Source organism: Methylobacterium sp. NPDC097929, from assembly GCF_049543375.1.
Lineage (GTDB): Bacteria > Pseudomonadota > Alphaproteobacteria > Rhizobiales > Beijerinckiaceae > Methylobacterium.
In genome coordinates this window covers 1-56,283 of sequence record NZ_JBMVEP010000004.1, presented here as the reverse complement: position 1 = coordinate 56,283, position 56,283 = coordinate 1, and the positions used below count along the sequence as shown (strand labels likewise).

General features: G+C 70.3%; 49 protein-coding genes. 18 read left to right on the top strand and 31 right to left on the bottom strand.

The genetic code is table 11. The features are described from left to right. Window positions 1-53: 53 nt before the first annotated feature. Entirely contained in the window at window positions 54-2,189 is a 2,136-nt protein-coding gene (locus ACPCJR_RS12730) for a TonB-dependent receptor (RefSeq protein ID WP_391516803.1), read from the bottom strand. 641 nt (window positions 2,190-2,830) lie between these two features. Here ACPCJR_RS12730 and sbnA point away from each other — a divergent pair. From sbnA to ACPCJR_RS12690, 8 genes are all read left to right on the top strand, one after another. Next, window positions 2,831-3,832 carry a 2,3-diaminopropionate biosynthesis protein SbnA gene (gene sbnA / locus ACPCJR_RS12725; protein ID WP_391512421.1) on the top strand — a complete coding sequence of 334 codons (1,002 nt, stop codon included), beginning with the start codon at window positions 2,831-2,833 and terminating at the stop codon, window positions 3,830-3,832. Between the two features lie 108 nt (window positions 3,833-3,940). After that, entirely contained in the window at window positions 3,941-4,951 is a 1,011-nt protein-coding gene (sbnB, locus tag ACPCJR_RS12720) for a 2,3-diaminopropionate biosynthesis protein SbnB (protein ID WP_350634364.1), read from the top strand. A gap of 11 nt (window positions 4,952-4,962) precedes the next feature. After that, a complete protein-coding gene (locus tag ACPCJR_RS12715) occupies window positions 4,963-6,738 on the top strand; it encodes an IucA/IucC family protein (RefSeq protein ID WP_391512420.1) in 1,776 nt (591 codons plus the stop codon). Further along, window positions 6,735-7,904, top strand: coding sequence for an MFS transporter (locus ACPCJR_RS12710; RefSeq protein ID WP_391512419.1), 1,170 nt, complete (start codon window positions 6,735-6,737; stop codon window positions 7,902-7,904). Before ACPCJR_RS12715 ends, ACPCJR_RS12710 begins: the two co-directional genes overlap by 4 nt. Beyond that, on the top strand, window positions 7,901-11,308 hold the full coding sequence (locus tag ACPCJR_RS12705; RefSeq protein WP_391512418.1) for an IucA/IucC family protein: 3,408 nt from the start codon (window positions 7,901-7,903) through the stop codon (window positions 11,306-11,308). The genes ACPCJR_RS12710 and ACPCJR_RS12705 overlap by 4 nt, the downstream gene beginning before the upstream one ends. Then, window positions 11,305-12,084, top strand: a complete 780-nt coding sequence (locus ACPCJR_RS12700) for an HpcH/HpaI aldolase family protein (protein ID WP_391512417.1) — start codon at window positions 11,305-11,307, stop codon at window positions 12,082-12,084. The genes ACPCJR_RS12705 and ACPCJR_RS12700 overlap by 4 nt, the downstream gene beginning before the upstream one ends. After that, window positions 12,084-13,289 carry a type III PLP-dependent enzyme gene (locus tag ACPCJR_RS12695; RefSeq protein WP_391512416.1) on the top strand — a complete coding sequence of 402 codons (1,206 nt, stop codon included), beginning with the start codon at window positions 12,084-12,086 and terminating at the stop codon, window positions 13,287-13,289. The genes ACPCJR_RS12700 and ACPCJR_RS12695 overlap by 1 nt, the downstream gene beginning before the upstream one ends. Then, entirely contained in the window at window positions 13,286-13,672 is a 387-nt protein-coding gene (locus ACPCJR_RS12690) for a ParB N-terminal domain-containing protein (RefSeq protein WP_391512415.1), read from the top strand. Before ACPCJR_RS12695 ends, ACPCJR_RS12690 begins: the two co-directional genes overlap by 4 nt. A 270-nt stretch (window positions 13,673-13,942) precedes the next feature. Here ACPCJR_RS12690 and ACPCJR_RS12685 read toward each other — a convergent pair whose 3' ends face one another. The 3 genes from ACPCJR_RS12685 to ACPCJR_RS12675 form a co-directional block, all read right to left on the bottom strand. Then, on the bottom strand, window positions 13,943-15,958 hold the full coding sequence (locus tag ACPCJR_RS12685; RefSeq protein WP_391512414.1) for a hypothetical protein: 2,016 nt from the start codon (window positions 15,956-15,958) through the stop codon (window positions 13,943-13,945). A gap of 264 nt (window positions 15,959-16,222) precedes the next feature. Then, entirely contained in the window at window positions 16,223-17,596 is a 1,374-nt protein-coding gene (gene eat / locus ACPCJR_RS12680; protein WP_391512413.1) for an ethanolamine permease, read from the bottom strand. A 71-nt stretch (window positions 17,597-17,667) separates the two neighbouring features. Then, window positions 17,668-18,831, bottom strand: coding sequence for a ceramide glucosyltransferase (locus tag ACPCJR_RS12675; protein ID WP_391512412.1), 1,164 nt, complete (start codon window positions 18,829-18,831; stop codon window positions 17,668-17,670). A 121-nt stretch (window positions 18,832-18,952) separates the two neighbouring features. Between ACPCJR_RS12675 and ACPCJR_RS12670 the strand changes: the two genes are divergently transcribed. The 3 genes from ACPCJR_RS12670 to ACPCJR_RS12660 all read left to right on the top strand — a co-directional run bounded on the left by ACPCJR_RS12670 (window position 18,953) and on the right by ACPCJR_RS12660 (window position 21,159). Next, on the top strand, window positions 18,953-19,849 hold the full coding sequence (locus ACPCJR_RS12670) for a histone deacetylase family protein (RefSeq protein ID WP_391512411.1): 897 nt from the start codon (window positions 18,953-18,955) through the stop codon (window positions 19,847-19,849). A gap of 82 nt (window positions 19,850-19,931) precedes the next feature. Further along, the gene (locus ACPCJR_RS12665) at window positions 19,932-20,360 is read left to right on the top strand and encodes a DUF1810 domain-containing protein (RefSeq protein WP_391512410.1); all 429 of its coding nucleotides are present in this window, start codon (window positions 19,932-19,934) and stop codon (window positions 20,358-20,360) included. 532 nt (window positions 20,361-20,892) lie between these two features. Continuing rightward, window positions 20,893-21,159: a hypothetical protein gene (locus ACPCJR_RS12660; RefSeq protein ID WP_391512409.1), complete on the top strand. Its 267-nt coding sequence runs from the start codon at window positions 20,893-20,895 to the stop codon at window positions 21,157-21,159. 278 nt (window positions 21,160-21,437) lie between these two features. On the opposite strand, the gene ACPCJR_RS12655 is transcribed toward ACPCJR_RS12660, so the two are convergent. Both ACPCJR_RS12655 and tsaA read right to left on the bottom strand, forming a co-directional pair. Beyond that, entirely contained in the window at window positions 21,438-23,057 is a 1,620-nt protein-coding gene (locus ACPCJR_RS12655; protein ID WP_391512408.1) for a putative bifunctional diguanylate cyclase/phosphodiesterase, read from the bottom strand. Between the two features lie 304 nt (window positions 23,058-23,361). Continuing rightward, complete coding sequence (tsaA, locus tag ACPCJR_RS12650) at window positions 23,362-23,901, bottom strand: tRNA (N6-threonylcarbamoyladenosine(37)-N6)-methyltransferase TrmO (protein WP_391512407.1); 540 nt, start codon at window positions 23,899-23,901, stop codon at window positions 23,362-23,364. A gap of 137 nt (window positions 23,902-24,038) precedes the next feature. Here tsaA and ACPCJR_RS12645 point away from each other — a divergent pair, with 137 nt between their 5' ends. Beyond that, window positions 24,039-25,526 carry an AMP nucleosidase gene (locus ACPCJR_RS12645; RefSeq protein WP_391512406.1) on the top strand — a complete coding sequence of 496 codons (1,488 nt, stop codon included), beginning with the start codon at window positions 24,039-24,041 and terminating at the stop codon, window positions 25,524-25,526. A gap of 96 nt (window positions 25,527-25,622) precedes the next feature. Here the strand turns inward: ACPCJR_RS12645 and ACPCJR_RS12640 are convergent, their stop codons facing one another. The 4 genes from ACPCJR_RS12640 to ACPCJR_RS12625 form a co-directional block, all read right to left on the bottom strand. Beyond that, window positions 25,623-26,261 carry an SMI1/KNR4 family protein gene (locus ACPCJR_RS12640; RefSeq protein WP_391512405.1) on the bottom strand — a complete coding sequence of 213 codons (639 nt, stop codon included), beginning with the start codon at window positions 26,259-26,261 and terminating at the stop codon, window positions 25,623-25,625. A gap of 100 nt (window positions 26,262-26,361) precedes the next feature. Beyond that, complete coding sequence (locus tag ACPCJR_RS12635; protein ID WP_391512404.1) at window positions 26,362-28,830, bottom strand: PBP1A family penicillin-binding protein; 2,469 nt, start codon at window positions 28,828-28,830, stop codon at window positions 26,362-26,364. Between the two features lie 236 nt (window positions 28,831-29,066). Beyond that, the gene (cydB, locus tag ACPCJR_RS12630; RefSeq protein ID WP_391512403.1) at window positions 29,067-30,110 is read right to left on the bottom strand and encodes a cytochrome d ubiquinol oxidase subunit II; all 1,044 of its coding nucleotides are present in this window, start codon (window positions 30,108-30,110) and stop codon (window positions 29,067-29,069) included. Between the two features lie 89 nt (window positions 30,111-30,199). Further along, window positions 30,200-30,523, bottom strand: a complete 324-nt coding sequence (locus tag ACPCJR_RS12625; protein ID WP_391512402.1) for a hypothetical protein — start codon at window positions 30,521-30,523, stop codon at window positions 30,200-30,202. A 398-nt stretch (window positions 30,524-30,921) separates the two neighbouring features. Between ACPCJR_RS12625 and ACPCJR_RS12620 the strand changes: the two genes are divergently transcribed. The 3 genes from ACPCJR_RS12620 to ACPCJR_RS12610 are packed head-to-tail and all read left to right on the top strand — an operon-like array spanning window position 30,922 to window position 34,100. Continuing rightward, window positions 30,922-32,874, top strand: a complete 1,953-nt coding sequence (locus tag ACPCJR_RS12620; RefSeq protein WP_391512401.1) for a PAS domain-containing sensor histidine kinase — start codon at window positions 30,922-30,924, stop codon at window positions 32,872-32,874. Window positions 32,875-32,926: 52 nt separating this feature from the next. Further along, window positions 32,927-33,715 (top strand): peptidoglycan-binding domain-containing protein, encoded by a 789-nt coding sequence (locus tag ACPCJR_RS12615; RefSeq protein ID WP_391512400.1) that lies wholly within the window; start codon window positions 32,927-32,929, stop codon window positions 33,713-33,715. Window positions 33,716-33,758: 43 nt separating this feature from the next. After that, window positions 33,759-34,100, top strand: a complete 342-nt coding sequence (locus tag ACPCJR_RS12610) for a DUF1491 family protein (protein ID WP_110350957.1) — start codon at window positions 33,759-33,761, stop codon at window positions 34,098-34,100. Between the two features lie 23 nt (window positions 34,101-34,123). Here the strand turns inward: ACPCJR_RS12610 and ACPCJR_RS12605 are convergent, their stop codons facing one another. The 19 genes from ACPCJR_RS12605 to ACPCJR_RS12515 all read right to left on the bottom strand — a co-directional run bounded on the left by ACPCJR_RS12605 (window position 34,124) and on the right by ACPCJR_RS12515 (window position 50,950). Next, window positions 34,124-35,122: a DUF2336 domain-containing protein gene (locus tag ACPCJR_RS12605; RefSeq protein WP_391512399.1), complete on the bottom strand. Its 999-nt coding sequence runs from the start codon at window positions 35,120-35,122 to the stop codon at window positions 34,124-34,126. A 99-nt stretch (window positions 35,123-35,221) separates the two neighbouring features. Beyond that, window positions 35,222-36,115 (bottom strand): dihydrodipicolinate synthase family protein, encoded by an 894-nt coding sequence (locus tag ACPCJR_RS12600; RefSeq protein WP_391512398.1) that lies wholly within the window; start codon window positions 36,113-36,115, stop codon window positions 35,222-35,224. Window positions 36,116-36,192: 77 nt separating this feature from the next. Beyond that, window positions 36,193-36,639 (bottom strand): hypothetical protein, encoded by a 447-nt coding sequence (locus ACPCJR_RS12595; RefSeq protein ID WP_391512397.1) that lies wholly within the window; start codon window positions 36,637-36,639, stop codon window positions 36,193-36,195. Window positions 36,640-36,642: 3 nt separating this feature from the next. Next, entirely contained in the window at window positions 36,643-36,975 is a 333-nt protein-coding gene (locus ACPCJR_RS12590; protein WP_391512396.1) for a flagellar protein FlgN, read from the bottom strand. A gap of 5 nt (window positions 36,976-36,980) precedes the next feature. Further along, the gene (locus ACPCJR_RS12585; protein ID WP_391512395.1) at window positions 36,981-37,463 is read right to left on the bottom strand and encodes a rod-binding protein; all 483 of its coding nucleotides are present in this window, start codon (window positions 37,461-37,463) and stop codon (window positions 36,981-36,983) included. Window positions 37,464-37,535: 72 nt separating this feature from the next. Next, on the bottom strand, window positions 37,536-37,946 hold the full coding sequence (locus ACPCJR_RS12580) for a hypothetical protein (protein WP_391512394.1): 411 nt from the start codon (window positions 37,944-37,946) through the stop codon (window positions 37,536-37,538). A gap of 119 nt (window positions 37,947-38,065) precedes the next feature. Beyond that, on the bottom strand, window positions 38,066-38,836 hold the full coding sequence (fliR, locus tag ACPCJR_RS12575) for a flagellar biosynthesis protein FliR (RefSeq protein ID WP_391512393.1): 771 nt from the start codon (window positions 38,834-38,836) through the stop codon (window positions 38,066-38,068). Further along, window positions 38,833-40,914 carry a flagellar biosynthesis protein FlhA gene (gene flhA / locus ACPCJR_RS12570; protein ID WP_391512392.1) on the bottom strand — a complete coding sequence of 694 codons (2,082 nt, stop codon included), beginning with the start codon at window positions 40,912-40,914 and terminating at the stop codon, window positions 38,833-38,835. The genes fliR and flhA overlap by 4 nt, the downstream gene beginning before the upstream one ends. A 330-nt stretch (window positions 40,915-41,244) precedes the next feature. Next, window positions 41,245-41,511: a flagellar biosynthesis protein FliQ gene (gene fliQ / locus ACPCJR_RS12565; RefSeq protein ID WP_110350743.1), complete on the bottom strand. Its 267-nt coding sequence runs from the start codon at window positions 41,509-41,511 to the stop codon at window positions 41,245-41,247. 160 nt (window positions 41,512-41,671) lie between these two features. Further along, window positions 41,672-42,079, bottom strand: a complete 408-nt coding sequence (gene flgD / locus ACPCJR_RS12560; RefSeq protein ID WP_391512391.1) for a flagellar hook assembly protein FlgD — start codon at window positions 42,077-42,079, stop codon at window positions 41,672-41,674. Between the two features lie 4 nt (window positions 42,080-42,083). After that, complete coding sequence (gene flbT / locus ACPCJR_RS12555; RefSeq protein ID WP_391512684.1) at window positions 42,084-42,581, bottom strand: flagellar biosynthesis repressor FlbT; 498 nt, start codon at window positions 42,579-42,581, stop codon at window positions 42,084-42,086. A 46-nt stretch (window positions 42,582-42,627) separates the two neighbouring features. Beyond that, complete coding sequence (gene flaF / locus ACPCJR_RS12550) at window positions 42,628-42,978, bottom strand: flagellar biosynthesis regulator FlaF (protein ID WP_391512390.1); 351 nt, start codon at window positions 42,976-42,978, stop codon at window positions 42,628-42,630. A gap of 40 nt (window positions 42,979-43,018) precedes the next feature. Then, a complete protein-coding gene (locus tag ACPCJR_RS12545; RefSeq protein ID WP_391512389.1) occupies window positions 43,019-44,071 on the bottom strand; it encodes a flagellar hook-associated family protein in 1,053 nt (350 codons plus the stop codon). Window positions 44,072-44,078: 7 nt separating this feature from the next. After that, window positions 44,079-45,548, bottom strand: coding sequence for a flagellar hook-associated protein FlgK (flgK, locus tag ACPCJR_RS12540; protein ID WP_391512388.1), 1,470 nt, complete (start codon window positions 45,546-45,548; stop codon window positions 44,079-44,081). A 79-nt stretch (window positions 45,549-45,627) separates the two neighbouring features. After that, window positions 45,628-46,839: a flagellar hook protein FlgE gene (locus tag ACPCJR_RS12535; RefSeq protein WP_391512387.1), complete on the bottom strand. Its 1,212-nt coding sequence runs from the start codon at window positions 46,837-46,839 to the stop codon at window positions 45,628-45,630. A 169-nt stretch (window positions 46,840-47,008) separates the two neighbouring features. Continuing rightward, complete coding sequence (gene fliI / locus ACPCJR_RS12530) at window positions 47,009-48,337, bottom strand: flagellar protein export ATPase FliI (RefSeq protein ID WP_391512386.1); 1,329 nt, start codon at window positions 48,335-48,337, stop codon at window positions 47,009-47,011. 4 nt (window positions 48,338-48,341) lie between these two features. Further along, window positions 48,342-49,070 (bottom strand): flagellar basal-body rod protein FlgF, encoded by a 729-nt coding sequence (flgF, locus tag ACPCJR_RS12525; protein ID WP_391512385.1) that lies wholly within the window; start codon window positions 49,068-49,070, stop codon window positions 48,342-48,344. A gap of 4 nt (window positions 49,071-49,074) precedes the next feature. Then, window positions 49,075-50,334 carry a DUF1217 domain-containing protein gene (locus ACPCJR_RS12520; RefSeq protein WP_391512384.1) on the bottom strand — a complete coding sequence of 420 codons (1,260 nt, stop codon included), beginning with the start codon at window positions 50,332-50,334 and terminating at the stop codon, window positions 49,075-49,077. Between the two features lie 121 nt (window positions 50,335-50,455). After that, window positions 50,456-50,950 carry a hypothetical protein gene (locus ACPCJR_RS12515; protein WP_391512383.1) on the bottom strand — a complete coding sequence of 165 codons (495 nt, stop codon included), beginning with the start codon at window positions 50,948-50,950 and terminating at the stop codon, window positions 50,456-50,458. A gap of 473 nt (window positions 50,951-51,423) precedes the next feature. On the opposite strand from ACPCJR_RS12515, the gene ACPCJR_RS12510 reads away from it, so the two are divergent. After that, window positions 51,424-51,558: a hypothetical protein gene (locus ACPCJR_RS12510; RefSeq protein WP_391512382.1), complete on the top strand. Its 135-nt coding sequence runs from the start codon at window positions 51,424-51,426 to the stop codon at window positions 51,556-51,558. Between the two features lie 19 nt (window positions 51,559-51,577). Here ACPCJR_RS12510 and ACPCJR_RS12505 read toward each other — a convergent pair whose 3' ends face one another. Next, window positions 51,578-52,678, bottom strand: a complete 1,101-nt coding sequence (locus ACPCJR_RS12505) for a hypothetical protein (protein WP_391512381.1) — start codon at window positions 52,676-52,678, stop codon at window positions 51,578-51,580. A 420-nt stretch (window positions 52,679-53,098) separates the two neighbouring features. Here ACPCJR_RS12505 and ACPCJR_RS12500 point away from each other — a divergent pair, with 420 nt between their 5' ends. Next, a complete protein-coding gene (locus tag ACPCJR_RS12500) occupies window positions 53,099-53,398 on the top strand; it encodes a PilZ domain-containing protein (RefSeq protein WP_391512380.1) in 300 nt (99 codons plus the stop codon). A 357-nt stretch (window positions 53,399-53,755) separates the two neighbouring features. After that, the gene (locus tag ACPCJR_RS12495) at window positions 53,756-55,165 is read left to right on the top strand and encodes a flagellin (protein ID WP_391512379.1); all 1,410 of its coding nucleotides are present in this window, start codon (window positions 53,756-53,758) and stop codon (window positions 55,163-55,165) included. Between the two features lie 106 nt (window positions 55,166-55,271). Here the strand turns inward: ACPCJR_RS12495 and ACPCJR_RS12490 are convergent, their stop codons facing one another. Next, window positions 55,272-55,952, bottom strand: coding sequence for a response regulator transcription factor (locus ACPCJR_RS12490; protein WP_391512378.1), 681 nt, complete (start codon window positions 55,950-55,952; stop codon window positions 55,272-55,274). Window positions 55,953-56,283: the final 331 nt, after the last annotated feature.

Below are 56,283 nucleotides of genomic sequence, written 5' to 3'. Positions count from 1 at the left end.
GGAACGGACCGGAGTCCTGGCGTCGGCCACCCTTCGCGAGGCGGCCGAAGCGCTCAGAAATCCATCGACGCCGAGAGCAGGATCGTGCGTGGGGTGCCCTGGCTGAGAATGCCGCGACCGGTCGAGGCCCAGTAATTGTTGCCCGTCACGTTGACGACGTTCGCCCGCAGGGTCAGGGGGCGATCCTGGAACGTGCCGGCGTAGCGCAGGCCGAGGTCCAGCGTTGCCCAATCGGGAATCTTCTGGCTGTTGGCCAGGTCATAGTACTGTGCCGAGGTGTAGATCACGCGCCCGGTGAGGGTCAGGCCCGGGACGAAATTCGGGGGCAGATCGTACTCGCCGTAGAGGTTGACCTGCGCCTCCGGCACGCCGACGGCGACCCGTCCGACGTTGCGCGGATCCTGGGACTGCACCTGGATGCCGTCGAGCAGGCTGACGCCGCCGAGCAGGCGGATGCCCGGCGCGGGCTCGCCGAAGACGGTCAGCTCGACGCCGCTGTTGCGCTGGCGCCCATCGACCGAGAACACCAGGGTGCTCGTGTCGAGGAAGCCGAAGGGCTGCTCGATGTCGAAGGCGGCAAAACCGACGCCGACGCTGCCGAAATCGTACTTGGCGCCGACCTCGGTCTGCCGCGACACCGCGGCCGGGAAGGCGGCGTTGGCGTTGACCGCGTTCACCGGCGGGGCCGGTGAGGTTAGGCCCTCGATGTAATTGGCGTAGAGCGAGAGCCGCTCCCACGGTTTCACCACGAGGCCGACGCCCGGCGAGAAGGCGCCGCTGCTGCTCTCACCGGTGCGGAAGCCCGTGACCGCGTTGTAGGCGTTCACGTCGAGGCTCTGCCAGCGTCCCCCGACGGTGAGCAGCACCCGGTCCTCGAAGAGCGACATCGTATCCGCGATCGCGATGGAGCGGTTGATCCGGCTGGAGGTGCGCGGCGTCGCGTTCGACAGCCCGACCGTCGAGCGCGGCGCGACGGTGACCGGGTCGTAGAGGTTCGAGACGATGGGCGCGCCGACATTCTGGGCCGGAGGCTGGGCGAGATCCTGCCAGAAGCCGACCGCGGCGAGGCCGAAGCTGTGCTTGATCGGACCGGTCTCGACGGTGCCGCGCAGACCCGCCTCGGCCGTCCGGTTGACGATGAGGAACGGCAGGTAGCTGATCGGGTCGCGGTAGTCGCCGCGCGTGTTGAAGATCGTCAGGACGCCGCCGAAATACTCCTGCCGGAAGTTCGAGCGGCCGTAGGCGCCGTACACGGTCAGGTCCGGGGTGAGATCGTACTCGAACCGGGTCGCGAGCTGCTGGTTCGCGCTGTCGCGGTACTCCCAGGGCTGATGCTGGTTCAAGTTCAGGTTCGGCGCGCGCGGGATGCGGACGCCCGCCGCCACGTTGCGGTTGCGCAGGGGCGAGGTGAAATCGAGCTCCTGATAGCCGAGGTCGAGGCTCGCCCGCAGGCGCTCGCCGCGATAATCGAGGGCGAGGGCGGCGACGCCGAAGTGGAGGCTCTGGTTGTCGATCGGCGTGCGGCCGTTGTTGAACGCGCCGTTGAAGCGGATGCCCCACTCCTTCGCATCCCCGAAGCGGCGGCTGATGTCGATGGCCTTGTAGATCTGGGCGTCAGAGCCGTAGCCGAGCGTGACGCGGTTGAGCGGCTCCTCGGTGGCGCGCTTCGGGATCAGGTTGATGACGCCGCCGATGTTGCCGAAGGGCGGAACACCGGAGAGCAGGGTCGAGGGGCCGCGCAGGACCTCGACACGCTCGATCGGCTCGATCGCCGGATTGAAGGCGTCGGCGACGCCGAACAGGCCGTTGAAGGCGATGTCCTGGGCAAAGACCGGAAAGCCGCGGATGAAGAACCCGAGAATGCCGGAGAAAGCCGGAACGTTGGTGCGGATCGACGGGTCGTTGTTGACCACGTCCTGCACGTTGCGCGCCTGCTGATCGCGAATCAGCTTCTCGGTATAGCTGGTCGAACTGAAGGGCTGATCGAAGACGTTGCGGTTGCCGAGCAATCCGAGGCGCGAGCCCGAGCCGACCACGCCGCCCGGATAGGCCGGCGGCGGCGGACCGACGACCGCGTTCCGGTTCACGGGCGCTGGCGTCGGCCGGCCGCCGCTACCACCACCGCCGCGTCCCTCGACGCTCAACTCGTCGAGGCGGACCTCGTCCTGCGCGAGTGCAACCGGAGCCAAGCAGGGGACCGCCAGCGCGGCGAGACCCAGGCGCGCCCCGACCCGGCGGCAAATCCTCACGCGAGAGTGTCGGCGATGCGCCATGCGAATGCAGCTCCGGAGTGCGTCTGCGGCGACCTGGCGATACTCTGCACAGACCGACCTGTCTCAATAGCTCTCATTCGTGATTGTGGTCGCTGACGCAATACAGCGGCGGACGATGCTGCCCGTTGTCCTCATATTTGTTGCTGTAATGATACAGATTAGAACGATACTATTTCCAAAACTTCTCGATTCATAAATTCCGACGCTCTGCGATCTTGTTTCCTCCAGCGACCGACACCCCTGCGGCGGTTTCTCGGTTCCCGGTGACGATGCCGGGAGGCCGGTCCGGACGGAGGCCCGAACGCGCAACCCATTGCGGCGAAGTCTTGATTTCGCTCCATTGAAATTATTACAGAAATAAACGCGATGGATCTCGGGTCATATGGCTCTAAAATGGATTTATTATAAATAATTGTATTGATAAAAGGCTTGAATCGAGTTTCCTTTCGCATATGTACGTCGAGCGTTACCGCTGCATCCTCTGCTTGAACGAGCGAATATTCTGGCTCGCTCTTGACGATGCTCTCAACGATCCATTGACCTATGGGGAGTTGCACATGAATCTGTCCGCCGAGGCGCATATCGGTGATACGCCGCTCGTCGCTCTCGACAGGATGTTCCCTCCGGACATCGTCCCCGTCTTCGCGAAGCTGGAGATGCTCAATATCGGCGGCAGCGTGAAGGATCGCACCGCGCATTACATGGTTTCGCAGGCCGTGGCCGCCGGTCGCCTCACGCCGGAGAGCCATCTCGTCGAGAGCTCGTCGGGAAACCTCGCGATCGCGCTCGCGATGATCGCGCAACGCTTTCGCATTCCCTTCACCGCCGTCGTCGATCCGAACCTCGCCCCGACCAACCGCCGCCTCATCGAAGCCTTCGGCGCCACCATCGATCTGGTGCGGGACAAGGACGAGGAAGGCGGCTACCTGCACACCCGGGTGCGACGGGTGGCGGAGTTGTCCCGCACCATCCCCGGTGCCGTCTGGCTCAACCAGTATGCCAACCCCGACAATTGGCGCGCGCATTACAACGGCATCGGCGCCGAGATCGTGCGCGACATGCCCGTCGAACCGACCCACGTCGTGGCCGCCGTCTCGACTTGCGGCACCCTCATGGGGCTCGCGCGCCGCCTGCGGGAGCGCTGGCCCCGGATCACGGTCGTTGCCGTCGATCTCGACGGGTCCGTGATCTTCGGTGCGCCGGGCGGGCGGCGGGATATTCCGGGCATCGGTGCGAGCCGCGTGCCGGAGCAGCTCTGTCTCTCCGAAGTCGATGCGGTCGTCTACGCGACGGACTGGGAATCCGCGCTCGGCTGCCGCCGGTTGGTGGAGACCCAGGGCATTCTCGCCGGCGGCTCCTCCGGCACCGTCGTCGCGGCGATCACCAAGCTGATCCCGCAGCTCGACCGCGGCGCGCGCATCGTCACGCTGCTTCCCGATCGCGGCGAGCGCTACCTCGACACGGTCTACGATCCGGCCTGGCCGGCCTCGGAGCGGCGCGTGACCAAGCCCTTCGGCGCCTCCTACCGACGCCTCCGCTCCCGGCCCGAAGCGGCCTGACACCGCCTGACGCCGGGTTGCCGCGCTCGGCTAGCGCCCTCCGCACGGACGACCGTGCCGGAGCGCGCCCGCGGCACTGTGCCGAACGACCATCCAGGGATCAACGCCATGGCCTCGACCAGCCTGCGCTATCTGTCGCGCTCCGACATCGCTTCGATCGGAGGCGACCATTCCGACCTCTACATGGCGGCGATCGAGGAGGGCTTCCGATTGCACGCCGCGGGGGACTTCATCCAGCCCCTGAAGCCGTACCTGCGCAGTCCGCGCGCACCCCACATTGCCGACCGCATCATCGCCATGCCGGCCTGGATCGGCGGCGAGCGCCCTGCGGCCGGCCTCAAATGGATCGGCTCGAAGCACGACAACCCCACGGCGCGCGGCCTCGAACGCGCCAGCGCCCTGATCGTGCTCAACGATCCCGAGACCAACTATCCGGTCGCGATTATGGAGGCGGGCCTCCTCAGCGCCATGCGCACCGCCGCCGTCACCGGGATCGCCGTCCGTCATCTCGCACGATCGGACTTCTCGCAAGCCGCGCTCATCGGCTGCGGTCCGATCGCCGAACGGCAGGCCCGGACCCTGGCCGAGCAGTTCCCGAGCCTGACCCGGCTGCGGCTGTTCGACCTGCGCGAGGCGGCGGCCGAGGATCTCTCCGCGCGCCTGCGCGACAGCTTCCCGCATCTGGAGACCGTCATCGCGACGAGCGCCGAGGCGGCGGTGGGCGAATGCCCCGTCGTCGTCACCTGCACGGTGACCGACAGGCCCTACCTGCCCTTCCGCTGGCTCAGTCCCGGAACGCTGCTCGCCAACGTCTCGATCATGGACGTCGAGCGCGACGTCTTCCTCAAGGTAGACAAGGTGGTCGTGGACGACTGGGACCAGTGCAACCGCGAGAAGAAGATCATCAACCTCCTCGTCGAGGCCGGAGAGTTCTCGCGCGAGAAGCTGCACGCCGAACTCGGTGAGATCGTGGTCGGACGCAAGCCGGGGCGGGAGAACGGCGACGAGATCATCCTGCTCAACCCGATGGGCATGGCGATCGACGACATCGCCTGCGCCCGCGCCATCCTGCGCCGTGCCGAGGCGGCGGGCGCCGGCACCGTCCTGCCCCTGTTCTGAGGGCCGGCATCATGTTCGGACCGATGGCCGAGGCACCCGCGGCCCCGAACCTCGCGGGGGACCTGCTGGGGGAGCTCTTCGACGCGCTCTGGATCGAGGATGTCGCGGGCTTCCGCAGCCGCGGGGTTCTCGGGCCGCCGGCCGAGGATGGAACGCGCGACTATGCGCTGGTTCTGGGGCGCGGGCATCTCCGGGCTCGGGTGCGGCCGGACGGCTGGCGGGACGGGATCCGCTTTGCCGGTTCCGCCCGCTTCGAGACGGCCTGTTCCCGAGAGGACCTCGATGCGTCGGCACTGCTGGAACGGGCGCTCGACGGCCTGAGCGATCTGTCGCCCGCCATCCGCGAGCGCACCCTGGACGAGCTGACGCGCATCGTCGACGAGCTTCCCCTGAGGGAGGCGCTGATCGATTCCCTCGTGACGCGAGCCCGCGCGGACGACCCGATCCTCTGGGAGCGGCTCGCGGCCTGGCGGGATCGGCCGTTCCATCCCTTGTCCCGCTCGCGCCGCGGCCTCGACCGCGCGCAGGCTCTGGCCTACGGCGCGGAGACGGGCCGCTTCTTCGCCCTGTCCTGGTGTGCACTCGCGCGCGATCGTCTCGCCCGTTCGCCGCGCGCCGGCCAAGCGGAGCCGGGCGCCGCGATCCTCGACCCGCAGCAACGGGCCCTGCTGGCGCGGGAGATGGAAAGGCGCGGCCTTGCCCGCTCGCACGTCGCTCTCCCCCTGCATCCCTGGCAGGCGGCACATGTGCTCCCCGAGCGCTTCGCCCCCGAGATCGCGGAGGGAGGCGTCGTCCCCCTCGACTTCCGAGGCCCCCTCGTCGCGGCCACCTCGTCGCTACGCACGGTGGCATTCCCGGCCCGGCCCGGCCTGCACCTGAAGCTGCCCCTCGACGTGAGCACGCTCGGCGTGCGCCGTCTGCTGCCGCCGCAATCGCTTCACAACGGCCTGCACGGCGCCGGCCTCCTCGCCGCCGGTCGCGCGCGCGATCCGTGGCTGACCCGGTTCGTCGCCCTCGCGGACGAGACCGCCTTCTGGCATTTCGCCGAACCGGACGGCGACCTCTACGCCGAGCGTCCGGCTCTCATGGGCTGTGCCCTGCGCGGCCTGCCGGAGAGCGGCGGCCCCGTGATTCCGCTCGCGAGCCTGGCGGTGGCGCCGCGCGGCGGCCTGCCACCGGCCGCCCGGGCGGTTGCCGGCGAGGCGCCCGATCTGGCGAGGCTGTTTACCAGGATCGCCGGCCTCGTCCTCGGAACGGTGCTCCGCAGCGCCTGCCTCGGCTTCGTTCCGGAACTCCACGGCCAGAACGCCCTCGTCGCGTTCGACGGGGCCGGACCCTGCCGCCTGATCCTGCGCGACCACGACACCGTGCGCTGCGCTCCCGAATGGCTGACGGGCGCCGGGCTTCCCGTTCCCTCCTACCTGATCACCGATCCCCGGCGGAATTCGCTGCTGCTGCCTCGGCCGGACGATCTCCTCGCCTACGCCCAGACGCTCGCGGTCGACGTCGCCCTGCGCGCCGTCGCCGAAGCCTTCGCGGCGGCGGGTGCGGGGTTCACCCTGGACGAGGCCCGCCGGATCCTCGTCGCCACGATCCGCGGCGTGCTCGCCGAGGCCGACGTCCCGGCCGAGCGCAAGGCGCTGGTCGCCGCCTGTCTGCTGGGGCGCCCGACGGCGCCCTTCAAGCAGGTGCTGACGCCACTTCTCGACATGGCGACGCTCACCACCTCCATGCCGAGTCGGCTCGGCCATGCGCCCAACCCGCTCTTCCTGGGGGCCGGCCCGTGACGGCGACCGAGAGCCCGCCGATCGGGCGCGCGGGCCTTGCCGTCCTGCTGCTGCTGCAGGTCGCGGTGACGGCAGCGCCCCTGGCCCTGCTTCCCTTCCTCGGCCTGCACGTCGCGCAGATGGGCGCCGCCTCGGCCGTCTGGACCGCCGCGATCCTCGCCGCGCCCGCCGTGACCACGCTGGCGATGACGCCCGCCTGGACCGGCCTCGCGCGCCTGCTCTCCCTGCCGGCTCTGATCGGCTGGACGGGGGGCATGAGTGCGGCGAGCTGCGTGCTGATCGCGCTCGCATCCGATCCGTGGATGCTGCTCGCCGGTCGCCTCGTCCAGGGTCTTGCGGGAGGCGGTGTCGTGTTGGCGCTCGCTTTCCGCGCCGCCAGCCCCAGCGCCGGCCGCGGCTTCGCCCTGATGCAGCAGGCCGTGTCGGCGGGGTGCCTGCTCGGCCCCCTCGCCGGCGGGCTCGCCTTCGAGCAGGGACGGATCGGTGCCCTGATGCTCGGTTGCGGCGGCGTGATCCTGGCGGCAACGCTCGCCACCGTCGCCGCCAGTCGCGACCTCGTGACCGAGCCGGCGGGCGAGCCCCGGCCCGAGCCGAGCCGGTTCCGGGATCTTCCCCTGCTCGGGGCCGGGATGTGCGGGAGTGCCGGAGCTTTCGCCTTCGTCGCCTTCTTTCCCGCCTGGGCGAGCGCGCACGATCCCGCGCTCTACACGCCCGGCCTGATCGGTCTGCTGCACAGCCTGAGCTGGCTCGTCGCCATGCTGGTTCTGCCCCTCTGGGCGCGCGGCATGGACGGCCTCTCGCCGATGATCGCCCTCGTCCTGTCGCTCCTCGGATGCGGCCTGGCCTTCGCGGCCGTCCCGCTCGGCGCCGGCCTCGTCGGCATCGTCGCGTTCCGTCTGCTTCAGGGGGTGCTCTTCGCCGGTCAGGCGCCTGCCCTCTTCGCGGCGGTCGAGACGCTCGGTTCGAGCCGGACCGTCGCCGTGGCCCGCGCCCGCGCCAGCCTGACGGTGGGCCAACTCGTCGGCCCTTTCGCGGCCGGGCTCGTCCTCGTGCCCCTGGGCCCGTCCGGCCCCCTCTTCGCGGCGGCCGGGCTGTCGCTCGCCGGCGCCGCCACGCTCGCTGCCACGACCCATCGTCCTCGGAGAACCTGGAGCCGCGCCCCATGACGAGTTCGCCAGCCGTCCGACCCCTTGAGGACGGCCTTGCCGCCGTTCATGCCGAGTGGGCCGTCGAGCGCCTGCTCAATACCTGGCTTCGTGAGTACGCTCCGGATCTTCAGCCGATCGAGGGAGAGGTCTGCACCATACCGCTCGGCGCGCAGAGCCTGACCGCCCTCTGCCTGCGCCACTCGCCCGGCGGTTTCCATATCTGGGGATCCGCCGTTCAGCTGCGGAGCGCCGACGGTCGCGTCCTGGATCTGGACGATCCCGCCGAGCTGGCGCGCCGGATGATCGATGCGGCGGCTCCCGAGGCGACGCCGGTGCGTGAGGCGACGAAGCGGCGCCTTCTCGACGGCCTCCATCGCGCGCGCGCGCATGCCCGTGCCCGCGCTGCCCGACCCTTCGATCCGACGCCGATGGAGCTGGAGCGCAGTCTCTGGCACGGCCACCCGTTCCATCCTCTCGCCAAGAGCGTCGACGGCTTCTCGGAGGCCGACACGGACAGCTACGCGCCCGAGCGCGCGGCGGCGTTCCGCCTGCGCTGGTTGATCGCGGACCCCGATCTCGCCGCCACCCTCTGGCGCGATCCCGACGGCGAACGGCGCGTGGGGGCTGCCCTGGCCCGCCTCTCGGGATTGCCCGTGGACCGGATCGCGGGCCGCGTCCTGATCCCGTGCCATCCCTGGCAGGCGGCCCGGCTCGAGGCCGACCCGGCGCTCGCCGCCCTCGTCGCCGAGGGCCGTCTGACCCTCACACCGCCCTCCGGCGCTCTCGTGGCGCCGACATCCTCCGTGCGCACCGTCTTCGCGGAGGGGGAAAACCTGTTCCTCAAGCTGCCGCTCGCCGCCCGCATCACCAATTTCGCCCGCACCAACAGCCGCGCGCACCTCGCCCGCAGCATGGCCGCGTCCCGGGCGCTCGCGGCCCTGCGGGAGACGGTCTGCGCCTGCGGCCTCGACATCCTGAGCGAGCCCGGTGCCCTTCGGCTCGATCACGACGAACTCGACGCGGTGACGGGCGTGCTGGTGCGGGAGGGACCCTGCCGATCCGCCTTCGTGGTCGCGGGCCTGCTCGAACCCTCGCCGCACGACGGCCTGCCGATCCTGGCAGCGATGGGCTGTCCGCTCTCGCGCTCCGGGGAAGCCGAGCGATGGCTGCGCGCCTACACCCGGACCGCCCTCCTGCCGCCGCTGCGTCTGTTCGCCCGGACCGGCATCAGCCTCGAGGCCCACGCGCAGAACAGCCTCCTCGTCCTCGAGGACGGACTGCCGGTGCGCCTCGTCGTGCGCGATCTCGAAGGCGCCAGCATCGATCCCGAGCGCTTCCAAGGCCTCGTTCCCGGCCTCGAACTCGACCCGGCGGTGTTCTACGGTGCAGCGGAGGCTTGGGAGCGCCTGCTCTACTACCTCGTCGTCAATCAGGTCGCCCATGTGGTCGCGACCGTGGCGCGGGCGGCACGCATCGGCGAAGCGCCCCTCTGGCGTGCGGTTGCCGAGACCCTGGCGGGGGCGGTCGAGGATGACGCGACCGCAGCACTCGTCGAAAGATTTCTGAGCGCCCCGACCCTTCCGGCCAAGGCCAACCTCGCGAGCTGCCTCGCCGGCCGCGGGGAGCGGCCCACCTACGTCGCGCTCGCCAATCCGCTGCGATGTGCGGACCCTCGGGCCGGGCTGCGCGGCTGGGACGCGGCGGGCCGTCGCGTCGCCTCGCAACTGCTCGGCGCCCTGCTGCACGAGGATCTTCTGCCCGGGAATGTCGTCCGCCTCGACGGCCCCGACGCGCGTCTGACCGTCACGCTCACGCCGTCGAACCGGCGGACAACCTACCGCGCCCGGGCAAGGCGCATGGCCGCCTACGGCCGCATCCTGATCGAGCCCGGCAGCCTCGCGGAGGGTGTCGAGCCTGTCACCGACGCCTCGGCCTTCCTGGCCGACCTGCTGCCGGATCTCCCGGGCGGGACGGAGGACCACGGGCGTTTCGCGGAGGAACTGGCGCGCACGCAGGCGAACCACGCCGCGTCCCTCGCGTACGGGACGGGCGCGGTGCTCGGCGGCCTGTCCTACGAGGCGCTGGAGGGCGCGCTGCCGGATGGGCACCGCTACCATCCCTGCTTCAAATCCCGCATCGGCTTCACGCCGGCGGACAACCGCGCCTACGGCCCGGAATTCGCAGAGTCGATCCGTCCGATCTGGCTCGCGGTCCACCGCTCCATCGCCGTTGCCGGCTCCATCGCGGCGGGCGACCGGCAGGATCGGGACCTGATCGCGCGCAGCCTCGATCCGCGCACGCTCTCGGCCTTCGAGGCGCGCCTCGACGGCCGGCCGGAGGACTTCTTCCTTCTGCCGGTCCATCCCTGGCAGTGGCGCCAAGTGGCCGAAGGCGCCACCGAGGAGCACCGGAACGCCGGGCGCCTCTTCCTGCTCGGGTCGTCGCCGCACGCCTACGGCGCGCAGCAATCGATCCGCACCCTCGCGGACCGCTCGGCGCCGGACGCGCCCTCGCTGAAGCTGGCGCTCTCGATCCGCAACACCTCGACGGCGCGCACGCTGGCCCCCCACACGGTGCTCAACGCGCCGATCATCAGCGCCTGGCTCGCGCGGATCGCGGCGGACGACGCCTATCTGCGAGCGAGCGGCACGGTGCTTCTCGCCGAGCGGATGGGTGTCGCGGTCACGGCCCTGCCGAGCTGGGATCGGCGTGGCGCGATGCGCGGAGCCCTCTCGGCGATCTGGCGCGATCCGGTGACGCCGCACCTGCGCGCCGGAGAGGGCGCCGTGCCGTTCACGGCCCTGACGCACCGCGATGGGCAGAGGCCCTTCATCGCCGACTGGATCGCGCGGTACGGGGTCGAGCCCTGGCTCGACCGGCTTCTCGCGGTGGCGATGCTGCCGGTGGTGCATCTTCTCCTGGCGAACGGCGTCGCGGTCGAGAGCCATCAGCAGAACATGGTGCTCTTCCACCACGACGGCTGGCCGAGTCGCGTCGCCCTCAAGGACTTCCACGACGGGGTCCGTTTCATTCCAGAGCATCAGGATCGGCGCCCGACCCTGTCGCCGACGCCGCCCGACCATGCCCGGGTCAATGCCAATTCCTACGTCGAGGCGCGGGATGCCGAGGATGTGCGCGACTTCATGGTCGATGCCCTGTTCGGCGTGAATCTCGCCGAACTCGGCTACTGCCTGGACCACTGGTTCGACTACCCGGAGCGCCGCTTCTGGGAGCGCGTGGTCGCGGCGCTCGCAGGGCATTGCGCGGCGCATCCCGCCGCCCGGGCAGGCGCCCTGCGCTACCGACTCGCTGCCGACACCCTGGTGGTCGAGGAACTCGCCCGGCGGCGCATCGATCCGGCCAACGCCCCTGGCCGCCGCGTTGCCAACCCCCTGGCGCCGCTCGCGCGGGCTCTCGCATGAGCGCCCGCCTGCGCCTGAAGTCGCTGCTCGATGCCGGGCAGGCGGCCGGCGGCCTGTTCGTCTCGATCCCGGCCCCGGAGATCGTCGAGATCGCCGCCGTCGCGCAGTTCGACTACGTGCTGATCGATCTGGAGCACACCCTGATCGACGGGGCCATGCTGGAGCACATGCTCGCGGCGGCCGACCGGGCCGGCGTGAGCGCCCTCGTCCGGGTGCCGGACGCGGGTTCCGAGAGGATCCTGCAGAGCCTCGACGCGGGCGCTGCCGGGATCGTCGTGCCGCGGGTGTCCAGGCCCGCGCAGGCGGAGGCGGCGGTGCGCCGCGCCCGCTTCGCGCCCCGCGGGGTACGCGGCCTCAATGCCGGGCGCCTCGGTCGCTACGGCGCCTGCGACCTGCCCGGCATGCCGGTCCGCCTCGACGGGGAGACCCTGGTGATCGCGATGATCGAGGATCCCGCCGGCCTGGAGGCCGTGTCCGAGATCGCCGCTCTCGATGGGATCGACGGGCTCCTGTTCGGCGCGGCGGACTATTCCCAGGCGATCGGCAAGCCGTGGCAGACCTCCGCGCCCGAGGCGACGCAGGCGGGTTCGGCCGTGGCGCGCGCCTGCCGCGAGGCCGGCATCCACGGCTTCGCCATTCCGCGCGCGGACACGGATCTGCCCCGTCTGCTGGCCGAGGGCGCGCGCGGCCTCCTCGCCGCCAACGACCGCGGCCTCCTGCGCCGCGCTCTCAGCGACGCCGACCGCGCGTGGCGCAACGCTGCCGGAGACCTGTGATGACCCTGTTCCGACCCTCGGCCGAACAGGTCGCGCTCGTCGCCTCCGCGGAGCGGCCGATCTGTGCCTTCGTCCACGACCTCGACGCGTTGCGGCGCCAGGTCCGCGGCCTCACCGCGCCGCTGCCGCCGGGCACCGAATTCTTCTACGCCGTCAAGGCCAACAACGATCCCCGGCTGCTGCGCGCGCTCGCGCCCTGGGTCAGCGGCTTCGAGGTCGCCTCCTCGGGCGAGGTGCTGCGGGTGCGCGAGGCCGTCGGGCCCTCGGCCCGGATCGTGATGGGCGGGCCGGCGCGGACGCAGGACGATGTCCGGGTGATCCTCGCTCACCGGGTCGAGCGTCTGCATGTCGAGAGCCTGCACGCCCTGCGATTGGCGAACGCGGTGGCGGCCCGTGCCGGAGCGGTCCTGCCGATCCTGCTTCGCGTCAACCTCGCCGGGCCGGTGCCCGGCGCGACCCTGACGATGGGGGGCAGCGCCACCCAGTTCGGGATCGAGCAGGCCTCGATCCCCGATGCGATCGCGCTGCTCGACGAGTGCCGAGCCTTGCGTTTCGAGGGCTTCCACTTCCACACGGTCTCGAACAACCGGGACGCGGCCGGCCACGCGGCGCTCTGTGCCGCCGAACTGAGGCTGGCGCGAGGGTGGGCGCAGGAGCACGGCCTCGATCTTCGCACCGTCAATCTCGGCGGCGGCTGGGGGGTCGATTACGCCGATCTCGATTGGCGCTTCGACGTGGCGGGTTTCGCGCGGGCGCTCGCTCCCGAACTCGGGCAGGGCCCGCGCATCCAGTTCGAGTGCGGGCGGATCGTGGCGGCCTATCACGCGGCCTATCTCTGCGAAGTCCTCGACCTGAAGCTCACGCATGGTCGCGCCTTCGCGCTCCTGCGCGGCGGCACGCATCACTTCCGCTTGCCGAGTTCCTGGTCGCACGACCACCCCTTCCGGATCATCCCCCGGGACAGCTGGTCCCATCCCTGGCCGCGGCCCGAATTCAGGGATCGGGCGATCACCCTGGCCGGCGAACTCTGCACGCCGAAGGACGTGCTCGCGCGCGAGGTGACGGTGCAGCGGGTGCGGGTGGGCGATCTCGTCTGCTTCCAGATGGCCGGCGCCTACGGCTGGGACATCTCCCACCACGACTTCCTCTGCCACGCCCATCCGGACCGGCTCTTCCTGAGTGAGGGCGAGAGGCTGGCGGCATGAGCCACGCGACGCTACGGCTCGTTCCTCCCTCGATGCTGCGCCCGACGGAGGAGATCGCTCCCGCCCGGGTCGGCGAGGTGATCGCCCTCATCCTCGATCGGCAGGGCTGGACGCAGCCGATCTGCGTGGAGTGCGACACCCTCGCGGTACTGGACGGTCACCACCGCCTGACCGCCGCGATCCAGCTCGGCCTCGCCCGCGTGCCGGTGCGCCTGTACGATTATGCGTCCGTGCAACTCATCTCGTGGCGTCCCGAGATCGCGCCGACACGGGAGGAGGTGCTCCGCCGCGCACTGAGCGGCCGCCTCTATCCGCCCAAGACGACGCGGCACATCTTCCGAGCGCTCGAGCCGGCGACCGTCGATCTGGCGCACCTCGTTTGATATCGTCTCCGTTTGATTGTCTTGGCCTTCGCCCCTCTCCGTCATCGCGAGGCGGAGCCGAAGCGACCCAGAGCGCGACGTGTCCAGAAGGTACGGAGCCCTGGATTGCTTTCGCTGAGCCTTGCAAGGACGAGGGAAGAGACCGAAGCGATCTAACGGAGACCGTATGAATCCTGCGGCCGGACGAAGCCGCCCTCGGTTGCGCGAACCTCTTCGGCGCCGGCCGGCACGCCGCCCGCTGCGCCGTATGGGAGGATCGGTGCGAACGCCTCACCGGCAGGAGCCGTCCTGAGCGAGGCAGGACAGGATGACTTTCTGAGGAGCCGGCAACTCGGTCGTCTTCGTCGCGATCGTCGAGAGCGCCCAGTCGGTCTTGCTGCCCGCGACGGGTTCCAGCAGCCAGCGGATGGTGGCGGGCTGCGTGCGCCGGGGATCGTCCGGCAGGCGGAGTTCCATGAATTGCCTGGACCACCACAGCATCCCGGTGGCCGGGAAGGTGACCGAGACCTTCTGCCGTGCGGCGCCGCAGACGATCTGGCGCACCGGGGGGCCGGTTTCGGCACTCGCCGACGACCGGATCGTCCCCGCCAGCAGGCTGTCGCCGGCGCCGGATGCCTTGAGCGCCTGCTTGCAGCGGGCCTCCTCGCGGCGGGCATCGAAGGCGCGAGTGCCCGCCCGGCACGCTTCGACGACGGGGCGCAGCGTCTCGTCCGACGGCAGCAGGCCGCGCCCGCATTGCAGGATCGGCGCCTCCGGCGCGTCCGCCAGAGGATCGGCCGCGGCGAAGGCCCGTTCGACCTCCTCCTTGGCCGTGCGGGCGGCCTCGGCCCGGGCGGCGGCGACCTTGCCGTTGAACTCGGCCGAGATCGGGCCCGAGGGATAGGCGCCGGCGAGATCGCTCGTCTCCATCTGGAACCAGTTATGGCTGCGCAGACCCTCGAACGTCTTCGGTGCCGCCTCGATCCGCTCGACCTGCGCCTGAAAGGACCGGCGGATCGCGCCGTCGACATAGGCATCGGCCAAGTTCGTGCAGGTCCTGTAGAGCCGGGCCAGCGCGTCGTTGCCCCATTGCCGGCCCACCCACTGCTCGCAGCGGGAGCGCGCCTGCCCGAGGGGGAGGCTCGCGACCGTCTCCCCGGCGAAGGCCGCCCGGATCTCCCCGGCGGTGGCGGCCTCCATCGCGTTGCGGCGCGGCTCCAGCGCCGCGGCGACGAAGCGCTCGTAAGCGGCCCGCGTGACGTCGTTCCGGCGAAGCTCCTCGTGGCTCAGGCTCAATCCGTTCGACTCGCGGAAGCTCGCCAGCGACAACGGCAGGGCGAGGAGGCGATCCCGCTGCTCCCGCAGCCAAGCGGCCACCTTCCGGCGCTTCTCGATCTCCGGATAGGAATGGGTCAGAAGCTGCACGACGGTCCGGCCGTTCCTGCAGGATTGAACCTTCCGGATCAGATCCGCGGCGAAGGCACGGTCCCAGTATTCCGTCGGCAGGCCGACGACGAGTTCGAGCCGATCGGTGTCGACATAGCTGAAGCCCGACAGCCGCTCGCACAGGCCCTCGGCCGGAAGGGCTTCCAGGGGCCTGCCTGCCGCCGCGAGTCGATCGGCGACGATACGCAGAAAGTCGAGGGCGGCCTCGCGGGCGGCGCCATCCCCGTCCAGCGAGCCCCGGGGCGTCGCCTCGGCCGCGGTTGCCGCGCGCATCTCCGCCACGATTCGTGCGCGATCGGCCGGCGCCTCGATGGCGGCTTCCGCGAGCCGCCTGCGCTGCGCCTCGTAGAAGCGCTTCCAGAAGGCCGGGGCGGCCTCGGCATAGCGTCGGCGATCGGTCTGCTGGTCCAGTTGGGGCAGCAGCTCGATCGGCGGCAGCCTCTGTTGCTCGGCCGCTGCCTTTCGCGCCGTCTCGACGGTCGGCTCGGCCGTGCCCAGGAGCGCCAGGAGGCTGTCCATGCGCGCCTTGGCACTCGCCGTGCGTTCGAGTGTGAACGCCTCGCATTCGCTCTGGGGGCGGCCCTGGTAGGTCAGCCAGCGGCCGCGCAACTGCTCGCCGTTCGGTGCGATCCGCGCCGCGACCCAGGGCCGGCCGCTCCGATCGGACAGGATGAGATCCTCGCCCGCCGACGCTGCGGTGAGGTCGAGAACCTGGAACGAGGTCCCCTCGGTCTTTCGATAATAGACCTTGAACCGCGCCTCGCTCGGCTGGAATTCCCAGTCGTCGAGCAACCGATCGCCGTTGCAGAGATGCGTGCCGCGATAGAACGTCGCTTCGTCCGCCTGTGCCGGAGCCGCCACGACGCTCGCAAAGAGCAGTCCGATGAGGGCCTTTGCACAAAAATGCATTGATGACCTGAGCGATCTAATATGGATTCCGATCGTCCGGCGCCGGGATATGCCGGTCGATCCTTGAGATAAACTGAATTTGGCTCCGTTGTGCAAATCATGTCGGACGTGCCGGCATACGCCGCAGCCTCTTTGAAACCTCTCGTCTGCGGATGCACGAGGGACCGCCCAACGCCGTGGCGGTCGCCGCAGCGTCGCGATCGTGCCCGGTCGATGTCAGATCGCCGGATCCGGCACCGGAACCGCCGGGGCGGCCACTCGACCCACCCGCCGCCCGAGCAGGACGGCGCCCGCCATCACGGCGGCGAAGATCGCGAAGATCAGCGGGTTGTAGACCACCAGCGCCGCGAGGCAGACCGAGGCCATGACGAGGGCGAAGGCCGGCGCGACGGGGTAGAGCGGGGCCCGGTAGGGCCGGGCGAGATCCGGCTCGCTGCGGCGCAGGCGGAACAGGGCGGCCATGCTGGTGACGTACATGGTCAGCGCGCCGAACACCGCCATGGTCACGATGCTGGCGGTGAGCGACTGCCCGGCGACGCTCACGAGGCTGTCGCTGTAGATCGCGGCGATGCCGACGAGGCCGCCGGCCAACGTGGCGAGATGGGGCGTCTGGAAGCGCGGATGCACCCGGGCGAAGACGGAGGGCAGGAAGCCGGCCCGGGCGAGCGCGAAGATCTGGCGGGCATAGCCCATGATGATGCCGTGGAAGGAGGCGACGAGCCCGAACAGGCCGAGCCAGACCAGCATGTGCAGCCAGCCGCTCGACTCGCCCACCACCCGCTTCATCGCCTGGGGCAGGGGATCGTTGAGGTCGGACAGCGACTTCCAGTCCCCGGCGCCGCCGGCGAACAGCATCACGCCGAAGGCGAGCACGGTCAGCGTCAGGACGCCGGTGATGTAGGCGAGGGGAATCGTGCGCCTGGGGTCCTTGGCCTCCTCCGCGGCCATGGCGACGCCCTCAATGGCGAGGAAGAACCAGATCGCGAAGGGAATCGCCGCGAAGATGCCGCCGATCGCCGCCGGACCGAAGCCGTCCTGCCCCGCCCAGCCCCCGGCCGTGAAGTTGTCGAGGCTGAAGGCCGGGGCGACGACGCCCATGAAGACCAGAAGCTCGGCCACCGCCAGCACGGTGACGAACAGCTCGAAGGTGGCGGCGATGCGCACGCCGACGATGTTGAGGCCCATGAACAGCAGGTAGGCGCCGAGCGCGACGTGCTTCGGGTCGAGCCCGGGATATTGCACGTTGAGATAGGCACCGATGGCGAGCGCGATCGCGGGCGGCGCGAACACGAATTCGATCAGCGTCGCGTAGCCCGCGATCGCCGCTCCCGTGGGTCCGAAGGCGCGCAGCGCGTAGGCGAAGGGGCCGCCCGCCTGCGGGATCGCGGTGGTGAGTTCGGTGAAGCTGAAGATGAAGGCCACGTACATCGCGGCCACGCACAGCGTCGTGACGAGGAAGCCGAGGGTGCCGGCCTGCGCCCAGCCGTAGCTCCACCCGAAATACTCGCCCGAGATGACGAGTCCGACGGCGATGCCCCAGAGGTGGAAGGCGTTCAGGCTCCTGTCGAGCGCGGCCGAAGGCGTCGTCATCGTGCGTCCCCGCTTCCGGCCCCGATCGGAGGCCGTCGGGGGACGCCAAGCAAGAGCGCTGCCGTCTAAGGTCAGGCCGCGCTCGGTCCCGTTCCGAGCGGGGCGGCGGATTCGCGGGTGCGGATGTCCATGGCGTTGCCGCGCCAGACGATGGCGGTGCGGGCCCAGGCGCTCGCCCAGATCGCCGGCAGCAGGGCATCGCGCACGAGGAAGGCCAGCAGCAGCCGCGGCGAGCGGTGCCAGCCGGCGCGCACGGCCAACGCCATCTCGGCACCGTACCAGAGAGCGCCGGCCCCGCCGAGCCAGAGAGCGGCCTCCGCCGTGCCGACCATGAGCCCCGTCAGCACCAGCGGCAGCAGGGCGCCGATGCCGATCTCGGGGGCGAAGAACAGCGGGAAGGTGACCCGCCGCAGGCGGGCCCAGCGCACTTGGCGCGACCAGACCTCGGCGAAGTCGCGGCGCCCGAGCGGCTGGCGGAAGGGCGAGGCGACGAGATGCACCCGCCGGCCCGCCGCGCGCACGAGCTTGGTGGCGGCGGCGTCCTCGGCGATCTCGGCGTTGAGCGCGCGGATGCCGCCCCGGACCTCCAGGAAGGGCTTGTGCCAGAGCATGCTCTTGCCCTGCGCGAAGCCGAGGCCGAGCGCCTCGCCCGCATATTGCCAGCGCGCCTGGAGGGTGTTGAGGAAGGCGCACTCCACCTCGGCGAAGAAGTTTTCCGGCCGCGCGCCGATCGGCGTCGAGCAGACGAGCCCGGTTTCGGCGCGCCACGCCGCCTGCATCTGCTGGATGTAGTCGGGCGGCATCAGGACGTTCGAATCGGCCAGGATCACCCAGTCGTGGCGGGCGGCATCCCAGCCGCGCACGCAGTTGTTGAGCTTCGGGTTGCCGCCGATGCGCTCGTCCCCGAGGATCAGGCGCGAGGGAATCTGCGGGTGCGCCGCCCGCATCCGCTCCAGCATCGGAAGGACGGGATCGCCCGCTTCCGCGACGCAGAAGATGAGTTCGTAGGCCGGATAGTCGAGCCGGAAGCTCGCCAGCAGCGTCTCCTCACTGAACGCCTCCAGCCCCCGCAAGGGGCGCACCACGGAGACGGGCGCGCCGGCCGGGAAGGCGGAGGGCTTGCCTTTTCGTCCGATGCGCAGGCCCGCGACGGTCAGGCTCGCGAGGTTGACGAGGACGAGAAGGGCGCAGAGCGCGAGGGCGGCGAGCGCGCCGCTCTCCGGCGTGGCGATCATGCGCGGCGTCTCCCGGCGATGGTCTGCGATCGGGCGCGACGGCGCGCCCCATCACGCCCGTAGCAGCGCCGCCTTATCAGGCGTGTGACACTGCGCCTCCTCCAGCCCGCGAAGCCGAACCGTGCCGCCGATCGTGTTCCACCCGGCCTACGAGGCCCCCCTGCCAGAGGGGCACCGCTTCCCGATGGGCAAGTACGGCCGCCTTGCCGAGACCCTGCGCGCCAGGGGGCTCGTCTCCGACGGCTTCGTCCGCCCGGAGCCCGCCGACGCGGCGCTCCTGTCGGGGGCGCACGAGGCGGCCTATGTCGAGGCGGTGCTCGCCGGCCGGGTCTCCGCCGCGATCGAGCGGGCGATCGGCCTGCCGGTGACGGAGGCGGTCGCCGCCCGTTCCCGGGCCTCGGCCGGGGGCACGCTCTGCGCCGCCCGCTTGGCGCTCCGCCACGGGCTTGCCGGCAGCACGGCGGGGGGAAGTCACCATGCCCGGCGGGCCGGCGGGGCGGGCTTCTGCGTGTTCAACGACGTGGCGGTCGCCGCCCTCGCGCTCCGGCGCTCGGGCGAGATCGCCCGCGCCCTGGTGATCGACCTCGACGTGCATCAGGGCGACGGCACCGCCGATTGCCTCGCCCGCGAGCCGGACCTGTTCACGCTCTCGATCCATTGCGAGCGTAACTATCCCCACGACAAGGTGTCGGGTGACCTCGATATCGGCCTGCCCGACGGGCTGGACGACGCGGCGTACCTCGCCGTCCTCGAAGCACGGCTGCCGGCGCTGGTGCGAAATTTTGCGCCCGACCTCATCTTCTACAATGCCGGCGTCGATCCCCACCGCGACGACCGGCTCGGCCGCCTCTGCCTCACCGATGACGGCCTTGCCGCCCGCGACCGCTTCGTCGTCGGTCTCGCGCGGGCGGAAAAGACGCCGCTCTGCGCCGTGATCGGCGGCGGCTACGGCAGCGACGTGACGGCGCTCGCCGCGCGCCATGCTCTCGTCTTCGAGGCGATGGCGGCGCTCGCCTGAGGAACGCCGCGCATCGATGCGGGTTTGCCTCGCCTCGGGCCGGATCCGCTCCGGCACGAACGACCCCGCCGGGGAGAGGGCGATGGACGACGCCGATGCGCTGAACCGCTTCGTCGAGGCCCAGGCGGATGCCTACGCGCAGGCGCTCGCCGAGCTTCGGGAGGGGCGCAAGCGCAGCCACTGGATGTGGTTCGTCTTCCCCCAGATCGCCGGACTCGGTTCCAGCCCGATGGCCCGGCTCTACGCGATCCGCTCGCTGGCCGAGGCGCGAGCCTATCTCGCCCATCCTCTGCTGGGCGAGCGGCTGCTGGCCTGCACCCGCGCCGTGAACGCCTGGGAGGGGCGCTCGGCGAACGCGATCTTCGGCGCGCCCGACGACGTCAAGTTCCGCTCCTGCATGACGCTGTTCGGGCGGGCCGACCCCGACCGGCCGGACTTCGCGCAGGCGCTCGCCGCCTTCTTCGAGGGCCGGCCGGACCCGCTGACCCTGGAGCGGCTCGGCGAGGGCTGATCGGTCCAGGGTCCGGGGCGGGATGCGATCGGCGCGACGGCGCGAGCGCGTGCGTTCGACCGCTTGCGGACTCTCACGAGGTCCGCTTCAGGGCATTCCACGGCACCGGTTCTCGTTGGATGCTACTCTTGATAAGATTTGCTCTGGATGATTGTGGGGCAGAGAGATAGACAGTACAGTCGCTCGATAATCCTTATCCCGCAGCTCTTTGCAGTCGTTGGTTCCCGATCGGAGGCCGTGTGCTACGTCTTGCCGTACCCGCTCTGTTTCTCGTCGCCTCTGCCGTGTCGGCGGCTGCCGAGAGCCAATGCCCGAGTCCGCGGCCCGTCTACCGTTGCGAGGATTGGCGTCGCAACAGCGCGGGTCGTCTCGTCTCGGTGAGGCCGGTCGCCGCCGGCCTCATCGAGATCGGTGCGAACGGCTATCTCGGGGACAACACCATTATCGACGGGATCGATTACACCGACGCTCTCTACGAGCAGTGCGGCGGCCGATGATGTGTGGGCGTCGGCTTCTCCTCGCGGGCGCGGCCATGCTGTACCCCACGGCAGCGAGCTATGCCGACGAACGATGCGCCTCCTATCCACCGCCGGTGTTCCATTGCGAGGACTGGCGCAGGAACGAGGACGGCCTCTTGATCGCGAAGAAGACGATGTTGGTCGGCCTCATGCGGGTCAGGGAGGGGCATTACATCGGCGGGGGGATACGGATCGCCGGCTACGATTACGGCGCGTTGCTCCGACGGCAGTGCGCGCCGGCACGGCCCCTCTGGAAGCGATGGCTCGGGTTCGGCGACTGATACCGTGGCCTGAGACTGCAACACCGCCCCGTTATCGTTCGTCCGGTCCCCCTCGACCCAGCCGTTCAGATCGGTTCGCTGGAGCATCGTCCCGAAAGGTGGCCGCCGGCTTTCGGAAGAAGGCGATGCGAAACAAGAGACGAGAACATCGTGCCGGATACGATATCCGGCATGATGTTCCAGGGCTGCACACAAACCGAACCCGCCGCCGCTGGCCTGACGGTCGGGTCTCGGCCGTAGCGCTGAAGCACTCTCCCCCACAAAGGCCCTTCATACGGTCAAGCCGATCGTACTTTCCGCGATGCCGCCGCGCCGGCCCGGACGCGGCGGTGCGGGTTGCGCACGAGCAGGTCGGCGAGGTCCTGCGGCGGTCGCGCCGGGCTGTAGAGAAAACCCTGCGCGTTGTCGCAGCGCTTGAGCCGGAGCAGGTCGGCCTGTTCGCGCGTCTCCACGCCCTCGGCCGTCACCTCGATCCCGAGAGTGCGGGCGATCACCATGATCGCGTCGATCACGGCTTGGCCCTCGCGGCGACGGCCGAGATCCCGCACGAAGGCCCGGTCGATCTTGATCTTGTCGACGGGAAAGCGCGTCAGGTAGCTCAGCGAGGAGAAGCCGGTCCCGAAATCGTCGAGCGCGATGCGCACGCCCAGGGCGCGCAGCCGCTCGAGATTGTCGAGGACCGTCGGCGTGCTGCCGAGGAACACCGACTCGGTGATCTCGATTTCCAGCCGCCCCGGGACGAGACCGGACCGGGCCAGCGCCGCGCGCACGTCGTCGAGGAAATCGGGCAGGCGCAGGTGGGTCGAGGAGATGTTGACCGCGACCCGCACGGGGGCGGGCCAGTCCGCTGCCTCGGCGCAGGCCCGGACGAGGGCCCAGCGTCCGATCTCGACGACGAAGCCGGTGCTTTCGGCGATCGGGATGATCTCGGCCGGCGAGACCGGGCCGTCGCCCGGCCTGACCCAGCGCAGCAGGGCCTCGAAGCCGACGACCCGGCCGTCGCAGAGGCTCACCAGCGGCTGGTAGTGGAGCGCCATCTCTCCCGCGGCCAGCGCCGGCCGCATCGCGGCGTCGAGGTCGCGCCGGCGACGGGCGCGCTGCGCCTGGAGTGCGTCGAAGCTTCGGCCGCCTTCCTCGGCGGACGCGCTCGCCGGCAAGGGCGGCGCCTCGGCGCCGGCCGCGACCTCGTTGATCAGCCGCCCGATGGTCCGGCTCTGGTGCTCGACCCGGACGCGGTCGAGGATGCGCTGCAGGGAGAGGCGAGCCATCCGCGTCACGCTGGTGAGGACGAAGGCCGCGTAGACGGTGAGCAGGATCGCGAGGCTCAGCGCCACCGGCTCGGCGCAGCGGGCGAGCCCGAGGAAGCACCCCACCACGACGGGAATGGCGAAAAGGTAGGACACCGACAGCAGCGGCCCGAGGGCGTAGGCGTCCGCGATCAGGCCGGCGGCCACCCCCACCACGATGAGGCGCCGGTCGCCATCCGCGGGGGCGAACAGGACGACGGGCATCGTCGCCCAGGCGAGGCCGAGAGCCAGCGCGAGGGCGTTGGCGAGGCGGATGCCGCGGTCGATGGCGGGCTCGCTCGGCCCCTGGGCCGCGGTCTGCCGGAAGCGCTTTCGGGTGAAGAGGCCCAGGCCGACCAGGGCCGCGATGACGGCGAGAAGCCCCAGCAGATAGGCCGGCCGCGCGGCGTCCCAGAAGAAGACCGTGAGCAGGAGCGCGGTCGTCAGATGCAGCAGGGCGGAGTAGCCAGAGAGTGTCAGCGTCTCGTCGAGGAGGTCGGCGCGCGCCTGGAACCCGCACGCCTCGGGCAGATCCCGCAGGAGGCCGGCCCGCCGGAATCTGGCGGGTGAGCGGTTCACCCGGGCGGCTCGGATGTCGGCGTCAGCGGCCATGGCAGCCGCGGGCCGCCGGCCCCCCCGATCCGGATCCCCGCGAGGCCCGAACGGACGCATCCGGGCCGCCCGCCGCACGGCGAAGCAGGGAATGCGGCGCCGCGCCCTCGGGTGTCCGGGATCTCGATGCCGTCGCAGAATAAGACATGATCACCATCCAGAGTGATCGGTAGATTTAATCCGTGAAGGCTTGCTTAAACCGATGGGTGTCCCTTGGCTTTGGACCGGTCAAGTCTGCTGCTGCATCGTCTTTGTTGTTCGACCATCGGTGGAAAAATCTTTTCGAAGGATCGACTGATCCAGACTATCCAGCCGACGTTTCCGCTGGGCCGGCAGAAGTACACGCCGCACGGTCCTGCGTGCCGGCGCGATCGACCCGGGCTCCGGGTCGGCTGTCGGTCGAGGCGTAGTAGGGCTTGATGTCGAGCAGCGGCGTGCCGTCGATGCAGTCGAGGCCCCGCACGCTGATGGTTCCGTCGGCCATGCCGAGCCGCTCGACGACCGCGACGGCGATCGGGTTCGGGCGGGCCGGCGAACGCAGGGAAAAGGTGCCGCGGCTGCCCTCGGCGTGGCGCGGCCTCTGGCGCACGAGGTCGCGGGCCGCCCGGTCCATCCAGTAGAGCACGATCAGGTGGGTGGCGCCCTCCACGTTCTGGAGCCCGGGCCGGTAGGGCGCATCGATCTCGAGGGTGCAGACCGCGTCGGTCTGCGTGCCGTTCTTCGGGCATTCGGCGCGGGTTCCCCAGGGCGTGCGCGCCCGGCCGATGAAGTAGAGCCCGGCGTCGTAGGCTTCGGGCAGCGGGATCGTCTCCTCGCCCGGCCGCCGCTCGACATCCTCGTTCATCCGCCACCGCTCCCGCTCGTCCGATCCGTCCGCTTGTCGCCGCCGCGCGCCGCCGCCGCAAGGCAGCCCGGCGGGGCGCTCGCTCGTCTCCGGGCCGGCGCCGATGTAGAGATCAGGGCGGTTGCGGGGGAGGATGCATGGTCATCGACGAGTTGCGGCCGATGGAGGCCATCGCCGACGCGGAGAGCGCGGTCGAGCGGCTGGAGGCTCTGCATGCGGGCGCGACCCGCTCGCTCCAGGCAGCGCTGACGCGCTATCTCGAGGAGCGGGTTCCGCCCAGCGAGACCGAGCGGCTGCAATTCCGCTATCCCGAACTGCGCCTGACCTACCAGCCGAGCGGGCCGCTGCCGCGGCTCAACCGGGCCACCGCCAAGTTCCAAGCGCCGGGCCTCTACGCCACCACGGTGACACAGCCGGGCTACTTTCGCGCCTACCTGCTGGAGCAACTGCGGCCCCTCGTGCGCGACTATGGAGCCAGCATCGAGGTCGGCCTCTCGGCCCAGGAAATTCCCTATCCCTACGTGGTGGAGCCGGGCACCGATCTCGGCGGCAGCGGGGTCAGCGCGAGCGACCTCGCCACGCTGTTTCCCACGCCGCTCCTCTCCGTCGTCGGGGACGAGGTCGCCGACGGGCTCTGGCTCGAAAAGCCGGGCGACCCGCGCCCACTCGCGCTGTTCGACGGCGTGCGCACCGACTACTCCCTGCGCCGGCTGGTGCATTACACCGGCTCGGACTGGCGCGAGATCCAGCCCTGGATCCTGCTCACCAACTACCACCGCTACGTCGACGGCTTCGTCCGCCACGGGCTAGAGCGGCTGGCAGCGGGGGAGGGGGAGCGGCTCGTCCTGCCCGGCGGCATCGTGGTGTCGCGGGAGGAGGCGGCCTCGGCCGACCCGGCGGCGCTGATCGCCGCCTCGCCCTGGCACAAGTACCAAATGCCGGCCTACCACCTCGTCGGCCACGGCCCGGACGGGGCGCCCCAGGGCACGACGCTCGTCAACATCGGCGTCGGCCCCGCCAACGCCAAGACCATCACCGACCACCTCGCGGTGCTGCGTCCGCATTGCTGGCTGATGGTCGGCCATTGCGGGGGCCTGCGCCAGTCGCAGACCATCGGCGACTACGTGCTCGCCCACGGATACCTGCGCCGCGACCGCATCCTCGACGACCTCGTGCCACCGGAGATTCCGGTGCCGGCGCTGGCCGAGGTGCAGATCGCCCTGCAATCGGCCGCCGCCTCCGTCACCGGCGAGCGGGCCGACGCCTTGAAGCGGCGCCTGCGCACCGGCACCGTTGTCACCTACGACGACCGCAACTGGGAGCTTCGCTTCAGCCAGGAGCGGCGGCGCATCAACCTCTCGCGGGCCATCGCCGTCGACATGGAGAGCGGCACCATCGCCGCGCAGGGCTACCGCCTGCGGGTGCCCTACGGCACGCTGCTCTGCGTCTCCGACAAGCCGCTCCACGGCGAGATCAAGTTGCCGGGCGCGGCCAACGCCTTCTACGAGCGCGCGGTGGCCGAGCATCTCCGCATCGGGCTCGCCACCCTCGACATGCTGCGTGCCGACCGGGCGGGACTGCACTCGCGCAAGCTCAGGAGCTTCGACGAGCCGCCGTTCCGGTAGGATTTTTTTCGGCGCCTCTCAACCGTGCATCCGGCGTGCCCTCATCGAAGCGGGAGAGTAGCCCGAGAACGGGCACGTCGCGAGCGGCAGCACAGATCAGGCTGCGGGGGCACGCCCCTCCAGGTCGAAGTACAGAATCGGGCGCTCGCCGCTGGAGCGACCGAAAGCACGGGGCCGGTTGGCGGCATCGGCGAGGAAGTCCGTGAGGGAGGGGGCCAGCACCCGGCGCAGGTCTTCGTCCGGGCCCATGACGATCACTTGGCCGATCGTGCCGCCGGGCGCGGGCGCGAGGTCCACGGCGTAGGCGTTTCCGTTGTCATCGGAGAAGGGCAGCCAGCCGGGTCGCCAGTATTCGCGGTGGACGGGGTCATCCCCTCGGCGCTGCACATGCGCCTCGCCGTTGAAGCTCTCGTCGAAATCCGGGCCGCCGCCGTCCCAGATATCCAGCCAGCCCTGATACGTCGTCAGCGCCTGCTGCACGGAGAGGAAGCTGTAGCTTCCGAACAAGGGACAGAGGACGCGGCCGGGCGCCGGGTCGGCGATCGTGAAGATGTCCCTCTGGCCGTCGGCCCGCAGCCAGAGCCGGCGCAGGTCGGCGGGCAGGCCAAATCCGATCCGCGCTTCCGCCGCATCCAGCACCGATGGATTCGCCGGCGGGTTCAGGAAGTGGGCGACGGCGGAGCCGTTCTCGGCATGCCGATCCAACCAGCGATCGAAAGCTGCGTCGAAATCCACGTCGCTCTCCGGTCATTGCGATGAACCTGCCCGATGAGGCGCCCGGCCCGCTCCGCCGCGGTCGATGCCCGGCGTAGGGCCAGGTGGACATCCCGGCGTCTCACCGCTCCCGCTGCCACAGCCCCGCGCGCTCGGCCCGGGCCTGATCCTCGGCCTCGATCAGGTCGCTCGGAGCGTCGTCGCTCGCCCGCGCGCCGCCGGCGGTGACGATGAGGGACGCAAGGTCGTCTCCGTCGAGGCGGCAGCGCGCGGAAGCCGGGTCGCCGGAGCAGATGATCTCCCGGCGGCGCAGGTAGCGCGCGAGCTGGCGGGCCAGCGCACCACCTTCGCCGACGACGCCGAGGAGGCGCACCGTGCGCCCGCGGATCGCCAGCGTGCCGGTGTCGACGATCTCGGGCACGCCGCGCAGCTCGCCCGCGACCGGGGCGGGCGGCGGGGGCGCCACGGCGGCGGCAGGGATCGGTTCGGCCCGGGCCGCGGACGGTGCCGGGCGCTTGCGGCCCTTGAGCACCTTCTGCGCCCGCTCGACGAAGTCGTGGAAGACGCGGGCGGGAATGTCGCCGCCGGTCACCTTGTTCATCGGTGCGTTGTCGTCGTTGCCGACCCAGACGCCGACGATCATGTCCGGGGTCAGGCCGACGAACCACGCGTCGCGATAGTCCTGGCTGGTGCCGGTCTTGCCGCCGACCGCGAGGCCGGAGACGCGCGCGGCCTTGCCGGTCCCGGACTCCACCACCGCCTGGAGCGAGTCGAGCATCATGCTCTGAACCTGCGCATCCATCGCCGCGCCGGGCTTTGCCGCCGGGCGCTGGTAGAGCGGCTGGGCGGTGTTGCCGCGAACGCCGCGTACGAGGAAGGGCTCGACGGGGACGCCCGGGCCGAGCACGCCGGCATAGGCGCGGGTCATCTCCAGAAGCGACACGTCCGCCGAGCCGAGGGCGAGGCTCGGCACCGCGGGCAGGTCCGACTGGACGCCGAGCCGTCGCGCTTCGGCGATGATGGCGGGCAATCCCACCTCGTCGCCGAGCTGGGCGGCGATGGTGTTGACCGAGAGCGCGAAGGCCGAGCGCAGGGGCAGCGCGCCGCGGAAGCGGTTGTTGGCGTTCTGCGGCTCCCACTCGCCGATCTGGGTCGGGCGGTCGACGAGCACGCTGTCGGGGAAGAAGCCCTTGCTGCCGTAGGCCGCGAGGTAGACGAACAGCTTGAACAGCGAGCCGGCCTGCCGCTTGGCCTGGACCGCGCGGTTGAACTGGCTGTCCTCGTAGTCGCGGCCGCCCACCATGGCGAGGATCGCCCCGTCGGGCGCCATCGCGATCAGCGCCCCCTGGCCGACCTTCTTCTTCGTCCCTTCCGCGTCGAGGCGGCGGGCGAGCACGCCCTCGGCGAGGCTCTGCAGGTCGAGGTTGAGGGTCGAGCGCACGGTGACGTCGCCCGTCTCCTGCGTCAGCCGTTTCACGTCGCCGGCCACCGCGTCGAGGAAGTAGTTCGTGCCCGACGGCGTCTCGGGGGGCGTGTGCAGCGTGAGCTTCTGCGCCCGGGCCTTGTCGGCCTCCGCCTGGCTGATCGCGCCGGTCTCCACCATGGCCTGAAGCACGAGGTCGGCCCGCTCCTTGGCACCGCCGAAATTGCGGGTGGGGGCGAGCTGCGAGGGCGCGCGCACGAGTCCGGCCAGCATCGCCGCCTCGGCCAGCGTCAGCCCCTGCGCGTCGTGCCCGAAATAGCGCCGGGCCGCCGCATCCGCCCCGTAGGCGCCCGCGCCGAAATAGGCGGTGTTGAGGTAGCCGACGAGGATTTCGGGCTTCGAGAGCGTGCTCTCCAGGCGCAGCGCCAGGAACGCCTCCTGGATCTTGCGGCGCAGGGTCTTTTCCTGGCTGAGCGAGGTGAGCCGGGCGTATTGCTGCGTGATGGTCGAGCCGCCCTCGCGCACGCCGCCGCCGGTCGCGTTGCGCCAAAGCGCCCGCATCATCCCGCGCAGGTCGATGCCCCAGTGACTGAAGAAGCGCCGGTCCTCGATCGCGACGATGGCCTGGGCGAGCCGGGGCGGCAGGGTCTTCTCGGTGAGCTTCTCGCCCTGGAAGGCGCCGCGGGTGGCGAAGGATCGGCCGTCCTCGGCCTCCACGACGAGCGCGCGCTGGCTCGCCTCCGGCGCGGCCCCGCCGAGCGGCGGCAGGGTGGCAAAGGCGGCGAACACGTAGCCCGCGAGGATCACCAGCGGGATGCCGACCAGGGCCGCGAGGCCGAGCAGCCAGGGCCGGCGCCGCCGGAAGGCGGATGGGCGACGGTCGGACCGGACGGTCGGAGCGGCCTCGGCGCGCGCGACGGGGCCGACCTGTGGCGCGGCGGTCGCGTCCGGACGCAGCCGGCCCGCCGCCCGGGCGAGAATCGGCGTGGTCTTGCGCGCGGCGTCGCGGCCGCTGTGCCACGCGCTGCGGCCGGCGCTGCCGGCAAGGCGTCCGAGCTGGCGCGCGAGCAAGGCTGCCGCCCGTGCCGCCTCGCGCGCGGCGGCCCGCGTCTCGGTCCCTTCGCGCGCGTTGCCGCTCTCCGGCCTGTCCGGTCCCTGCGCCGTCATCGCGAGCCGTTCGCCGTCCGTCGGAGATCACGCGTCATGGACGGACCTTAGCGGAGCGCGGGCCGGCAAGGCTACGCGCGCGAGGACCCCGGACGCGAGGAACGCGGCCGGGTGACACGTCGGCCACGCTGCGATCTCGCCTCAGCGCGCGATGGCGCGGATGACGTAGACGAGCGCCGTGAAGGCGACGAGGCTCAGACCGTAGAGGACCACGAACCAGAGAACGCGCTTGGCCTTCAATGGTAGCTCGCCGCGTTCGGGTTCTCCTCGATCTTCCCCCGGAAGACCCAGTAGGCGTAGGCCGTGTAGGCCAGCGTCAGCGGCATCACCACGGCGTAGCCGACCAGCGCGAATTGCAGCGCCGAGGTCGCGTTGGCCGCCTCCCAGATCGTGATCTTGGGCGGCACGACGTAGGGGAAGAGGCTGATCGCGAGCCCGACGAAGCCCAGCAGGAACAGGGCGATCGAGAGGAGGAACGGGGCGACCGCGCGCCCGTCGTCGATCGCCTTGAGGATGTGCCAGCAGACGAAGGCCGTCAGGATCGGCACGGGCGCCACGAACAGGACGTTGGGCCAGGAGAACCAGCGCCACTGGATCTCGAGCCCGAGGAAGGGCACCCAGGCGCTGACGATCGCCATCGAGACGACGGTGCCGGCCAGGAACTGCTTGGCCTTGATCCGCGACCAGATCTCCAGCTCGCCCGACGTCTTCATCACGCACCACGTCGCGCCCAGCAGGCCGTAGCCGCAGACGAGGCCGATGCCGGTCATGACGCTGAACGGGGTGAGCCAGTCGAACGTACCGCCGGCAAAGCCCCGCCCCTCGGTCCGGAAGCCCTGGACGAAGGCGCCGAGCACCATGCCCTGCGCGAAGGTGGCGATCAGCGAGCCGTAGTGGAAGGCGTTGTCCCACACGATCTGCGAGCGCTCGGCCTTGAAGCGGAACTCGAAGGCGACGCCGCGGAAGATCAGGGCGATCAGCATCAGGATCAGCGGCAGGTAGAGCGCCGGGAGCAGGATCGCGTAGGCGAGCGAGAAGACCGCGAACAGCCCGCCGCCGCCGAGCACGAGCCAGGTCTCGTTGCCGTCCCAGATCGGCGCCACCGAGAGCATCATCCGGTCGCGCCAGTTTCCCGGACGGGCGGCGGTGAAGAGGATGCCGACCCCGAGGTCGAACCCGTCGATGACGACGTACATCGCCACCGCGAGCGCCAGCAGCCCCGCCCAGACCAGCGGCAGCCAGAAGGCCAGGCCCTCGTAGGATTCCCCGAAGCCGAACATCGACGCGTCCTCCCGGCCCGCCGCACCCTTTTCGTCAAAGGGGTGCCGCCTCGTTATAGAGGCAGCGCCCCTTGGGGCCAGAACCGCGCTCAGGGCGAGACGGGTCCCCGCCAGGACGGTTTGCGGTCGCTCGCCGAGAGGGTGTCGGCGGAGGGCCGCGGGGTCGCGGTCTGTCCCGCGAGGTGCCGGGCCAGCGCCGCGGTCCCGGCTCGGGTCATGCTCTCGCGCGTCTCGGACGGCAGCGCCTCGACCAGCGCGCCGATCCCGCCGGTGGTGAGGCGGTCCATCGTCTCGAGGGCGAGGCCGCCGGCCGGGAGGGCCGCCGCGCGGTCCGGGGCCCGCCCGTCCTGGCGCAGGATCGCGAGGTAGGAGAGGACGCCGATCACCAGGGCGGCGCGCAGGAGGAACGACATCGGTCCGGTCTCGCCGAGCTTCGCCCGTCCGCCGGGCGGCGGGCGGACGGGGGTCTTGGATGGTCTGGTCCGGCGATCCTGCCATCCCCGCGACACCGCCGGGTGAACCCGCCGGAGCCAAACGGCGGACGTGGTGAACGAAGGCTTGCCGCCCGTCCCTGACCCCTCGCCGCGGCCCCTTCACGCTCTGCGCAGGCCCTTTGCCGGCGCCGTTCGGAGCGTGTGAAGAGCGGGGATTTGAGCGGGGCCGGGACCGTTCCGGCGCTCGGGTCCGCGGCAAGCGAGCGACCCTTTTCATCCTCGCTTAAACCGCCTCTGCGACGCTTTCCCTCAAGTTCGAAACAAGCAGTCGAGGGGCGCGGGACACCTGAAGTATCGAAGGTGTCTCCGCGCTGTGCGTGGTGGTGTTGCGTAAAGACGGTGCCCTTGCCTCCCTCTTCGACTCCCGCCTCGCCGGGCTGGTCCATGCCTCCGTGCTGGCCGAGCCGGGCGTACGCTTCCGCCACGAGCGCTTCCTCGTCTCGCGGCTCGCCACCGGCGCGGTGATGATGGCGGCCCTGCCGCCCTACCTCGTCTGGCGCGGGGTTCCGAGCGGCATCGAGGCCATCGCCATCGCGAGCCTGTTCCTGCCGGTCCTGGCCGCCGTGGTCCTGTCGCGCACGGGCTCCCTCTGGGTCGCCCATGCCTTGTCCTCGGCCGGCCTGACCGGCCTCGTCGTCTGCCTCGCCGCGCTCACCGGCGGCCCGAGCTCGGCCGCCGGCATCTGGCTCGTGGCGGTGCCGCTGGAGGCGATGATCTCCGGCTCGCGCCGGGCGACGATCGCCGCCTCGGCCATCGCGGTGGCCGGCGCCTTCGCCGTGGCGCTGAGCGGCTATCTTCCCGTCGGCGCGCTGGCGCTGGATTGGCCCAGCGCGGTCGCCATGCCCGTCTTCGCCGTGACCGCCATCGGCCACATCGCGGCGCAGGCGATGGAGCACATGCGCCGCGAGGGCGAGTGGCGCGCGCGGATGCAGGACAACGAGGCCCGCGACCGCCTTCTGCTCTCGGCCATCGACGACCTCGTGACCTGGCACGACGCCAACGGCCGCGTGCTGGAGGCCAGCGGCTCGGCGGCCCGCTTCGTCGGCGCCGATGCGGGCCGCCTGCGCGGCCACGGTCTGCTCGACCGGGTGCATATCGGCGACCGGCCGGCCCTGCTCCAGGCGATCAGCGACGTGGCCGCCCGCGGCGTGCCCGCGACCGTGCCCTTCCGCCTGCATCTCGACACGCCCCGCAATGACGGCACCCGCACGATCTTCGCCGAGATGCGCGCCCACCGGATCCAGGCGGGGCTGGCCGGCGCCAACGGCTCGACCGTGGTCGCCGTGACCCGCGACGTCTCCGAGCACCGCCGCCACGCCCAGGAACTCGACCGCGCCCGCGCCGAGGCCGAGCGCGCCGACGAGATGAAGACCCACTTCCTCGCCACCGTCAGCCACGAGCTGCGCACGCCGCTCAACGCCATCATCGGTTTCTCCGAGGTGCTGGGCGGCGAGGGTGCGGTCGGCCTCTCGCCGGAGCGGGCCCGGGAATATGCGGACATCATCGCCCAGTCGGGGCGGCACCTGCTCGACGTCGTCAACACGCTGCTCGACATCTCGCGCATCCGCGGCGGCCATTTCGACTTCCAGCCCGAGCCCGTCGATGTCGAGGCGCTGATCCGCAGCTGCTGCGACCTGATGCGGCTCAAGGCCGACGCCTCGGGCGTCACGCTGGTGAGCGCACCGGTGCCTGCGGGCTGCGCCCTCGTGGCCGATGCCCGCGCCTGCCGCCAGATGCTGATCAACCTGATCTCGAATGCAGTGAAGTTCACGCCCCGCGGCGGGCGCGTCGAGGTTCTGGTGCGCCGGGGCGGGGCCTATCTCGACCTCGTGGTCAGCGACGACGGCATCGGCATCACCGAGGCCGACCTACCGCGGCTCGGCGATCCCTTCTTCCAGGTCGGCGGCGGTTACGGCCGCAGCCACGAGGGCACGGGTCTCGGCCTGTCGGTGGTGCGCGGCCTGGCCGGCCTGCACGGCGGCGCCGTCTCGGTCGAGAGCGCCCCGGGACAGGGGACGGCCGTCACCGTGACGCTGCCGCTCGATTGCAGCCGCGCCAAGGGCGCAGCCCCTGCGGGCGCCCTGGGCCAGGCCGCGCCGGCCGGCACCGGCAAGGCCGTCGTCCAGCCCGCGCCGATCCGGACGATGGTCCGGCCGGCCGCGGCCTCCGAGCCGGCGCCCGCGCCGATCCGCGTGCCGGTCGGCCTGTTCGACCCCGCCCCCCGCCCGGCTCCCGGCAGCCATGCCGGGCCGATGCGCCGGGCCGGATGAGCCGACCCGCCTCCCAACCCGGACCGTCACGCCACCCGCAAGGAGTTCATGAATGCGCGAGCCGCCCGCCAGACGGGACCAGCGCGAGATCGTCGTCCCCGGCGACATGCGCGTCGCCGGTACCCCCGCTCGCTCACCGCGTCGCCGACCCGTCCCGCGCGGCCCCGCCCCCGGGGGCTGGAAGGCCACGGCGCTGGCGGCGGCCGCGACGGCCGGGCGGTTCTGCCTGCGCTATCCTGGCGGCGTGCTCGGCAGCGCGGCGGGCGCGGCCGCGGCGATCTATGTCTGCGTCAACGCGGTCGGACTCCAGGTCGGGCCGCATCCCGCTCCGATCCTGCCGACGGTCGAGCCGAAGCCGCTCGCCACGAAGGCGCCTGCCTCGCAACGGGACGCCCGCGCGGCCGAGGCGCCGAGGCCGGCGGCCGCTCCGGTGCGGGAGGTGCCCGTCCCGCCCCGCGACCCGATCGCCGAGATGATCCGCTCGGGCGAGACGACCGCCTCCGTCACGCCCAAGGCCGTCACCCCCATGGCCGATGCGCGCAAGGCCGAGGCGAAAAGGCCGGAGCCGAAGGCGGCCGAGGTGAAACCCGCCGGAAAGCCCGACGCGGCCAAGGCCGACGCCCTGAAGCCGGACCCGGCCGTCATCCGCGTTCAGCGGGCGCTGGCCAAGCTCGGCTACGGTCCGCTCAAGGATGACGGGTTGATGGGGCCGGGCACGAAGGCGGCGATCGAGCGGTTCGAGCGCGAGCGCAAGCTGCCGGTCAAGGGCGAGGCCGCCGGACCGACCCTGCGCGCCCTGACCCGCGAGGTGACGGCCAAGGCCGCCGTCCCACAGGGCTGAGGCGGCCATCGACGCGGGGAGGGCGGGGGCCTATCAACGCCCCATGCCACGTCTCCGCTCGGATTTCTGGGTCTCCGCGCAGCTGCGCCGCCTCAACGGCGAGGGCATCCCCGCGGTGCAGCGCCGCCGGGGCTCGGCGGAGGCGGGCGCGATCTTCGTCAAGATCGACCGGCTCGACGGCACCGCCGACCTCTACGGTCCCGCCCCGCAGGCGCTGATCGAGGCGGAGGATTCGGGCGAGCGGCTCTTCAGCCCCATCCTCAGCGCTGCTCCCTCGCCGGATGTCGAGGAGCGGCTGTCCCGCGAGCTGCGCTTCGATTCCGACCTCTGGATCGTCGAGATCGACGACCGCGAGGGCCGGCACGGCCTGCCGCTCGCGGAGTAGTCCTCGGCGTCCGCGAGCGCCGGTCAGCTCGTGCGGCGCAGGCGCGACGGCAGCACCGTGCGCAGGCCGCCGCGCTCGCTCGCCACTGCGGCCCCGCGCTTGGCTTCGGGGCCGTGCAGGGGCTGGTGCTCTCCGCTTCCCGTCCGCTCCATCACGGAGGCGCCGAGGATCGCGCTCAGCAGGTCGCGGGCGGCGGCGCGGCTGGTCTCGCGGAACAGCGTGACCAGGGCGAAGACGCGATCGACCGAGCGGGCCACGCTGTCGTTGAGGGTGAGGAAGACGAACACCGCCTCGCCCTCGCGCAGATCCGCCGCGCGCAGGGCCAGAGTCAGAAGGTCGTAGCGGGCGGCCGGGTCGCTGGCGGCCCCGAGATAACTCTCGGGCAGGCCGAGGCCCTGGCCCAGCGTGGTGATGAAGCCCTGGATGTCCCGGCCGTGTGATTTCTCGACCAGGGTAGTGGCCAGCGCCCGCGGAGCCGGCGGGCAGGGGCGCAGGGCGGCGGTGGCCTCCACGGCCTCCCGGATCGCCCGGCGCTGCTCCGGACCGGCCTGCAGCCAGAGCGGGGCGAGGTCGGCGGGGGGAATGTCGGGGCGCGCGAGCAGCGTGCTGGCGAGATCGGCGTCGGTGCGGGCGCGGGCGAGCAGACGCTCCAGGGCACGCGTCCCGATCAGCGCGCCGGGATTGGCGGCCAGCGCGCGGTCCGCCTCGGCCTCGGTCTCGGCCTCCTGCGGCGGAGCGACGGGAAAGCCCCGGGTCGCGAGGGCGGCGCGCACGGCGGGCGGCACGTCGGGGCATCCGCCGAGCTTGTCGGCGACGATGCGCAGGGTCTCCTCGTCCACCGTGGGGATCAGCCCCGCGGCAAGCGACTCGAAGGCCTGGAGGATGGCGCGGTCGTGGACGGGGGCGGCGAGAAAGAGGTCGGTCTGCACCCGCAGGATCACGGGCTTCAGGTCCAGCGCGGGATCGCGCGAGAGTTCGATGAGGCCGGACAGGTCCGGCGCTTCGGCGACCGATGAGGACATGGCACTTCGATTACGCAGAACTGACAGGCCGCGAGTAGAACGGGTCTGCGTGAATCGACCTTTAAAGGGGTGCCGCCGCCACTGTCCCGCGCCGGCCGATCAGGCGGGGTCGAGCCCTCTCAGGACATCGGCCACCCGGTCCTGGACCGCGGGCGGCAGCGGCAGGATCGGCCGCGGCGGATCGGCCCGGCACAGGCCGAGGATGCGCGCGGCCGCGTAGCTGACCCGCAGGCTCGAATGCTCCCGGAAGAGATCCCAGAGCGGCTGCATGCGCGCATTCAGCGCCCGCGCCCGAGCGGCCTCGCCCGCCCGCGCCGCCGCGAGGATCGCGAGGCAGGGCTCGGGCAACAGGCCCGCCGCCACGGAGTACCAAGCCTCGCCGCCGGCCAGCAGCGCCTCCGCCGCGTTCCAGTCCCCGCTGAAGCCGAGCCGAAAGGTCGGCGGCACGGCGCGGCGCAGGGCGTCGAGATGATCCGCGACCGCTGCGGCCTCCGGCGCCGGGCTCTTGAGCGCGGCGATGCCGGGGAGGGCCGCGAGCCGGCCGACCAGCGAGGGCGTGAAGCGAAAATGCGTGGTGCCGGGATTGTCGTAGATGCACAGGGGCAGGCCGCCCTGCGCCGCGACCGTGGCGAAGTGCTCGAACACCTCCTCGTCGGTCAGCGGCGTGTAGGAGACCGCCGCCAGAAGCCCCGCGGCGGCGCCCGCCGCCCTGGCATCCTGCGCGAGCCCCGCGGCCGCGTCGGTGCGCAGCGCGCCGACGCCGACCAGGATCGGCACGCGGCCGTTCGCCTCGTCCAGGGCGGCGTCGAGGGCGCGGCGGCGCTCCTCCAGCGACAGGTAGGCGTAGGTGCCGGTGTTGCCCAGAAGCCCGATCGAATCAACCCCCGCGGCGGCGAGCGGCGCGACGAGCGCGCGCAGGGCCGCGACGTCCACGCGGCCGTCCGGGGAGGCCGGCGTGATGGGGAAGGCGGAGAGGCCGGTGAAGCAGGTCATGACCGCTCCAGCATGAGACGCGCCCGCGCGCGCCGTCAACGCGTGCCCGACGGGCGTCGCTTGCGCTCGGCCCGCCGCTACGAGCGCACCTCGCGCTTGGCCACGAAGTTCAGCTCGTCCACCAGCACGTCCTTCACCACGTCGGAGCCGAGGCGCTCGTTGACCCTGGCCCGGATCTGGGCAAGCCGACCGTTGATGTCGTAGCGGGCGAGCTTGCGGAAATCGATCGCGGTGTCGCCGTAGATCTGGCGGAAGGCCTCGTCGACGACGAAGGCGTTGGGCGCGACGGGCAGCGTGTGCATCAGCTTGGCGTCCGCCGTGAAGACAAGTACGGCGACGACGTAGCCCTGCACCTTGCCCTCGGCGACCATCGGAATGTTGATGGGTGCGAGCTTCTGATATTGCAGCCCTTCGAGATAGGGCTCGGTCGACTTGGTGAAGAAGCCGCCGCCGAAGGTCACCGCCGCGTAGCAGGAGACGATGGTGACGGCGCAGATCCACAGGCCGCTGAAGAGGACGCGCATCGCTCAGTCCCGCCCGGCGCGCGCGGAGTAGGTGCCGTCGGATTCGGCGGCCTGAAGGCTCGCCTGGAGCGTTTGCCCGACCTCCTCCACCGCCCGCAGATGCAGGGCGACGGCCTCCTGGTTGCGGATCAGCTTGTCGCGCAGGCGGGCGAGCACGATGCCGGTCTCGGCGTCGAGGTTTGCCGGATCGATGCCGCGGGCCAGCCGGGTGAGTTCCAGCAGGCTCCGGCTCTTGGCCCGGTTGACCGCGTCGAGATCGAGGGCGGCGTTGGCCGCCAGAGCCTCGGTCTCGGCCTCGACCGTGGCTTCCAGCCGCTTCAGAGATTCGAGCAGCATCGGGCTCAGACCTTGCTCGCCACGCCGGTGGCCGCGGGTGCTGCCGAGGGCGACACGGTCGCGCCCTCGGTGCGGGCGCCGTTCAGCATCCGGGCGATGCCGATGCCGCCGGTCTTCGCGATCTGCTGGCCGATCTGCTCGGAGAGCATCGACTTCCAGATGCCGCCGGCATTGCCGTTGCCGAACACGGTCTCGGCCTTGGGCAGCATCGCCTCGACGAATTGCTGGATCACCTGGCCCTCGAACTTGCGGTAGGGGTCGGCGGCGCCGGTCCGGGCGGTGTCGTTCTTCAGGCCCGTCAGCGTCCCGTGCACGTCGAGCGGCAGATGCGTGCTCAGGCCCGCCTCCCGGGCTGCCTCGTCGGCGGCGCTGGCGAAGGCGGCCGGGTCGCCGGGCTGCGACAGCTTGGCCGCCGCCTCCTGGTAGCGGGCCGGATCGGCGGCGCGGGCCACGTCCATGATGATGTCGGAAGGGGGGGTGATGCTCATCGGGCCATCGAACCTGACGCGGCGCAGAACGCTGCGCCGCCAGAAGATCGGCCGGACCCTAGCCTCGCTGGCTTACGGGAGGCTTGCGTCGCGCGCCCGCGTGAGGCCGTCGAGCCGCTCCATCGCTTCGAGCCGCTCGCGCTCGCGGCCGAGCGAGGTCCCGATCCGCTCGGCGCTCAATTCCGCGCGCTTGAGCGCGAGGCCCTGCTCGCGCACCGCGTCGGTTTGGGCCGCGGCGATGCGTTCGAGTTCGGTCGCCCGAGCGGCGAGGCTCCGCAGGCGGCGGTTGGCCGCTTCCAGGAAGAGGTGGCCGTGGGCGGAGGATCCGACGGAGGCGAGCAGGGCGGCGCGATCCGCCTCCACGGCCTCGGCGTCGCGCCGGGTCTGGGCGAGCTGCCACTCGGCGGCGCGGCGCATCTGCTCCTGCACGGCGGTGAGCCGTTCGGCCCGTTTGAGGCGCTTGGCGAGGTCGGCGGCGGACACGCGATCTCAGTCCTTCCCTAGACTATCGTGCCGGATATCGTATCCGGCACGATAGTCTAGCTTCTTGTTTCGCATCGTCTTTTTTCCGAAAGCCGGCGGCCACCTTTCGGGACGATGCTCTAGCCCTTGCGCAGCCAGGCGAGGTAGCCGGTCAGGAACTGCGTCATGAATTCGCTCGACAGGGTGTAGAGCAGGATCAGCGCACCGAACATCACGAAGGGCGTGGCGACGAAGTAGACGGGGATCGTCGGGGTGAGCTTGTTCACGAAGCCGGAGGCGAGGTTCACCGCCACCGCGTAGATGATGAAGGGTGCCGCGATCCGGAGCGAGAGCGTGAAGGCCTCGCCGATCTGGTCGGCGATGCGCACCAGCGCCGTCTGCGTGCCGAAGCCGTCGCCCGGCGGAATGCGGCCGTAGGAATCGACGAGCCCGCGCAGCAATTCCCAGTGCAGGTCGGCGGCGAACATCAGCGCCACCACGCTGAACACGATCAGCGACTCGATCGCGGGCAGCGCCTCCGAGCCCTCGACCGGCGTGCCCGGCATCGAGCCGAAGCCGACCATGGTCGAGACCGCGTTCATCACCGTCTCCAAGACGAAGACGAAGATGCGCCCGAGCAGGCCGATGAGCAGCCCCGTCACCGTCTCGCTGCCGATCCAGACCAGGATCTCCGTCGGCGCCTGCCCCGGCAGCCGGCCCTGGAACAGCGGCAGCAGCAGCGGCGTGACGGCCAGCGACACCCCGCCCGCGATGAGCAGGCGCACCTGCGCCGGCACGCGGGGGCTGGAAAAGCCGGGCACGATCAGGAGGCATCCGCCGATGCGGCAGAAGATCAGGAAGGTCGCCAGGAAGGCGTCGCCCCCCAGCAGGCTCCCGAAGCCCGGGATCACGCGATGGTGCCCAGCGACTTGATCTCGACGCCGCGGGCAATCTCCAGGTGCGAGAGGACGGGCAGCGTCGGGAACATCCGCTCGATGATCATCCGCACGTAGGGCCGGGCGTCGGGGGCGGTGACGAGGGCGAAGCCGTGGACCTGCCGCATCCGCTCGCGGATCGCCTCGCCGGCTTCCGTGCCGAACTGCTCCACGAGACGCGGGTCGATGTCGAACTCGACGACTTCGCCCTTGGCGTCGCGCTTCAGGCTCTGGTGGAAGGTGAGGTCCCAGTTGGCGCCGAGGCGCAGCACGTGCAGCACCCCGTCCTCGGCGAGATCGCCGCAGATCTGCTGGGCGACGCGCATGCGCACGTGCTCGGCGATCTGCTCGGCGCGGCGGGCGTGCGGCGTGATCTCGGCCACGGCTTCCAGGATCAGGTGCAGGTTGCGGATTGAGACCCGCTCCGAGAGCAGGAGTTTCAGGACCGCCTGGAGGCCCGAATGGGAGATCTGCGAGGGGCAGATCTCGTCGATGAGCCGCTTGTACTCGGGGTCGAGCCGGTCGAGCAGCGCCCGCATGTCCTTGTAGGAGAGGAACTGGGGCAGGTTGTTGCGGATCACCTCGGAGAGGTGGGTGAGCAGCACCGAGGCGCCGTCGATCGCCTCGAAGCCGGAGCGGCGCACCTCGCCGGCATAGGCATCGACGATCCAGAGCGCCCGCATGCCGAAGGCGGGCTCGCGCACCTCCTCGGCCGGCACGTCGGGGCGGGGCCCGTCGCCGACGACGACGAGCAGCTCGCCCGGCCGCATCTCCTGGGTCGCGGCTACCGTGCCGTGGATGCGGATCTGGTAGGTCTTGGGCGGCAGGTTGAGGCTGTCGCTGAGCTTGATGTCGGGCACGACGAAGCCGTACTGGCGCGCGAACTTGCGACGCATCTTGGCCACGCGATGGTGCAGCTCGGCATGGCTGCCCTGGATCTGCGCGGCGACCTGACGGCCGAGGCAGAGCTCGATCTCCGGCGTGCGCAGCTGCTCCTTGACCGAATCCTTGACCTCGGTCTGTTTGGCCTCCTCCTCGCGGCGGGCCTTCGCGGCAACGAGGGCGGCCTGCGCGGCGCGGCGCTTCGGAATGGTGATCGCCACAAAGCCCATCAGCCCGGCCAGGGCGACGAAGGGCAGGAAGGGCAGGCCCGGCACGAGGGCGAACATCAGCATCAGCGCGGCGGCCACGATCAGCGCGCGGGGATAGGCGCTGAGCTGGCCGAGCACCGCCTCTTCGGCCGCGCCGCGGGTGCCGCCCTTGGAGACGAGCAGGCCGGCGGCGAGCGAGACGATCAGCGCCGGAATCTGCGAGACGAGACCGTCGCCGACCGAGAGCTTGACGAACACGTCCGCTGCCTGACCGAGCGGCATGCCGTGGCGGGTGGTGCCGATGATGACGCCGCCGAACACGTTGACGGCGATGACGATGAGCGAGGCCACCGCCTCGCCGCGCACGAACTTCGAGGCGCCGTCCATCGAGCCGAAGAAGGCCGATTCCTCCTCCAGCTCCCAGCGGCGGCGCTGGGCCTCCTTGTCGTCGATCAGCCCGGCATTGAGATCGGCGTCGATCGCCATCTGCTTGCCGGGGATGGCGTCGAGGGTGAAGCGGGCGCCCACCTCGGCGATGCGGGTCGCACCCTTGGTGATGACGAGGAAGTTGACCGTGATCAGAATCATGAACACGACGATTCCGATCACGAAATCGCCGCTCATCACGAATTGCGAGAAGCCCTGGATGACGTGGCCGGCGGCATCCACGCCCTTCTGGCCGTTGGCCAGGATCAGGCGCGTCGTGGCGATGCCGAGCGCGAGGCGCAGCAGCGTCGCGATCAGCAGCACGGTCGGGAAGGCGGAGAATTCGAGCGGCTTCTGAATCCAGAGCGCCACCATCAGGATCAGCACCGAGAGCGCGATCGAGAAGGCGAGCCCGATATCGATCAGCACCGCCGGCACCGGCAGGAACAGCACCGCCAGGATCGCGACGATGCCGGCGGCGAAGCCGAAATCCCGCCGCGACCGCTTTTCCAGGACGAGCGCTTCGCTCACCGCCATGACGTGAACCGACTCCCTCAAGATCGGGGCGGTTCTGGCCGACAAAGCTTGCGCGGGGATGGCCGCTGCGCACCGGCGCCCTGCGTCGGGAGTGTGAAGGAAGCGGTTGCGGCCCGGCGGTTTTCCGGGATCGTTCACCGGAATTCACAGGCGAGTGCCGCATGGCAGGGCATCGAATCCCGGGCTGCGCAAGGGCGCCCGTGCTGCTAAAGTCTTTTCCGTCGAAGCTTTTGTCCTTCCCAAGGTCGGGGCTTTCGCGCGGGACCGGGCGGCCAAGTCTCGACAGCTTTCTCCGTCCGGTCCCAACCGCCGCTTTGCGCGCGGCGCGGTTCAGAACCCCGTCGCGATCCGCCCGTAGGTCATCTCGGCGAAGGCGTAGATCTGCGAGCCGACGAAGGTCCCCGTCACCAGCATCACCAGCAGGATCGCGACGATCTTCGGCACGAAGGTCAGGGTGACCTCCTGGATCTGCGTCAGCGCCTGCAGCAGCGCCACCGCGATGCCGACCAGCATCGCCGCGCCGACGGAGGGCCCGGCGGCCACGAGCACGGTCCAGATGGCGGAGCGCACGAGTTCGAGGGCGTCGACCTCGTTCATGGGAGGGACTTTCGTCGCTGCATGTCTCTTCGGGTCGGCCGGCGCGTCGCGACCTTGCGCTCGAGCATCGTCCCGAAAGGTGGCCGCCGGCTTTCGGCAAAGGACGATGCGAAACGAGAGACTGGAACATCGTGCCGGATACGATGTCCGGCACGATGGTCTAGCTGATGGAGATGCCCGAGACGAGCAGCATCTCGCGGCCGTCGGCGAGCTTGGCCATCACGCCGTCGCTGGTGACCCGCACCGACTGCACCGTGCCGGTCGTCAGGCCGTCCGCCGAAGTCAGCGTGCGCCCGATGATCGCGTCGGCCTGATTCAGGAAGCTGGAGGCCAGCAGGGAGTCGAGCTTCTGGTTGGTCTTGGTGGCCTGCTCGACCTGCGAGAACGAGGCGAGCTGGCCGACATACTCCGTCGAATCCATCGGCTTCGTCGGGTCCTGGTTCTGAAGCTGGGCCATCAGCAGCTGCAGGAAGGTGTCGGCGTTCATCTTGGAGGCGACCGAGGTCGCCGCCTTCGCCGCAGCGCCGGTGGTGGTGCCGGTGCTCGCGCCGGTCGCGGTGACGTCCATGGGTTCAGGCCTTGTCGGAGGGAGGGGCGGCCGGCCGAACGCGGGCCGCGGGCCGGCGGCGCTGGCCGGTGCGGGCCGGGGGCACGAGCAGGGCGGCGGGGGGCACCTCCGGGGGAGAGCCCGCCGCGCCGAGCAGCGTCGCCTCCGCCGGGTAGAGGCCGCGGATGAGCTTCAGGGCCTCGAAGGCGCGGCCCGCCTCGACCAGGGCGTGCGCCGCCGTCAGCCCCTCGCGGATCGCGGGATCGGTGGTGGCGGCGAGGATGCCCTCCTCGATCCGGGCGTAGAGGGAACGGGCCGGGACCGCCTGGGCCGGCGCGATCAGAATGGTCTGCGCAGCGAAGTAGAGCTGGCGCAGGGGCGTCGTCGCCTCCTCCGCCTGGAGCACGTGGCCCTCCAGCAGGAAGGTCGCATCGTTCATCAGTTCGAGCGCGACCTTGCGGTCGACGCGCACCACCGCGCCGTTGATGTAGACGCGCTCGCCCGCCTTCAGGCTCAGATGCATGGTGCGGGCCGTGGCCCGGCCGGACTCGCGCGTCATCGTCCGCCCCTCACCGCAGGCCGTCGCGGATCGAGGTGTTGACCTCGATCAACGCCGCGAGGCTACGCTCGGGCGTGTTCAGCACCTCGCCGGCCTCGCGCATGGTCCACAGGCCGATGGCCACGAGGTCGGAGCGCAGGCCCTCGGGAAGTCCGTTCTCGGGGTCGAGCAGGTCGGCGATCAGCACGTTCCAGAGGTTCTGGATCGAGCCGACCGCGGCGTTGCGCTCCGCGCCCGCGGCCGGGCCGCGCGCCTCGGCCGAGCGCAGCAGGCCGAGCGCCCGGTCGAAGGCCTCGCGCTCGCGCTCGCGGCCGAGATCGGGCGCGTCCTCCATGATCTCGGAATAGGAAAGGCGGTACATCGGGGCCGACGCTCCGTGCGCGATGGGGAAAAGCGGGCGGTCAGGAAAGGAAGTTGATCAGGCTGAGGCTGCGCAGCTGCGCGGTCAGCCCGTAGGACATCTGCATCTGGGTGGTGATGGCATCGACCCGCGCCTTGGCTTCCGCGGGATCGACGCTCTCCAGATCCCGGATCTGTCCGGTCAGCAGCGCGGTCTGCTTGGCCATGCGCGCATTGGCCTCCGTGATCCGGCTCTGGCTGCGGCCGAGATCGGCCTGCATCGTCGTCAGGCCCCCGCTGGCCTGCCCCAGCAGATCCATGACCCGGCCGGTGGCCGCCTGCTGCGCGTCCTGCGAGAGGCCGGACAGGCCGAGGCCGGAGGCGACGACGTAGGCCATGCCGAGCTTGCGGAAGGCGTCCGCATTGGCGGTGGCCGAGGTGCCGACGGTCTCGGTCAGCGAGATCTGGCTGTCGATCGTCCGGCTCGACGCCCCCGACCAGGTTTGTTTCCAGTTCGCCTCGGTGAACAGGCCGGCGAGCGGACCGTCGATGAAGCTCTCGATCTGGGAAGGCGTGATGCCGGACGCCGCCGCGGAGCCGGGGGCGAAGCCGAAGGAGAGGGCGAAGGCGTCCTCGACCGCCGTCCTGGCGGCGGAGGCCGGGCTGCCCTCGTAGGCCGTCAGCGGGGCCGTCCCGCTGGCGGTGCCGCCGAACACGAACTGGCCGCTGGCGTTGGTGTTGAGCGCGCCCGCCAGCGCCGCGAGGCGGCCGCGGGCGGCCTCCGCGGCCGTCTGCCCGCGCTGGCTGGCGGGAAGCGCGGTAAGTTCGGCAAGCGTCGCGTCGGCGGCCGTCTGGATCTCCTTGAGCGCGCCCTGCGTGGCCTGAAGCCGGAGCGAGGCCGCCGCGTTGCTCTGCGTCAGCGCCGCCAGGACGGCGCTCTGCCGGCGCAGGCCGAAGGCCTCGGTGACGCCGCCCCCGAGCGTCGCGCCGACATCGGCGAGGCGGCCGGTGGCGATCTCCCGGGTCGCGGTCGCGAGATCGCTCTGGAGGCGCGCGGCGCCGGTGCGCGGCGCGTTCCAGAGGGTAAGGCTCGAAATGAAGCCCGTCGTCATCATGGTCGTGTCACCGCACCGCGTCGAGGAGGGTCTTGAGCAGGTCGTTCACGACCCCGATGAGCTTGGCCGAGGCGCCGTAGGAGCGCTCCAGCTGTAAGGCGAGCGCGGCCTCGTCGTCGCCGTTCACGCCGGCCACGTTCGAGAGCGCCTCGCTGGCGCGGGCCAGCAGGGTCTTCTGATAGGAGGCCTCGACCGAGGCGTCCTTGCGCTGCGCTTCGAGCCAGCCGGCGGAGGACGCGGCGAGGTCGGGCAAGCCGGCGGCGCCGCCGAGGCCGATGGCCGGATCGAGGGTCTGCGCGGCGGAGAGCGAGGCCAGCAGGCCGCGCAGGCGCCCCGCATAGGCGGCGTCGCCGCCCGCGGCGGGATCGGCATAGTCGCTGCCGTTCATGCCGCCGCCGCGCAGCAGGGCGAGGCTGCCGCCCCGGGCGGGATCGACCGCTTGGTTGACCGCGATCGACGAGGCGAGGCCGCCGCGCCCGGCCGTGCCGGAGGCGGGCAGGCTTGCGTTGCCGCCGGCCGTGAACAGGCCGGCCCGCGGGCCGCCAACGGGTCCCACCGCGTCGCTCTCGGCGAAGGCGCCGATCAGGCCGCCGGCCAGGGCGTCGAGCTGCGCCTCGTAGGTCACCGCCACGCCGTCGCGCAGAGCGGCGAGCCCGGCGATCCGTCCGGAGGACAGCGGCATCGGCGAGGCGGCGCCGGTGACGGGTACGCCGTCGATCGTCACGCTGCCGCCGGGCGTGCCGGCGGCGAAGGCGGCAGTGGGGGAGAAGGCGACCGCGCGGGGGCCGCGCTCGAACAGGGTGACGCCGCCATCGGTGTAGAGCGCCATGTCGCCGCCCTCGCGGGCGACGGCGGTGACGCCGATCTCCTGCGAGAGCGCGGTCAGGATGCGGTCGCGGTCGTCCAGCGCGTCGGTGGCGTCGCCCCCGGTGGCCGTGAGCCGGGTGACGGCCCGGTTCGCGCTGTCGAACCGTCCCAGAAGATCGTTGATGCGGGCCACCGCGTCACCGATGTCCGCATCGGCCTCCGCCCGCACGGCATGGACGGCGCCCGCCGCTTGATTCAGGCTGCCGGCCAGCGCCTTGGCCGCCTCCACTGCGTCGCGGGCGAGCTGCAGGTTGTCGGGCTGGTTGGCCGCGGCCTGGAGGGCGGCCTGGAGGGCCGAGAGGCGCGCGGCCGGCGCGGTCGCGTCGTCGGTGTCGCCCACGGTCTGTGCGAGCTTCGTCAGCCCGCTCAGCAGGGCGTCGCCGCGGGCGGCATCGGACGAGGCGGCCAGCGTGCGGGCATAGAGCGCCGGATCACCCGCGCGGGTGATGGTGACCGTGGCGCCGCCCGCGCTTCCCGCGACCAGCGTCGCGATCTTGCGCGAGTAGCCGGGATCGTTCGCGCCCGCGACGTTGCGCGCGGACACGGCGATCTGGTTCGCGTTCGCGAGCAGCGAGGCGCGCGCGGTGTTGAGCGCGAGGGTGAGACCCATCGGTCGGTTCCTGGGACGCGGAGACGAGTGGGATGCGCCCGCGGCCGGCGGGCGCATCCCGGTGCGGCGGCGCCGCGCGTCAGCGCTTGAGGTTCATCAGGGTTTCGAGCAGCTCGTTGCCGGTCATGAACACCTTGGAATTGGCGGTGTAGACCGTCTGCGACTCGATCATCGTGGTCAGCTCGGTGCTGACGTCGACGTTGGATTGTTCGAGCGCCCCGGCCTTCATGATGCCGCGCCCGCCCTGACCCGCGAAGCCGATCTGGATGTCGCCGGATTCCGCGCTCGTCGTGAAGACGTTGCCGGCCCGCGGCGCGAGGTTGTCGGGGCTCGCCACATCCGCGAGCGGCACCTTGAAGGCGGCCTTGCGGGTGCCGTCGGAATAGACCGCGTAGACCGTGCCGTCCTCGCCGAAGGCGGTGCCGGTGACGGCGGTGGGCGACGAGCCGTCGGCCGTGCCCGAGAGGTTGTGGTCGCCCGACAGCTGCGTCAGGCCTGCCAGATCGACCTTGACGCTGCGGCCGTTCGGCACCTGCACGGTAGCCGTGCCGCCGCCATTGACCTTGCCGTTGCCGTCGAAGCTCACGGTGGTGGAGCCGACGAAGGCGTTTCCGGAACCCGGGCTGAAGAAGCTCACCGCCCAGGTGTCGCTGGAGGTCTTGGTCATCTGCACGTCGAGCGTCACCGGCTGGCCGACGTTGTCGTAGACCTTGAGCGAATTCTTCTTCGAGTAGCCGACGGCGCCCGTCGCCGTGGGATCGTAGACCGGCGTCTCGAAGGAGAGGTTGCCGCTGATCGTGGCATTGGTGGAGGGGCGCGCCTCCTGGCCCATCACGCTGACGTTGACGGGCTGGAGATCGGCGACGCCGTTGAGGACGGGGTTCGGCGTGCCGTTGGCGAGGCTGTAGCCCATCAGGGTGAAGCCGCCGGAATTGACGAGGTTTCCGGTCTTGCCGTCGACGACGAAGTTGCCGGCCCGCGTCAGGAAGGGCGCGCCGCCCGCGTCGCGCACGACGAAGAAGCCGTTGCCCTGGATGGCGAGGTCCTTGTCGGAATTGCTCGAGGCGATGGGGCCGCCCTCGCTGACCGCGCGCCGCAAGGTAGTCTCGACCGCGCCGGAGTTGTAGTTGCCGACATCGCCGGAATCGAGCAGCAGCGAGGAGAACTCGGCCGAAGTGCGCTTGTAGCCGGTGGTGCTGGCGTTCTGGATGTTCTCGGCCACCGTCGAGATGCGGTTCGACTGAGCGTTCATCCCGGAAACGCCGGTGCGGAGCACGCCGATGAGACTCATGCTGACACCTCGTTGACTTTCGGATTCTGGCGCAATGGACACGGCGTCGCTTGCGCGGGGCTGAAGGAGACGGCGACCTCTGCCGGCACAGCGTTCGCTGCCGTGCCGGCTGCCCCCGCCGAGGCGGGGTGGCGGTCGTCCGCCGTGTTTTCGGAATGAAAGACCACGCTCATCCCCGCAGGGACTGGGCGAGTTCGAGGAAGGCGTCGCGGCTCGGGGGCTGGCCCGGCTCCTGGCGCAAGGCCTCGTAGATCCGCGGCACGAGGCTGACGGCCTGATCGAGATCGGGATCGCTGCCGGCGCGGTAGCCGCCCATCAGGCGCAGGTCCCGCGTCTCCTCGAAGCGGGCCATCATGCTCCTGAGCTTGCGCACCAGCTCGCGCTGGTCCCCGGTCCAGACCTCGCCCGCGAGGCGCGAGATCGAACCGAGCAGGTCAATCGCCGGGTAGCGGCCCTGCTCGGCGATGGCGCGGTCGAGCACCACGTGGCCGTCGAGCGTGCCGCGGATCGAGTCGGCGACGGGATCGTTGTGGTCGTCGCCATCCACCAGCACCGAGAATATGCCGGTGATCGTGCCCGTCCCCTCGGCGCCGGGGCCCGCGCGCTCCAGGAGCCGCGGCAGGTCCGAGAAGACGCTCGGCGGGTAGCCGCGCGCCACCGCCGGCTCGCCGGCCGCCAGCGCCACGTCGCGGGCGGCGTGGGCGTAGCGCGTCACGGAATCGACGATGAGCAGCACCGACTCGCCGCGATCGCGAAGGGACTCGGCGATCGCCAGCGCCACCTTCGGCGCTTGGCGGCGCATCATCGGGCTCTCGTCGCCGGTCGAGACCACGATCACGGCGCGCTCGCGCGCGGCGGCGATCGGCCCTTCGAGGAATTCGCGCACCTCGCGCCCGCGCTCGCCCACCAGCGCCACGACGACGCTGTCGAAGCCTTGGGCGCCGGCCAGCATCGCCAGCAGGGTGGACTTGCCGACGCCGGAGCCGGCGAAGATGCCAATGCGCTGGCCGGCGCAGAGCGGCGTGAACAGGTCGATCGCCCTGACGCCCGTGGGCAGCGGCGCCTTCACCCGGGCGCGGGTCATGGCGGCGGGCGGGTCGGCGTCGAGAGGGACGCTGCGCGGCCCCTCCGTGAGCGGGCCGAGGCCATCGACGGGGCGGCCGAGCGCGTCGATCACCCGGCCCTTCCAGCGCGGATCCGGGCGCAGCTGCGCCGGGCCGATGCGGTGGGCGAGGCTGCCGATGCCGGCCTCGATCCGGCTCTCGAACGGCTTCACGGTCGCGCCGGCCGCATCGATGCGCACCACCTCGCCGACCTGCGTGCGGCCCTCGGCGGAGAAGCCGATGCGGTCGCCGAGCCGGACGAAGGCGGACACGCCCGCGACCCGCGCCGCGCTGGCGGTGACCTCGCGCACGGGGCCGGCGACCCGCACCAGAGGCAGGTCGCGGCGCCCGGCCTCCATCGCTCGGTGAAGGCGCTCGATGGCGTTCTGCGTCATCGCGCTAGCCCTGCGGACCCAGCGTCTTGACGGCGCCGGTGAGGGTGTTGTCGGCCTCCGAGGTCATCGTCGCCGCGCTCTCGAAGGCGCGCTGGATCGCGATGAGCTTGGTCATCTCCAGGATCGGATTGACGTTGGCGCCCTCGACATACCCTTGCACCAGGCCGATCCGGGTGAAGTCCTGCACCGGCCGGCCGGGGATGCTGGAGGCCACGGCGTTCTCGCCGGAGCGGGTCAGCACGGCCTTCGGGTCGAGGGTGAACACGCCGAGCGCCCCGACTTGGTTGACGCCCTGGTGGATGCTGCCGTCGCGGCCGATGACCGGCGGGCCGGCCTGGGGATCGAGCAGGAGCGCTCCGCCGCCGGGATCGACCACCGGCAGCCCGCCCACCGTGCGAAGCTGCCCGTTGGCGTCCATGGTCAGGCGCCCGTCGCGGGTGTAGCGCGTCTCGCCCTTCGGTCCCTTGACCCCGAGCCAGGCATCGCCCTGGACGGCGACGTCGAGGGGGGCATCGGTGCGCGTGGTCTGGCCGGCGGCCCGCGAGATGGTGGCCTTGCCGGGGCCGACGAAGGCGACCTCGCCGCGGTTCGAGCGGGCGAGCAGTTCCGAGAAGCTCGTCTCCTCCGCACGGAAGCCGGCGGTTGCCATGTTGGCGACGTTGTTGGCGGTGGTGGTCAGGCGCCGCTCGAGGGCGATCTGGCTCGAGAGGGCGACGTAGAGGCTGCTCTGCATCGTCCTACCTCCCCGCCCGCGCGGCCTGCGCGTTCGTCAGCATCTCGGCGTCGATGCCGTTGGCGGATCCGGTAAACAGGGCGAGCACGGGCGCGCTGGCGGTGTTGTTCTGGGCATCCCAGATCGCCGCGAAGCGACGCACGAAGGCGTCGAGCTTGTCCGGGTCGCGCAAGCCCGCGATGTCGATCGTCTCGGCGATCAGCGCGGCGCGCTTGGCCAGGGCCTCGCTCGTCGCCGCGCCGCTCGTAGCCGGCAGGCCGATCACGGTGTTGGCCACTTGGCTCAGCGCCGCATCGCCGAGGATGTCGTAGGCGCTGCCCAGGGTCGGCGCCTTGCGGGCGAAGTAGAGCGCGAGGCGCACGCCCGTATCCGCGTCGCCCGCCTCGCCCTCCAGCGACTGGCGCAGATAGGCCTGGGTGACGGTCTGCGCCATCGAATCCGGCCCCAGCGCCGTGCCGAAGCCGACATCGGCCGCGATCCGGTCCGGGGCGGAGAGGGGTGCGTTGCGGATCGCCAGGGTGCGGTTCGCTCCGCCCGCGCTCACCAGCGTGTCGGCATCGCGCCCCGTGCCGCCGGAGGCGCCGTCGGCGCCGAGATCGGTGAGGGCGGAGGTCTCGAAGAACAGGCTTCCGTCGGCGGCCAGCCCCGCCTGGACCTTGCCCTTCAAGGCGGACGCCTCGATCTGCGCGGCCACCGCCGCCGCGATCTCCGCGGGCGTCACCTTCGACAGGTCTTCCACCCGGCCGGCGAGCGCCCGCGCGTCGAGCCGCACCGTGACCGACTGCGTGGTCGCGGCGTCGAGCCGGGATTCCACGACGAAGCTCGCCTCCGCCCGGCCGCTGAAATCGTAGGAAGCGGCCAGCAGTTTCGGTGCGCTTAGCGAGGCGGCACGGGCCTGCTCGCCGAAACGGGCCGCGTCGGCGCCCGCGGCGGAGACGCCCTGTCCGAAGCTGAAGGCCTTGGCGAAGGCGGTGTAGCGCTCGTCGGCCAGCCGGTTGGCGAAGCTCGCCGCGCTGGCGGCCCCTTCCTCCAGCACCTTGCGCATGAAGGCCTTGGCGTAGGTCATCTCCTCCAGGCCGTAGGCCTTCATGGCGTAGGCGTAGAGGCGCTGGTCCCCGAGCAGGTCGTCGACCGACTTCACCGCGCCGATATGGGCCTCGTAATAGGCGGTCTCGCGCGCGACCGAGGGTTCCGCCGCCTTCCGTGCGAGGGAGGCGGTGAGATCCTTGGCGATCAGCCGGTAACTGGTGAGCGTGTCGGTCACGGGCGGGCGCCTGGGCGTGAGCGCGGGAGGAGGGCGACCGTCGGAGCGGTGCGGACGGAACGCGACCCCGGCTCTAGGGCGGCTTGCTTGTCCCGGGCTTGCCGGGGTTCGTCCGGTGCGGTCACGGCGCGACCGGGCCGATGATGGTCTCGGTCGTGATCACGACCCAGCCCGCGCCCGTCCGGCGGATCGACAGCACGCGGCCGGCGCCGGGCAGCACGCTGCCGAGGGAGGCGGTCAGCCGCCCCTCGCGGCTCTCCAGGGTCGCGACGCCGTCGGCGACCCCGCGCAGGGCGTAGGTGCCCGCCTGCGGCGGGGCCGGGCGCTCCGCCGGGTCACGGGGCAGGGCGGCGGCCACGGGGCGGTCCGGCAGCGAGCCGGTGGTGACGGGATCGAAATCGGGATCGGCGAGCCGGCCCTGCGCCACACTCTTCTTCCAGGCGAAGGGCGGCGTGCCCGCGGGCAGCACCGCCTGCACGGCGTAGCCGTGCGTGCCCGTCGAGATGGCGTAGCCGGCAAATCCGCTGGCGGTCAGGGCGAGCAGGACGAGGGCCGCCAGCACGGTGCGCTCGCCGGCCGCTTCCCTGGCGCGGCGGGCCGCGACGCTGACCGCCAAGGGTCGTGACACCGGTCGTGAGACCGGCCGCGGCGAGCGGGCGCCGGCGGAGGAGGATCGCCGTGCGGGATCGAACTGCATCGCGGGTCTCGGCGGGTCGGTTCCAGGGCCGGCGCGCGGACACGAAGGTCTCCGCGGCGCATCCCGGGGGCGGAAGACGTCATCGTTCACGATCCGTGTACGGTTATGCTTCCTGCACGCTTGCATTTCGCACACGCCCACACACCGATCGTCAACCAGTTTTCCTAGGTGCGCATGGTTAATGCGCTCCTAATAAAGCAGTCTGGATGAAGCGAACAAAAAAGAATGCAACCTGATTGCGGATTTTTTCCTAATCGGCCAGCTCTCGAAGTAAAAAAGACAGTCTGCTCCTCTTACGGAAACGCAGAGGAGAGCAGGATGCAACAGGTTAGCGCAGTTGCAGTGAAGGCCCGCAGCACCAAGGGCGGCTTTGCCCGGTGCAAAATACTGCGATGGACGAGTTCACTGTTTGGGGGACGATCAACGGCGAGGCTTTGCGGCGCACTTTCCCCAGCGCCCGTGCGTGGCGCATCCTGCAGCGCGCTGAGATCGAGGTGCGCGGTATGCAGAGCCGAGAGTGGCTGTGATGAGGTCATCCCTGCAAATTTAGCGCTGGCTCGGAGTGAGTGGGATTCCTAGAGGTAGGGTAAAGAATACCGAAGGATTATTCTTCCTATCAAAGCGCGTTCTATTATCCGGCGAGGGAGAGATGGGTGCGCCATCGGCAAGCGTACGTCCTCTCTTATTCAAGTAAGTCCGCCCATGACTTGATCCGACATCGCAATCCTCGTCTGCTAATTGAGCGGTTGCCGGACACGGCACTTTATCAACTCCAACTGCACCTGTGTCAGCAGCACGCGCAATTGGAGCGTAGTTTGTGTTAAATATAAATCGGAATGTACTAGTTCTCTCTATCGATGCAGCCGGAGTAACGCTCAAGGGGTTCCAAATCTGCGCAATGAGTTCATAACTGCCGCCAATGCCCAATTTGTAACTCAGGGCAAAAGAGTAGGATATTTGCCCAGGAGCCATTATTTCTCGGCTATCAATAGACGTTAGATAATTCTTAGACATATCAACTGTAATGTTTTGCAGCCATTGTGAAAGTGTTTGATCGGAACCCACCCATATTCTCTTGAAGTTCGAGCCGTACAGATTTGCCGATACGTCTTGAAAGTTAATATCGCCGCCGTGAGGCAGACTGTTATAGCAATCGAAGTCTTCGGCAGCCGGGCGATGTTCAGGAATCGATGTTTTACCGTAAAATGGACGATAGATCCTGGCGCTTTGGAGAACTGCAAAATTTTGAGCGACTTCGAATGTATCAGTTTCAGAAACAGATGGTCCGGCAGCGAGGGTAAGAGATTTATAATCCACGAGCCGGGAAATACGGTTGAACCCTACGGTTAACGATTTGGTGTCAACCTCCTTGAGATCTACATAAACACCTGCAAACAAATTGTCCGCTATATCAAGATAGCGGTGGTTGTAGGCACTGGGAAGATTTTGTTTATATGCCGCTCCAAATAACTCCCTTTGCTGCCTGTTTGCTTCAAGATAAGTAATCATTTCACACTTGATTGATTTAAGGATTTTACTAACCGGAATTCCCTCTTCAGGGCTGGATAGATTATACGGGGTAACGCATCCGCCGACCTGAGTCACAACTAGTTGGAAGCATATTAACTTGGTGAATCCTGATTTCATCACGGCCCCCAATTTTTGGTTAATAAAATTGATACGTCAGGGACTGTCCAGAGGCTTTCGGGCAACAACACAATCAAAAACCTGCATCCACCGAAGGGGCGCGCTTCAAGAATCTCAACCTAGAACGCTCTCGCATTCGGACTGACTGCAACGATTGCAGCATTGGGCAATCGCACCTGACAGACACTGTGGCTGTCGAACCCTATTCTACCGCCTCTTGGTCGGTGTGGATAAGATGACCGGATCCCGTGCAGACCATCCAGTGAGCAACTGGCCTGCCCCCTGAAATATAGGTTGCGGATTGCAAGCGCGAAGGTTGATGCCGGGTTAACGATGCCCGGCGAAGGGATGTCCCATCTCATCGACAGGGCGGCGGAGGGACTTTAAGCCGAAGTGTAGAGACGGGCGCCGGAGGCGAGCATGGCCGATCCGCGGGGGAATGGTTCGCCGGAGGCTGCGGCGGCGGTCGCGCGGGTGGGCAAGCGTCACCGCGTCGTGCAGCAGGGCCGCATCGTCCTCGGTCCCGAGCGTCTCATCGCCTGCACCGTGCGCGACCTCTCCCACCGGGGCGCCAAGATCCGCGTCGACTCGCGGCACGTCCTGCCGGAAAGCTTTTCCCTCGTGATCGCCGCGCACGACCTGCGCACGCTGCCCGCCCGGCTGTGCTGGCGGCGGGGCGATCTGGCGGGCGTCGCCTTCGACGAGGCGGCGGCTCCCTAGCCGCTTGTCCACAGACGGTCACCCGCTCTGTGGAGAGCCCCGGCGGGACGGCGCCGCCCGGGCCGGCTTAATCGCTTCGTAACGGGCCCCGGTCATTCTCGCGGCATCGAAAGGCGCTCTCGGCAGCCATCTTGGCCGCCATGCGGAGACCTTCGAAGACAGGCCAGCGGGTGGACCCTCCGGGTCCATGGACATGATGTCGGTCCGCTGATCCGGTGCGAGTCCGGAGGTGTGATGCGCGGCGCCACGAGCCCTACGGGCTCGCCGCGGCCCCCCGTGAGGGGCCGTGCGGCCGCACCGGTGCGAGCCCGGTCCTCGAGAACCGTCCCGTCCTCATCATCCCCGGAAGACAGATCCGTGACCAGCCTGCTGACCAACAACTCCGCGATGACGGCGTTGACCACGCTGAAGAGCATCAACGCCAACCTCGACGCGACCTCCAACCGCGTCTCGACCGGTCAGCGCGTGTCGACCGCGGCCGACAACGCCGCCTACTGGTCGATCGCCACCACCGTGCGCACCGACAACTCCGCCCTGTCGGCCGTCAAGGACTCGCTGGGCCTCGGCTCCTCGGCCGTCGACACCGCCTATAACGGCCTCAACTCGGTGCTCTCCGACCTGCAGAACATGCGCGCCAAGCTGCAGACCGCCCTGCAGCCCGGCGTCGACCGCGCCAAGGTGCAGACCGAGATCGCCGCCATCCAGAGCAAGATGAAGTCGACGGCCGACTCGTCGAACTCCAGCGGCCAGAACTGGCTCTCGGTCGACTCGCAGGCGGCGGGCTACCAGGGCACGAAGTCCGTGATCGCCGGCTTCTCCCGCAGCGCCTCCGGCACCATCAACTTCTCGACCGTCAACATCGACGTCAACGCGATCAAGCTCTACGACGTGTCGAGCTCGACCGTGTCGTCGGCCGGGACGGCGGGTACCGTGACCGGCACGACCGCTCTGACCGGTACGGCCGCCTTCCGGCCCGGCACGGCGAATGCCGGCACCGCCGACTTCAGCGGCCAGAACCAGGAAATCTTCACGCTGACGCTCGACGACACCTCGACGGCGACGATCCGCCTCGATCAGTCGACCCTCAAGTCGGCGGCGGCGAACCTCGCCAAGGTCACGACCGAGGAACTGCTCGACGCGATCAACAACCAGATCGCGGCCTCGGGTACGGCCAATCTCGGCGGCAAGGTGAAGGCCTCGCTCGACACCAGCGGGCGCCTGCAGTTCGTCACCACCGCGACCGGCGCCACCACCAACGCCGCGATCACGATCCAGAACTCCGCGATCGTCAACGACAACGGCATCACGGCGGGCGCGAAGCTCGGCCTCGGCTTCGGCACCGGCACCGCGGGCACCGATGCCCGCAAGGGCGCCGGCACGGCGGCCTCCACCACAAGCGGCCAGGGCATCCTCGATACCGTCGAGGCCACCGGCTACTCGATTGGCTCCATCGACATCTCGGGACTGGCGGGCACCACCGGCGACAACACGCTGAAGGCCCTCATCACCCAGGTCGACAAGGTCATCGCCAAGGTCACGGATGCGGGTACCAAGCTCGGCGCCGGCAAGACGCAGATCGATGGTCAGATGACCTTCGTGGAAACGCTGATGAAGGCCAACGACCGGACGATCGGCATCCTGGTCGATGCCGACATCGAGGAGGAATCGACCAAGCTGAAGGCGCTGCAGACGCAGCAGCAGCTGGCGGTCCAGGCGCTGTCGATCGCGAATTCCGGCAGCCAGAACGTCCTCTCGCTCTTCCGCTGATCCGGGCGAGCCGGTCCGCCGACACCGGCGGACCGCGGTGACAGAAAAAGGCCGCGCCCGGCATCGGGCGCGGCCCTTCTCGTTCATGGGGCCGAAAAAGGCTGGTTCAGCCGACGAAGGTGTAGCCCGCCAAGCGCTTGGCCTCGATCGGGTCGTAGCCGAGCCGCATCCGCAGCTTCTTGCGCAGCTTGCTGATATGGCCCTCCACCACGCTCTCCTCCACGCTGGTGTCGAGGTCGCCGTAGACCGCCGTGAAGATCTGGCCCTTCGTCACCTGCCGGCCGCGGTTCTTGGAGAGGTATTCGAGGATGTGCCGCTCGCGCCGGGGCAGGATCAGGCAGGCGCCGTCGATTTCGGGATCGCGCCCATCCGTATGGACCTTGAGGCGACCGGCTTGATCGGGGGCGGGGGCCGGTTCGGCGCCCCGGCCCGTCCGACGCCGGATCGCGCTCGCACGGGCGATAATCTCGCGGACATGGACGGGTTTGCGCACCACGTCGTCGATGCCGGCGGTGAAGAGCGCCAGGGTCTGTTCGAGGGAGCGGGTCTCGTTGAGGGCGATGATCGGCGCCCGGCTGAGCGAGCGGATCGCCACGGTGCAGGAGGTGCGGTCGGCGCAATCGCCGATCAGGAAGCCGTCGATCGCCTCCACCTTGATCCGCGGCGCGGCGTCGAGCCAGCCCTGCATGGAGCCGATCGCCAGTCCCTGCGCCTTCACGCCCTCGGCGCCGAAACCGGCGACGTAATGCTCGGTGACGCTCTGCCGCTCGTCGACAACGATGTACATCGCCAGTGCTCGAAGATGTGCGAGGTCATTGCGTCGCGAGCGATGGTCATTCGCTCGCCGCCATGGCCGATCGGACTGTTGAAGATCGATCGAATGCTGCGGTCTGTGGTGGAGGGAACGTGTCGGTCTTCGATCGACGCTCGCCGGCAGCCGCTTTCTGCAACATTTGACGGTGTGAGCTTTTTGGCTGGAATGGTTAACGACCCGTTAAGGCCGGCCCGCGCCGTTACGAAGCGTTAGAGCCTGTTTGAGGTCCTCCGCCGGCCGTCCCCATCTGTCTCGTGTCACCAATACACGATCCGTCTGGCAGGACGGAGGAGAGAGCAGATGT

Bases quoted from the DNA above. Each gene is read 5' to 3' on its own strand.
- ACPCJR_RS12665 (WP_391512410.1), top strand. From the start codon at position 19,932: ATGGACGACGCCGATGCGCTGAACCGCTTCGTCGAGGCCCAGGCGGAT.
- ACPCJR_RS12625 (WP_391512402.1), bottom strand. From the start codon at position 30,523: ATGTCGTTCCTCCTGCGCGCCGCCCTGGTGATCGGCGTCCTCTCCTAC.
- ACPCJR_RS12605 (WP_391512399.1), bottom strand. From the start codon at position 35,122: ATGTCCTCATCGGTCGCCGAAGCGCCGGACCTGTCCGGCCTCATCGAA.
- ACPCJR_RS12705 (WP_391512418.1), top strand. From the start codon at position 7,901: ATGACGAGTTCGCCAGCCGTCCGACCCCTTGAGGACGGCCTTGCCGCC.
- flgF (WP_391512385.1), bottom strand. From the start codon at position 49,070: ATGCAGAGCAGCCTCTACGTCGCCCTCTCGAGCCAGATCGCCCTCGAG.
- ACPCJR_RS12510 (WP_391512382.1), top strand. From the start codon at position 51,424: ATGGACGAGTTCACTGTTTGGGGGACGATCAACGGCGAGGCTTTGCGG.
- ACPCJR_RS12595 (WP_391512397.1), bottom strand. From the start codon at position 36,639: ATGCGCGTCCTCTTCAGCGGCCTGTGGATCTGCGCCGTCACCATCGTC.
- cydB (WP_391512403.1), bottom strand. From the start codon at position 30,110: ATGTTCGGCTTCGGGGAATCCTACGAGGGCCTGGCCTTCTGGCTGCCG.
- ACPCJR_RS12715 (WP_391512420.1), top strand. From the start codon at position 4,963: ATGTTCGGACCGATGGCCGAGGCACCCGCGGCCCCGAACCTCGCGGGG.
- sbnA (WP_391512421.1), top strand. From the start codon at position 2,831: ATGAATCTGTCCGCCGAGGCGCATATCGGTGATACGCCGCTCGTCGCT.
- flhA (WP_391512392.1), bottom strand. From the start codon at position 40,914: ATGGCGGTGAGCGAAGCGCTCGTCCTGGAAAAGCGGTCGCGGCGGGAT.
- ACPCJR_RS12545 (WP_391512389.1), bottom strand. From the start codon at position 44,071: ATGATGACGACGGGCTTCATTTCGAGCCTTACCCTCTGGAACGCGCCG.
- sbnB (WP_350634364.1), top strand. From the start codon at position 3,941: ATGGCCTCGACCAGCCTGCGCTATCTGTCGCGCTCCGACATCGCTTCG.
- flgD (WP_391512391.1), bottom strand. From the start codon at position 42,079: ATGGACGTCACCGCGACCGGCGCGAGCACCGGCACCACCACCGGCGCT.
- tsaA (WP_391512407.1), bottom strand. From the start codon at position 23,901: ATGAACGAGGATGTCGAGCGGCGGCCGGGCGAGGAGACGATCCCGCTG.
- ACPCJR_RS12675 (WP_391512412.1), bottom strand. From the start codon at position 18,831: ATGATCGCCACGCCGGAGAGCGGCGCGCTCGCCGCCCTCGCGCTCTGC.
- ACPCJR_RS12615 (WP_391512400.1), top strand. From the start codon at position 32,927: ATGCGCGAGCCGCCCGCCAGACGGGACCAGCGCGAGATCGTCGTCCCC.
- ACPCJR_RS12490 (WP_391512378.1), bottom strand. From the start codon at position 55,952: ATGTACATCGTTGTCGACGAGCGGCAGAGCGTCACCGAGCATTACGTC.
- ACPCJR_RS12660 (WP_391512409.1), top strand. From the start codon at position 20,893: ATGCTGTACCCCACGGCAGCGAGCTATGCCGACGAACGATGCGCCTCC.
- ACPCJR_RS12700 (WP_391512417.1), top strand. From the start codon at position 11,305: ATGAGCGCCCGCCTGCGCCTGAAGTCGCTGCTCGATGCCGGGCAGGCG.
- eat (WP_391512413.1), bottom strand. From the start codon at position 17,596: ATGACGACGCCTTCGGCCGCGCTCGACAGGAGCCTGAACGCCTTCCAC.
- ACPCJR_RS12655 (WP_391512408.1), bottom strand. From the start codon at position 23,057: ATGGCCGCTGACGCCGACATCCGAGCCGCCCGGGTGAACCGCTCACCC.
- flgK (WP_391512388.1), bottom strand. From the start codon at position 45,548: ATGGGTCTCACCCTCGCGCTCAACACCGCGCGCGCCTCGCTGCTCGCG.
- ACPCJR_RS12600 (WP_391512398.1), bottom strand. From the start codon at position 36,115: ATGACCTGCTTCACCGGCCTCTCCGCCTTCCCCATCACGCCGGCCTCC.
- fliI (WP_391512386.1), bottom strand. From the start codon at position 48,337: ATGACGCAGAACGCCATCGAGCGCCTTCACCGAGCGATGGAGGCCGGG.
- ACPCJR_RS12535 (WP_391512387.1), bottom strand. From the start codon at position 46,839: ATGAGTCTCATCGGCGTGCTCCGCACCGGCGTTTCCGGGATGAACGCT.
- ACPCJR_RS12635 (WP_391512404.1), bottom strand. From the start codon at position 28,830: ATGACGGCGCAGGGACCGGACAGGCCGGAGAGCGGCAACGCGCGCGAA.
- ACPCJR_RS12505 (WP_391512381.1), bottom strand. From the start codon at position 52,678: ATGAAATCAGGATTCACCAAGTTAATATGCTTCCAACTAGTTGTGACT.
- flaF (WP_391512390.1), bottom strand. From the start codon at position 42,978: ATGTACCGCCTTTCCTATTCCGAGATCATGGAGGACGCGCCCGATCTC.
- ACPCJR_RS12645 (WP_391512406.1), top strand. From the start codon at position 24,039: ATGGTCATCGACGAGTTGCGGCCGATGGAGGCCATCGCCGACGCGGAG.
- ACPCJR_RS12500 (WP_391512380.1), top strand. From the start codon at position 53,099: ATGGCCGATCCGCGGGGGAATGGTTCGCCGGAGGCTGCGGCGGCGGTC.
- ACPCJR_RS12690 (WP_391512415.1), top strand. From the start codon at position 13,286: ATGAGCCACGCGACGCTACGGCTCGTTCCTCCCTCGATGCTGCGCCCG.
- ACPCJR_RS12590 (WP_391512396.1), bottom strand. From the start codon at position 36,975: ATGCTGCTCGAATCTCTGAAGCGGCTGGAAGCCACGGTCGAGGCCGAG.
- ACPCJR_RS12585 (WP_391512395.1), bottom strand. From the start codon at position 37,463: ATGAGCATCACCCCCCCTTCCGACATCATCATGGACGTGGCCCGCGCC.
- ACPCJR_RS12695 (WP_391512416.1), top strand. From the start codon at position 12,084: ATGACCCTGTTCCGACCCTCGGCCGAACAGGTCGCGCTCGTCGCCTCC.
- ACPCJR_RS12610 (WP_110350957.1), top strand. From the start codon at position 33,759: ATGCCACGTCTCCGCTCGGATTTCTGGGTCTCCGCGCAGCTGCGCCGC.
- fliQ (WP_110350743.1), bottom strand. From the start codon at position 41,511: ATGAACGAGGTCGACGCCCTCGAACTCGTGCGCTCCGCCATCTGGACC.
- flbT (WP_391512684.1), bottom strand. From the start codon at position 42,581: ATGCATCTGAGCCTGAAGGCGGGCGAGCGCGTCTACATCAACGGCGCG.